The organism is Sorangium sp. So ce281, from assembly GCF_051527395.1.
Lineage (GTDB): Bacteria > Myxococcota_A > Polyangia > Polyangiales > Polyangiaceae > Sorangium > Sorangium cellulosum_B.
This window is the reverse complement of record NZ_CP150322.1, coordinates 9,900,182-9,957,653: the sequence shown is the minus strand read 5'-3', so window position 1 is coordinate 9,957,653 and position 57,472 is coordinate 9,900,182. Positions and strand designations below refer to the sequence as shown.

The 57,472-nt window shown below is 72.0% G+C and carries 47 protein-coding genes (1 of these 47 only partly in view); 24 read left to right on the top strand and 23 right to left on the bottom strand.

Annotation, left to right across the window (positions count from 1 at the left end; translation table 11 throughout):
• Positions 1-66 precede the first annotated feature (66 nt).
• The 7 genes from nuoH to WMF27_RS37960 all read left to right on the top strand — a co-directional run bounded on the left by nuoH (position 67) and on the right by WMF27_RS37960 (position 9,457).
• Positions 67-2,046, top strand: coding sequence for an NADH-quinone oxidoreductase subunit NuoH (gene nuoH / locus WMF27_RS37990; protein ID WP_437764016.1), 1,980 nt, complete (start codon positions 67-69; stop codon positions 2,044-2,046).
• A 148-nt stretch (positions 2,047-2,194) separates the two neighbouring features.
• Positions 2,195-3,907, top strand: coding sequence for a hypothetical protein (locus WMF27_RS37985; RefSeq protein ID WP_437943411.1), 1,713 nt, complete (start codon positions 2,195-2,197; stop codon positions 3,905-3,907).
• Entirely contained in the window at positions 3,904-5,073 is a 1,170-nt protein-coding gene (locus WMF27_RS37980) for a trypsin-like peptidase domain-containing protein (protein WP_437764018.1), read from the top strand. Before WMF27_RS37985 ends, WMF27_RS37980 begins: the two co-directional genes overlap by 4 nt.
• Positions 5,074-5,570: 497 nt before the next feature.
• Positions 5,571-5,906, top strand: a complete 336-nt coding sequence (locus WMF27_RS37975; protein ID WP_437943410.1) for a hypothetical protein — start codon at positions 5,571-5,573, stop codon at positions 5,904-5,906.
• A 502-nt stretch (positions 5,907-6,408) separates the two neighbouring features.
• On the top strand, positions 6,409-6,882 hold the full coding sequence (locus WMF27_RS37970) for a hypothetical protein (RefSeq protein ID WP_437764020.1): 474 nt from the start codon (positions 6,409-6,411) through the stop codon (positions 6,880-6,882).
• A 305-nt stretch (positions 6,883-7,187) separates the two neighbouring features.
• Positions 7,188-7,514, top strand: coding sequence for a hypothetical protein (locus WMF27_RS37965; protein WP_437764021.1), 327 nt, complete (start codon positions 7,188-7,190; stop codon positions 7,512-7,514).
• Complete coding sequence (locus tag WMF27_RS37960) at positions 7,511-9,457, top strand: ATP-binding protein (RefSeq protein WP_437764022.1); 1,947 nt, start codon at positions 7,511-7,513, stop codon at positions 9,455-9,457. The genes WMF27_RS37965 and WMF27_RS37960 overlap by 4 nt, the downstream gene beginning before the upstream one ends.
• 97 nt (positions 9,458-9,554) lie before the next feature.
• Here WMF27_RS37960 and WMF27_RS37955 read toward each other — a convergent pair whose 3' ends face one another.
• From WMF27_RS37955 to WMF27_RS37865, 19 genes are read right to left on the bottom strand one after another with little or no spacing between them, the layout of a single operon-like run.
• On the bottom strand, positions 9,555-11,768 hold the full coding sequence (locus WMF27_RS37955) for an ATP-binding protein (RefSeq protein ID WP_437764023.1): 2,214 nt from the start codon (positions 11,766-11,768) through the stop codon (positions 9,555-9,557).
• Positions 11,769-11,791: 23 nt separating this feature from the next.
• A complete protein-coding gene (locus tag WMF27_RS37950; RefSeq protein ID WP_437764024.1) occupies positions 11,792-12,007 on the bottom strand; it encodes a hypothetical protein in 216 nt (71 codons plus the stop codon).
• The gene (locus WMF27_RS37945) at positions 12,004-13,719 is read right to left on the bottom strand and encodes a tail fiber domain-containing protein (protein WP_437764025.1); all 1,716 of its coding nucleotides are present in this window, start codon (positions 13,717-13,719) and stop codon (positions 12,004-12,006) included. Before WMF27_RS37945 ends, WMF27_RS37950 begins: the two co-directional genes overlap by 4 nt.
• A 53-nt stretch (positions 13,720-13,772) precedes the next feature.
• Positions 13,773-14,474, bottom strand: a complete 702-nt coding sequence (locus tag WMF27_RS37940; protein ID WP_437764026.1) for a phage tail protein I — start codon at positions 14,472-14,474, stop codon at positions 13,773-13,775.
• A complete protein-coding gene (locus WMF27_RS37935; RefSeq protein WP_437764027.1) occupies positions 14,471-15,499 on the bottom strand; it encodes a hypothetical protein in 1,029 nt (342 codons plus the stop codon). The genes WMF27_RS37940 and WMF27_RS37935 overlap by 4 nt, the downstream gene beginning before the upstream one ends.
• Before the next feature lie 17 nt (positions 15,500-15,516).
• Positions 15,517-18,558: a putative baseplate assembly protein gene (locus WMF27_RS37930; RefSeq protein WP_437764028.1), complete on the bottom strand. Its 3,042-nt coding sequence runs from the start codon at positions 18,556-18,558 to the stop codon at positions 15,517-15,519.
• A gap of 11 nt (positions 18,559-18,569) precedes the next feature.
• Positions 18,570-18,989: a GPW/gp25 family protein gene (locus WMF27_RS37925; RefSeq protein ID WP_437295408.1), complete on the bottom strand. Its 420-nt coding sequence runs from the start codon at positions 18,987-18,989 to the stop codon at positions 18,570-18,572.
• On the bottom strand, positions 18,989-19,687 hold the full coding sequence (locus tag WMF27_RS37920; RefSeq protein WP_437764029.1) for a phage baseplate assembly protein V: 699 nt from the start codon (positions 19,685-19,687) through the stop codon (positions 18,989-18,991). The genes WMF27_RS37925 and WMF27_RS37920 overlap by 1 nt, the downstream gene beginning before the upstream one ends.
• Positions 19,684-20,745, bottom strand: coding sequence for a phage late control D family protein (locus tag WMF27_RS37915; RefSeq protein WP_437764030.1), 1,062 nt, complete (start codon positions 20,743-20,745; stop codon positions 19,684-19,686). The genes WMF27_RS37920 and WMF27_RS37915 overlap by 4 nt, the downstream gene beginning before the upstream one ends.
• A gap of 9 nt (positions 20,746-20,754) precedes the next feature.
• Positions 20,755-21,459, bottom strand: coding sequence for a CIS tube protein (locus tag WMF27_RS37910; RefSeq protein ID WP_437764031.1), 705 nt, complete (start codon positions 21,457-21,459; stop codon positions 20,755-20,757).
• Positions 21,456-22,763, bottom strand: a complete 1,308-nt coding sequence (locus tag WMF27_RS37905; protein WP_437764032.1) for a hypothetical protein — start codon at positions 22,761-22,763, stop codon at positions 21,456-21,458. Before WMF27_RS37905 ends, WMF27_RS37910 begins: the two co-directional genes overlap by 4 nt.
• A 20-nt stretch (positions 22,764-22,783) precedes the next feature.
• Positions 22,784-23,371, bottom strand: a complete 588-nt coding sequence (locus WMF27_RS37900; protein ID WP_437295403.1) for a phage tail protein — start codon at positions 23,369-23,371, stop codon at positions 22,784-22,786.
• 49 nt (positions 23,372-23,420) lie between these two features.
• Positions 23,421-23,537, bottom strand: coding sequence for a DUF6760 family protein (locus WMF27_RS37895; protein ID WP_437277268.1), 117 nt, complete (start codon positions 23,535-23,537; stop codon positions 23,421-23,423).
• Between the two features lie 50 nt (positions 23,538-23,587).
• A complete protein-coding gene (locus WMF27_RS37890) occupies positions 23,588-23,962 on the bottom strand; it encodes a phage tail assembly protein (RefSeq protein WP_437277267.1) in 375 nt (124 codons plus the stop codon).
• Positions 23,956-24,396 (bottom strand): phage tail protein, encoded by a 441-nt coding sequence (locus tag WMF27_RS37885; protein WP_437295402.1) that lies wholly within the window; start codon positions 24,394-24,396, stop codon positions 23,956-23,958. The genes WMF27_RS37890 and WMF27_RS37885 overlap by 7 nt, the downstream gene beginning before the upstream one ends.
• Positions 24,397-24,448: 52 nt before the next feature.
• Positions 24,449-25,711 carry a phage tail sheath family protein gene (locus tag WMF27_RS37880; RefSeq protein WP_437764033.1) on the bottom strand — a complete coding sequence of 421 codons (1,263 nt, stop codon included), beginning with the start codon at positions 25,709-25,711 and terminating at the stop codon, positions 24,449-24,451.
• A gap of 12 nt (positions 25,712-25,723) precedes the next feature.
• Positions 25,724-26,947, bottom strand: a complete 1,224-nt coding sequence (locus WMF27_RS37875; protein ID WP_437764034.1) for a phage tail sheath family protein — start codon at positions 26,945-26,947, stop codon at positions 25,724-25,726.
• A 51-nt stretch (positions 26,948-26,998) separates the two neighbouring features.
• Positions 26,999-27,640 (bottom strand): MSCRAMM family protein, encoded by a 642-nt coding sequence (locus WMF27_RS37870; RefSeq protein ID WP_437764035.1) that lies wholly within the window; start codon positions 27,638-27,640, stop codon positions 26,999-27,001.
• A 15-nt stretch (positions 27,641-27,655) separates the two neighbouring features.
• The gene (locus WMF27_RS37865) at positions 27,656-28,228 is read right to left on the bottom strand and encodes a DUF4255 domain-containing protein (protein ID WP_437764036.1); all 573 of its coding nucleotides are present in this window, start codon (positions 28,226-28,228) and stop codon (positions 27,656-27,658) included.
• Positions 28,229-28,827: 599 nt separating this feature from the next.
• Here WMF27_RS37865 and WMF27_RS37860 point away from each other — a divergent pair.
• The 8 genes from WMF27_RS37860 to WMF27_RS37825 all read left to right on the top strand — a co-directional run bounded on the left by WMF27_RS37860 (position 28,828) and on the right by WMF27_RS37825 (position 39,599).
• Complete coding sequence (locus WMF27_RS37860) at positions 28,828-30,399, top strand: eCIS core domain-containing protein (protein WP_437764037.1); 1,572 nt, start codon at positions 28,828-28,830, stop codon at positions 30,397-30,399.
• A gap of 101 nt (positions 30,400-30,500) precedes the next feature.
• Entirely contained in the window at positions 30,501-33,833 is a 3,333-nt protein-coding gene (locus WMF27_RS37855) for an eCIS core domain-containing protein (protein WP_437764038.1), read from the top strand.
• 7 nt (positions 33,834-33,840) lie between these two features.
• Complete coding sequence (locus WMF27_RS37850; protein ID WP_437764039.1) at positions 33,841-34,155, top strand: hypothetical protein; 315 nt, start codon at positions 33,841-33,843, stop codon at positions 34,153-34,155.
• Positions 34,156-34,216: 61 nt separating this feature from the next.
• Positions 34,217-34,687, top strand: coding sequence for an HAD domain-containing protein (locus WMF27_RS37845; RefSeq protein WP_437764040.1), 471 nt, complete (start codon positions 34,217-34,219; stop codon positions 34,685-34,687).
• Positions 34,688-34,954: 267 nt separating this feature from the next.
• Positions 34,955-35,230 carry a hypothetical protein gene (locus tag WMF27_RS37840; protein WP_437277258.1) on the top strand — a complete coding sequence of 92 codons (276 nt, stop codon included), beginning with the start codon at positions 34,955-34,957 and terminating at the stop codon, positions 35,228-35,230.
• Between the two features lie 417 nt (positions 35,231-35,647).
• A complete protein-coding gene (locus WMF27_RS37835; protein WP_437764041.1) occupies positions 35,648-38,020 on the top strand; it encodes a 3-hydroxyacyl-CoA dehydrogenase/enoyl-CoA hydratase family protein in 2,373 nt (790 codons plus the stop codon).
• A 9-nt stretch (positions 38,021-38,029) separates the two neighbouring features.
• Positions 38,030-39,211 carry a thiolase family protein gene (locus WMF27_RS37830; protein ID WP_437764042.1) on the top strand — a complete coding sequence of 394 codons (1,182 nt, stop codon included), beginning with the start codon at positions 38,030-38,032 and terminating at the stop codon, positions 39,209-39,211.
• 130 nt (positions 39,212-39,341) lie between these two features.
• Positions 39,342-39,599 (top strand): BolA/IbaG family iron-sulfur metabolism protein, encoded by a 258-nt coding sequence (locus WMF27_RS37825; RefSeq protein WP_012240161.1) that lies wholly within the window; start codon positions 39,342-39,344, stop codon positions 39,597-39,599.
• 21 nt (positions 39,600-39,620) lie between these two features.
• On the opposite strand, the gene WMF27_RS37820 is transcribed toward WMF27_RS37825, so the two are convergent.
• Entirely contained in the window at positions 39,621-40,400 is a 780-nt protein-coding gene (locus tag WMF27_RS37820) for a DUF4215 domain-containing protein (RefSeq protein WP_437764043.1), read from the bottom strand.
• A gap of 441 nt (positions 40,401-40,841) precedes the next feature.
• Between WMF27_RS37820 and WMF27_RS37815 the strand changes: the two genes are divergently transcribed.
• From WMF27_RS37815 to WMF27_RS37795, 5 genes are all read left to right on the top strand, one after another.
• Positions 40,842-42,905: an OmpA family protein gene (locus tag WMF27_RS37815; protein WP_437764044.1), complete on the top strand. Its 2,064-nt coding sequence runs from the start codon at positions 40,842-40,844 to the stop codon at positions 42,903-42,905.
• Positions 42,906-42,964: 59 nt separating this feature from the next.
• Entirely contained in the window at positions 42,965-43,471 is a 507-nt protein-coding gene (locus WMF27_RS37810) for a hypothetical protein (RefSeq protein WP_437764045.1), read from the top strand.
• A gap of 81 nt (positions 43,472-43,552) precedes the next feature.
• The gene (locus WMF27_RS37805; protein ID WP_437764046.1) at positions 43,553-45,358 is read left to right on the top strand and encodes an acyl-CoA mutase large subunit family protein; all 1,806 of its coding nucleotides are present in this window, start codon (positions 43,553-43,555) and stop codon (positions 45,356-45,358) included.
• Between the two features lie 358 nt (positions 45,359-45,716).
• The gene (locus WMF27_RS37800) at positions 45,717-47,453 is read left to right on the top strand and encodes an ABC transporter substrate-binding protein (RefSeq protein ID WP_437764047.1); all 1,737 of its coding nucleotides are present in this window, start codon (positions 45,717-45,719) and stop codon (positions 47,451-47,453) included.
• A 133-nt stretch (positions 47,454-47,586) separates the two neighbouring features.
• The gene (locus WMF27_RS37795; RefSeq protein ID WP_437764048.1) at positions 47,587-48,234 is read left to right on the top strand and encodes a hypothetical protein; all 648 of its coding nucleotides are present in this window, start codon (positions 47,587-47,589) and stop codon (positions 48,232-48,234) included.
• A 43-nt stretch (positions 48,235-48,277) separates the two neighbouring features.
• Here the strand turns inward: WMF27_RS37795 and WMF27_RS37790 are convergent, their stop codons facing one another.
• The 3 genes from WMF27_RS37790 to WMF27_RS37780 form a co-directional block, all read right to left on the bottom strand.
• Positions 48,278-48,952, bottom strand: coding sequence for a c-type cytochrome domain-containing protein (locus tag WMF27_RS37790; RefSeq protein WP_437764049.1), 675 nt, complete (start codon positions 48,950-48,952; stop codon positions 48,278-48,280).
• A gap of 184 nt (positions 48,953-49,136) precedes the next feature.
• Positions 49,137-50,366 (bottom strand): AAA family ATPase, encoded by a 1,230-nt coding sequence (locus WMF27_RS37785; RefSeq protein WP_437764050.1) that lies wholly within the window; start codon positions 50,364-50,366, stop codon positions 49,137-49,139.
• Between the two features lie 65 nt (positions 50,367-50,431).
• On the bottom strand, positions 50,432-51,370 hold the full coding sequence (locus WMF27_RS37780; RefSeq protein WP_437764051.1) for an FKBP-type peptidyl-prolyl cis-trans isomerase: 939 nt from the start codon (positions 51,368-51,370) through the stop codon (positions 50,432-50,434).
• A gap of 190 nt (positions 51,371-51,560) precedes the next feature.
• Between WMF27_RS37780 and ppdK the strand changes: the two genes are divergently transcribed.
• From ppdK to WMF27_RS37760, 4 genes are all read left to right on the top strand, one after another.
• Entirely contained in the window at positions 51,561-54,326 is a 2,766-nt protein-coding gene (gene ppdK / locus WMF27_RS37775) for a pyruvate, phosphate dikinase (RefSeq protein ID WP_437764052.1), read from the top strand.
• Positions 54,327-54,528: 202 nt separating this feature from the next.
• The gene (locus WMF27_RS37770) at positions 54,529-56,073 is read left to right on the top strand and encodes a hypothetical protein (RefSeq protein WP_437764053.1); all 1,545 of its coding nucleotides are present in this window, start codon (positions 54,529-54,531) and stop codon (positions 56,071-56,073) included.
• A gap of 88 nt (positions 56,074-56,161) precedes the next feature.
• Entirely contained in the window at positions 56,162-56,893 is a 732-nt protein-coding gene (locus WMF27_RS37765) for a PspA/IM30 family protein (RefSeq protein ID WP_437764054.1), read from the top strand.
• Positions 56,894-57,062: 169 nt separating this feature from the next.
• Positions 57,063-57,472, top strand: partial view of a hypothetical protein gene (locus WMF27_RS37760; RefSeq protein ID WP_437764055.1) — the 5' portion only. The gene runs 331 nt beyond the window's last position; only the first 410 of its 741 coding nucleotides appear in the window; it begins with the start codon at positions 57,063-57,065; its stop codon lies beyond the right edge, outside the window.

The following is a 57,472-nucleotide window of genomic DNA, read 5'->3' as shown; positions in this document are numbered from 1 at the left end:
GCGCGAGCAGGAGCGCTTTTCTCCGCATTCTCGACCGCGCGAGCGGCGCGGTTTATAAGCGGCACCATGCGCGGATCTCCTCCCTGGAGAGCTCTTTCTCGCGGCTTCTTGCCGTGCCTCCTGGCCCTCCTCGCGCTGCTCGTCGCGGCCGGCTGCGCCGAGAGCAGGACGGCGCCCGAGCTCCTGAGCGTCGTCGACGTCGTGCCGCGCGAGGTCGACCTCGGCGACCGCATCGAGATCCTCGGGACCAACCTGCCCACGGCGGAGGCGAAGGAGGCGGTCGTCACGTTCCGCGGCACCCTCCGCCGCCCCGGCCAGGCGCCGCTCACCGGCCAGAGCATCGAGATCGAGGGCGCGCAGGTCAGCAGCACGAAGATCTCGCTGGTCTTCTCCGAGGGCCTGCAATCCCGCTTCGCCGGCCGCGGCGACGACGCGGTGCACACGACCTTCCACGGCGACGTCGTCGTCGAGATCCCCGCGACCGCGCAGGGGGCGCTCCCCGTGAACGGCACGGTGAGGGGCGTCACGATGGACTTCCTCCCGCCGACCCCGCGCCGCGCCGTCATCGAGGCGCGCGTGAAGGAGGGGGCGCGCGCGCTCGCGTTCTTCGGCGTCGAGGTCGCGGCCGAGTCGCCGCCCGCCGGCGGGCTCGTCGTCACGGGCGTGCGCGACGGGAGCCCGGCGGGGCAGGCAGGGCTCCAGCGCGGCGACGTCATCACGCGCTTCGAGGGCGTGAAGGTCCTCTCGAAGGGCGACGTGATCCCGAGCGGCCACGAGCGGCGGTCGGCGGTCGGGATCCGCCGGGGCGGCGCGACCCCGTCCGAGCTCGAGCTCTCGACCGAGGGGTTCCAGGCGAGCGCACCCGCCGATCTGCTCGGCGCCGGGATCCTCCTCGGCGTGGCCGCCGCGATCATCCTGCTCTTCATGGCGCCGACCGCGGGGATCATCACCTGGGTCGAGCGCCGCGTCTCGGCGCGCATGCAGTCCCGCATCGGGCCGAACCGCGCCGGGCCGCAGGGCCTCCTCGTGTGGGTCGCCGACGGCATCAAGTCGATCATGAAGGAGGACGTCATCCCGGCCGAGAGCGACAAGGCGCTCTTCCGGCTCGCGCCCTACCTCGTGTTCGTCGGCGTGTCGGCCACGTTCGTCGTCATGCCGTTCGGCCAGTACCTCATCGCGGCCGACCTCGACATCGGGATCCTCTTCGTGATCGCCGTGACGTCGCTGGTCACCATCGGCCTCATGACCGGCGGCTGGGCGTCGAACAACAAGTGGTCGCTCCTCGGCGGGATCCGCTCGGCGGCGCAGATCATCAGCTACGAGATCCCCGGCGCGGTCGCGATCGTGTGCATCGTCATGATGACCGGCTCGCTGCGGCTCCAGGACATCATCGGCGCCCAGGGCGGCGCCGGGCCCTCGCTCCTCGACGTGGGCGGCTGGCCCTGGCACTGGTTCGTCTTCCGCAACCCGATCACGTTCGCGCTGTTCTTCCTCTATTTCACGACGGCGCTCGCGGAGGGCAACCGCGCGCCGTTCGACCTGCCCGAGGCGGAGAGCGAGCTCGTGGCCGGCTACTCCACCGAGTACTCCGGCATGCGGTACCTCTTCTTCTTCTTCGCCGAGTGGGCGAACGTCTTCGTGATGTGCGGCATCGCGAGCGCGCTCTTCCTCGGGGGCTGGCAGATCCCGGGCGTCTCGCCGGCCCAGCAGGAGGCGAGCTTCGGGCTCCAGCTCGTCGGCGTCTTCCTCTTCCTGCTGAAGAGCTGGGCCCTCGTCTTCGTGGTCATCTGGATCCGCTGGACGCTGCCGCGCGTCCGCATCGACCAGATGATGAACCTGTGCTGGAAGTGGTTCGTCCCGCTGTCGTTCGCGGCGTTCCTTCTGACGGCGCTCTGGATGGTGATCGGCGTCAGCAAGACGGTCCAGCTCGTCATCAGCGTCGTCACCTTCGCCGTCTGGGCGTACCTGTTCATCCACTTCATCCGCAGGGTCCAGCACAACCTGCGGGAGGCCAAGGTCGCGCTCCACCTGAATCCGTTCCTCTGAGCGCAAACCGCGGTGCCACCTCGGCCTTGCGCTGAGGTATGCTGTCGGCGTGGCGGTCCCCTCGAGCCCGGCCTCCGACTTCTGCTCCGCGTGCGGGTTCCCGCTGCGTGGGCCGCGGTGCGAGGCGTGCGGGGTGGACCGGTCGCCCATGCTCTCCACCTCGCGCAAGCCGCCGCCCGCGGACGCGGACTGGGACGGGAGCTCCATCGACGCCTGGCGCACGCGCGACCCGGTGCGCTTCGTCGCGCACTGCGCCTCCGCGGAGGCCGGGGCGAGCCTCCAGGCGACGACGCTGCAGGAGGGCGTGGGGTGGATCGTTCCGCTCGGGGCGATGACGCTCTTCGTCTCGCTCGACGCGGCGAACGAGCGGGTGTCGATCGACGTCCCCGTCGTGCGCGTCGCGGAGCGGCACCGGGTGCCGCTGCTCAGGACGGCGCTGGAGCTGTCGGGCGGCCCCGAGCCGTTCCGGCTGTGCATGCGGGAGGATCTGCTGCTGCTTCGCCGCGTCCGCCGCGTCGCCGCCTTCACGCCGGAGGCGCTGCGCCAGGCGCTGCGCGAGAGCGGCGAGGCGGCGCAGCGGCTCGGGGAGACGATGGGCGCCTGGTTCGACGCGCGTCCGCCGTTCTCCGAGGAGCAGCGGGCGAGCCTCACGTGGGCCTCCGCCGGCCGCGCCCGGCCGCTCAAGAACCTCACCGTCCCGCCCGCGCCTGCCCGCCCGCAGAGCGCTCCGTCGGTGCGGGCCGGCGCGCCGGCGACGCCGGTCTCGGGGGCGCGGACGCCGCTCGAGGAGCTGGCGGCGTGGGCGGCGCCCCCCTTGCCGCGCCTGCCCGAGTCGGTCGCGCGCCCCATCCGCGACGCGGACGCGATCCCCGACATCCTGTCCCCGTCGCTGGCGTCGGCGCCGATGCCGGCGCCGAGCGCCGCGTCGCCGAAGAACGGCGGCGCGCCCGCGCCCAAGGCCGGCATCCTCCCGCCGGCGCACGACGCCGGCGCGGCGTCGAAGGCGAGCGGCGGCGTCGCGATGCCGGGGTCCGAGGGCGGCGCCGCGAAGCCGGCCCCGGGGAGCGCGGCGACGGCGGCGCCGCTGTCGGGTGAGCAGGCGGCGGCCGCGGAGATGCCGGCGCAGGTCAGCGATCGCCGCAGCGCGCGCACCGTGCCCTTTCGTCGCTCGTCCTCCATCATGGCGGCGACGCCGCTGTCGGTGCGCCCGCCCGCGCTGCCGGAGGTGGAGATCGAGCCTCCGTCGCGCCGGAGCATCCCGTCCCGCCCGGAGTCGGCGAACGCGGCGGCCGATCGGTTCTGCCAGCTGCTCCGGGACGCGCAGGTGCTCGGCGCGGCGCTCAGCTTCCAGGAGCGGCCGGGCGTCATGGTGCTCCTCATCCGGTGCACGGTCTTCCGCGCGATCTACGAGCACGGCGAGGCGATGCCCGACGCGGTGGCGCACCTCTACCGCTGCACGGCGGCCGCGACCCGCGAGCTCATCCAGGCCGAGGGCGGCGCGCGCCGCGGGAACACCGCCGGCGTCGCGGAGCCGGCGCTCCTCGCGATGGAGCGGCTCGTGGCGGTGCGCGGCCAGGTGCCCGAGGAGAAGCCGCTGCACATCGATCCGCTCACCACGGCGGCGCTCGCGCGCGAGCACCTCGGCCGTTACCTGCGCGAGATCGAGCGCGCGCCGGCCGACCCGATGCTCCGCCACTTCCTCGCGATCGGGGCCCTGTCCGAGCTCCTCGTGCGCACGAAGCTGCCCGTCAAGACCGAGCAGCGGCTGCGCGACATCGTCGCCTACGCGCAGCGGGACGGCGCCAAGCCCGGCACGATCGAGCTGTTGATGACGGCGCTCTCGAGGATCGTCGCGCAATGACGTCGCAGCTGGCGGCGCACGGCGACGGCGATCTCGCGCTGCTCCACGAGCGCGTCGCCCGCGCCCGCCGCTCGGTGGTGGCGATCCGCGCCGGCGCGCTCGTGACGACCGGCTGGGTGGCGCTCGGCAACGGCGTCGTGGTGGCGAGCCGGCGCGGGCTCGGCTACCCGACGGAGGTCGCGCTGACGTTCGAGGACGGGCGGGGCATGGCGGGGCGGGTGATCGCCGCGGACGTGGGCCGCGACGTGGCGCTCGTCGCGCCGGCCGATCCGCCCGGCGTCGCGGCGCTCGCCGCGCGCGCCGCGGCCGAGCCGCGGCTCGGCGAGCGCGCCGCGGTGCTGAGCTGCCTCCCGGGGCAGAGCCTGCGCCTCGCGGTCGCGCGGGTCTGCCACGTGGCGCGCAAGGTCGACGGGCAGCTCCCGGCGTTCGAGCTCGACGTGGCGGCGCCCCTCGGCGCGCCGGTGCTCGATCCCGAGGGGCGGGTGATCGGCGTGGTCGCGGCGCCGTCCGGCGCGGCCGGGGAGCTCGCGGGTCACTGCGTGGTGGTCCCGGCGGGCGCGTTCCAGCCGCTGCTCGCCTCGGGGGACCGGCCGCTCTCGGAGCTCAGGGATCGGGCGCCGGTGTACCGCTGCCCGGCGTGCGAGGAGCCGTTCGACGTCGAGTGCGACCGGTGCCTGGGCTGCGGGCGCCTGCTGCCGCACGCGTACCCGCCGTGCCCGGCGCGCGCGGGCGTCGAGCGGGTGATCCGGCAGGGCCTGTCGACGCTCGGGCTCATCGCCAACCGGGGGCGTGTCGGTCCGAGGGCGTGGCGCATCGCGCAGCGGCCGTACCCCACGGCGGAGGCGGCGACGCAGGTGGACATCGAGATCGACGAGGCGGGGCGCCTGCTGACGCTGCGCGCGCCGGTCGTGGGGCTGCCTGCGGCGAACCACGAGCCGTTCTACCGGTTCCTGCTCACGATGAACGACCAGACGACGGGGGAGTTCCGCGTGTCGCTCACGGGCGACGAGGTGTCGGCGTCGTGCGTGGCGTCGCTGGAGGGCTGCGCGGACCACGACGTGGCGCTGCTCATCGATGGGCTCGTGCAGATGGCCGACGAGTACCGGAGGACGCTGGCGGAGACGTTCGACGCGGCGCCCAGGTTCGAGTCGGCCGCGGGGCGCTGAGGACGGCGCCGCGCGACGAGCACCCTCCCCCCACGACCCGTCATCGCCGTGGTCGTGAATGGGGCTGTGCCCATCTCTCTGCAACGACATGTCCACCGAGACATGCCATCTCCCCCTCTCCACGGGGTGCCCCCTCCATCCGCGAGACGCCTTCACCCATCTTTGCGTAACGATACCTCCACCGAGACACGCTGCCCCCCTCTCCACGGGGGGCTCCCTCGCCGCGGGAGATGCCCTCCACCCGTCTTTCCGTGGACCCCCCTCCACAAAAACACGGATCCCACCCGTCTCTCCGGTGGAGACGCGGTGGCATCCGGATGGGCTCAGCGCGTGTCGCTCGCTCAGGGCGACGGCGCGGGAGCAGGGTCATCCTTCTTCGGGCGGGTCAGGCGGCCCTGTATCTCGGGTCACCGCGACACCGCCAGACGGCAGGGCCTACGAGGCCGGCAGCAACCCGCTCTGGGATCACGTGATCGCCGCCAACCCGAGCACGCCGGTTGGCAAACCGTTCGACCAGGATGCCTGGCTGGCCGCCCGCGGTGTTACGTGGCGCCTTTGCTGCGGATACGCACGTCTCCGTCGACTTCGGAGTGCAGCTGAGATCTGGGCGTTGGCCCAGCTTCGGCATCGAGTTCTTCGGCGCGGAGTACGAGCGCCGGTACCCATCCGGCCCGCTGCGCGTGTCGCCGTTCGACCGGAGGGATGTGCTCCCGTGGCGCATCGAGATCGCCTTAGGCGGGAGCGCGGGCGGCGTGGAGATCGAGGCGGCGATCGCGTCGATGCAAGTCCAGCAGGACATCGAGGATTTCCTGACCCGCCTCTGCGCGCCTTAGGTGCATGCGCGCGTGAAGACCGGCGCGTGCGTGGGCGTCGGGGACTGGGGCGCCCCTGCCGAGACGTGCGCGACCTACCACGCTGACGTCGCGTCGATCGCGCGCGACCTCGCCCTCTCATGGATCCATCTGTACGAGGGTTACAAAACGCCATATACCGCGGGCATGTCGCTCGACTCGCTACGCGCGCGCATCGACGCCGCTCCGCATGGGGCATCCGTTGGTATCGCAGGCGACGTCGAGCTCGTGCGCCCGCACATGCGGATGGACTGGGCCGGAGCGGCATCGAGAGGCACGGGGCCTACGCGCGCCGAGGCTGTTCGTCGCGGAGCGCGCGCCGCCATCGGATCATAACGCGCGCTCACCGCTCTCCTGAGTTCACCTGCTTCTTGCTGGGGATCACATCATTGATGTAACGGTCGGCGTGCCACGCACGCGGGCCCATCGGTCCTGGCAGGCACGTCGCCCGTCGTCGCGTCGTCGGAAGCAGGAGGCGCGGTCCATGAGCAAAGACCCTCACGCCAAGCGACTCGAGATCCAGCGGCTCGTCGAGCGTTCGCTCGATTTGGCGAGGCGCGCGCTCCTTCAAGATGGCTCGTTTCTCCCCGGCTTCATTGCTGTCCAGCCCAGCGGGATGTACGACATCGGGGTCGCGGCGCAGGGCGGCACCGATGGATCGAACCTGCTCATCACCCGGCTGAGGCAGAAGGTCGTGACAGAGCACCTGCGGGCGGCCGCGGTAGATCGGGACGTGCGCGTCCGGCCCCGCGGATCACTGGAAGGCGTCGATGCGGTTCAAGTCGTGGTCGAGCTCGTGTCGGGGGAGTCGTACAACGTGTTTCAGCTGTACCGCTTGGACGACGAACAGCTGATCTTCGAGGAGGGGCCGGATGTCGAGCGTGCCCCCTCCGTCATCTTCGCGGAAGCGGTTCGTATGGCCGAAGCCGCCAGGCGATGGTGGGAGTTCTGGAAGTGAGCGCCGCGACCGCTTCCTCCCCTGCGCTTGACGCTCAGCCTGGGCACTCTGCGCCTCACCCGCTCCACCGTCGACGCCAGCGATAGGCCGGTCGGCCGCGCCTGACGGCCCTTCTTCCGGGCGAGAGATGCCGCGCTGAATGGCGTCACCAATGCCTCGACGCCGGCGTCGCAATGCTGTCCGAGCGGCCAGCGTTGCTTGCGAATACGCCAGGATCCACGCTACAACTAGGCTTCTCCAGCACGCGCGCGCTCGCTCGCCGCGACGTGCGCGGCGGCGTGCCCGGTAACCCCGGAGGGAAGGTGATGGCCCAGCTCCTCACGGCTTCGAGCGTCCTTCTGTGCCCGCATGGCGGCACGGTGAGCATCGTTTCGTCCAACGTCCGCTCCCAGGCGATGGGCGGCGCCCTCGCGCGCGCCTCCGACACCTTCCTCGTCAGCGGGTGCGCCCTGGCCGGCAGCTCCTCCCCGCCCTGCGTGACGGTGAAATGGATCGTGCCGAGCGCGCGCAGCAGGGCTGCCGGCGACAGCGCGCTCACCACGGACAGCGTCGGGCTGTGCATGTCGGCGGCGAACGCCCCTCTGGGGAGCGTCGTGGTGGCCGTCGCCCAGCCCAGGGTGAGCGGGCAATGACCGCGGCGGACGCGCAGGACGCGGACGACTGGCACGAGGCCAACCGGCGGTACCTCGTCGCGCGCCTCGCGGCGCTCGGGTGCCTGCTCTCGCCCGGATCCGGCGGCGAGGACGAGGCGCGGCGCGCCATCGCCGAGGCGGCCGCCGCCCTGCGCGCCCCCGCGGCGATCGACCGGGTGGCGGCCCTGTTCGATCTGTCGCCGTTCGAGCGCGATCTCCTGCTGCTCTGCGCGGGGGTCGAGCTCGACGCGTCGTTCGCCGCGCGCTGCGCGGCCGCGCAGGGCGATCCGCTGCGCGTCGCCCCCACCTTCAGCCTCGCGCTCGCGGCGCTGCCGGGCGCGCACTGGGGCGCCCTCGGCCCGGGCGCGCCCCTCAGGCGCATGCAGCTCATCGAGGTCGGCCAGGGGGAGACCTTGACGCTGAGCCCGCTGCGCATCTGCGAGCGCGTGCTGCACTTCATCGCGGGCGTCGAGCACCCCGACGAGCGGCTCGCCGGGCTCGTCGCGCCCGCGGCGCCGGTCGCGGCCCCGCTCGCCCCCTCGCAGGCGCGCCTCGCCGCGCGGATCGACGAGGCCCTCCGCGCCGCGGCGGGCTCCGGCGGCGCGCGGCCGATCGTGGCCCTCACCGGCGCGGATCCGGCGTCGCGCCGCGCGGTCGCCGCGGCCGCGTGCGCCTCGGTCGGCCTCGGCCTGCTCGCGCTCTCGGCCGACGCGCTCGCCGCGCGGCAGGACGCCCAGCTCGTGGGCCGGCTGCTCGGCCGCGAGGCGGCGCTCTCGTCCTCCGCGCTGCTCGTCGAGGCCGACGATCTCGACGCGACCGACGCCGCGCGGGCCGGCCTCGTGGGCCGCCTGCTCGACGGCCTGCCCGGCCCCGTGCTCGTGAGCGCGCGCGAGCGCCTGCGGCTCGGCCGCAGGCCGGACGCGACGTTCGAGGTGTCGCGCCCCGACGCCCAGGAGCAGGCCGCGCTGTGGCGGCAGGCGCTCCCGGCGGCGCAAGGCGGCCTGATCGACCGGCTCGTCGCGCAGTTCGACCTCGACGAGCCCGCCCTCCGGAGCGCCGCCGCGGCCGCGGCGAGCGCGGGCGACGGCGCCGATCTGGACGTCGCGCTGTGGGACGCCTGCCGCGCCGATGCGCGGCCCGCGCTCGACGAGCTCACCCAGCGCATCGAGCCGGCCGCGACGTGGGACGACCTGGTGCTGCCCGAGGCCGCGCGCGCGTCGCTGCGCGAGATCGCGGCGTCGCACCGGCAGCGCGGCACGGTGCACGGCGCCTTCGGGTTCGCCGAGCGCGGCGCGCGCGGGCTCGGCGCCGGCGCGCTCTTCGCGGGGCCGAGCGGCACGGGCAAGACCATGGCGGCCGAGGTGCTCGCGGCCGAGCTGAGGCTCGATCTGCATCGCGTCGACCTGAGCCAGCTCGTCAGCAGGTACATCGGCGAGACGGAGAAGAACCTGCGGCGCGTCTTCGACGCGGCCGAGCGGGGCGCCGCGATCCTCCTCTTCGACGAGGCCGACGCGCTCTTCGGCCGGCGCGGCGAGGTGCGGGACACCGTGGACCGCTACGCGAACATGGAGGTCGCCTACCTGCTCCAGCGCATCGAGGCGTACCGGGGCCTTTCGATCCTCACGACGAACCTCGAGCGCAACCTGGACCCCGCGTTCCTGCGCCGGCTCCGGTTCGTGGTGCGCTTCCCGCTGCCGGGCCCGGCGGAGCGGGCCGCGCTCTGGCGGCGCGCGTTCCCGCCCCGGGCGCCGGTCGTGGGGCTCGACGTCGAGCGGCTCGCGCAGATGAGCCTGACCGGGGGCAGCGTCCGGAACGTCGCGCTCCGCGCCGCGTTCCTCGCCGCCGAGGCGGGGACGCCCATCCGGATGGACCACGTGCTCGCCGCGGCCCGGGCGGAGTACGAGAAGCTCGGGCGAGGCGAGGTGAGGGCGGAGGGCGGCTGAGCGCCCCGGCCCGCGCCGCCCGGCGCTCGCGTCGAGCACCCGCCGCGCGGGCGAGCCTCCACGGTGTCCGGGCGCGCGCCGCCGCGACGGGCGCGGCTCACCGCGGCTCCCGGCTCGCCGGCAGGACGAGCCGGCCCGCGTCGACCACCTTGCCCATCTTCTGGTACTCGCGCCGCGCCGCGTGCACGAGGTGCCGCATGCCGATCGGCGCGCCCTCCTCGGCCGCGAGGAACGACGCGGCGAGCGCGACGTTGCGGATGTAGCCGCCCGACAGATCGATCCGATCCGCGAGGAAGGCCAGATCGACGTCGGGGGCGAGCGGCGCCTCGGCCGGCCAGATCTTCTGCCAGATCTTGAGCCGCTCCGCGGGCCCGGGCGCGGGGAACTCGATGACGAAGCCGAGCCTGCGCACGAACGCCTCGTCCACGTTCTTCACGAGGTTCGTGGCGAGGATGACCACGCCCTCGTAGGCGTCGACGCGCTGGAGCAGGTAGCTGGTCTCCTGGTTGGCGTAGCGATCGTGCGCGTCGCGCACCTCGGTGCGCTTGCCGAAGAGCGCGTCGGCCTCGTCGAAGAAGAGCGCGGCGTTCGCGGCCTCGGCGTCGGCGAAGAGCTCGGCGAGGTGCTTCTCGGTCTCGCCGATGTACTTGCTCACGACGCGGCTCAGATCGATGTGGAACAGCTCGACGCCGAGCTCGCCGGCGATGACGCCCGCGGCCATCGTCTTGCCCGTGCCCGGCGGCCCCGAGAAGAGCGCCGAGAGCGGCCGGCCGGGGCCGAGCTTTCGCTCGAAGCCCCACGCGCCGAGCACGCGGCTCCGGTGCTTGAGCTGCAGGCAGACCTCGCGCAGCGCGGCCTTGCGATCCGGCGGCAGGACGAGGTCGTCCCAGCCGAACTGCGGCGGGATGCGGCGCGCGAGAGCGGCGAGCTTGCGGCCGTGGCGCAGCCGGCACGCGGCGGTGACGTCGGCCATGGACACGGGCCCGTCCGCCGCGCCGCGGAGCCGAGCGAGGCTCTGCGCGGCGTCGGCCGCGTCGCGGATCTGGCCGCCGGTGAGCCGGAAGGCGCCGGTCAGGGCCTCGATGTCGACGTCGGGTGCGCGGCGCTCGCCGAGCGCGCGCGACCAGAGCTCTGCCTGCTCCGCCGCGCCCGGGCGGGGCAGCTCGGCCCGGACGAACGCGCGGCCGCGGAGGGCGCCGGCGGGCTCGAACGGCGCGTCGCCGGAGAGGAAGACGGGGCCGTCGTGCGCGGCGATCGCCGCGAGCGTCGCGGCGCGCGCGGCGGGGCGGGCCTCGTCGAGGGCGGCGTCGGCCGCGACGAGGTGCAGCGCCGCGCCGGCGAGCCGCGCCTCGCGCGCGGCGAGGCGCGCGGCGCGCGCGAGATCCGGCTCGCCCGCGGCGAGCAGGCCCGCGCAGTCGACCGCCACGAGCCGCGCGCCGAGCAGCCGGCAGAGCGCCTCCGCCGTGGCGCGCTTGCCCGCGCCGTAGGGGCCCTGGAGGTACACGATGGGCCCGCCCGCGCCGCCCTGCGCCGTGACGAAGCGCGCGAGGCCCTCCTTGAGGGCGGCGGGCAGGAGCAGGTCGTCGAGCCGCGCGCGGGGCTCGTCGAGGCGGGCGTGCGGGGCGAGGCGCGCGTCGAGCTGGTCGTCGCCGTGGAGGTAGGCGGCGATGCGCTCGTCCACCTCGACGGCGTGCGCGAGCAGCGAGGCGCGGGGGGCCGACGGATCGGCGCGCAGGTGCACGAGCTCGTGGCGGAGGAGCGGGGCGCGCGGCGAGAGGCGCGCGCGCGCGGCGAGGCGCGCCTCGAGCGCGGGCGCGAGGCACTCGACCGCGGCGCCGGCGGTCGCCTGGCCCCCGCCGTCGGGGTCGACGAGGGCGAGCAGGCGCCCGGCGTCGCGGTCGAGCTCGGCGAGCAGCGCGAGGAGCAGGAGGTCGAGGTCGAGCCGAGAGAGCGCGAACCGCTCGGCGAGGTCGGCGAGGCGCAGCGGAACGCCGCGGCGCGCGCTCTCGTCGCAGTGGCGCGCGATGTCCGCGGCCATGGCGTCCGCGGCGGCCTCGGCCTCGGCCAGGGCGGGCGTGAGGTGGGTCGGGGCGGCGCCGCCGGGGCGCACGCCCCGGTCGAGCAGCGCGAAGAGCTCCTCCTCGGGGGAGAGGGCGGGCCCGCGCGCCCCGCCGCCCGGGGCCGGCCTGGCGACCGCGATGCGCAGGAGCAGCGCGATGCGGTCGAGCTCGGCGCGCAGGTGCTCGAGCGAGCTCGAGAACGGCGCGGCGGGGCGCATCGGGGGGCGGTGCTCGACGGGGGAGAGGGGCATGGGTGCGATCTCGCCGCGCCGGCTCAGCCGGCCGGAGGCGCCTCCGCGGCGGCGCCGCCCGGGGCCTCGCCGGAGCGCTCCTGCTCGAGCACCTCGCGGAGGACCTGCATGGCCCCCTCGATGCGCAGGAGCGTGCTCGCGACGCCCTGGCGGCGGGCGTCGAGGTCGGCGACCACCTTCTGGCCGGCGTCGTATTCGGCCTGGAGCTGCTTCATTCGTTCTTCGAGGCGTTGCTTCATTGGACGGGGTTTCCTTTCATCGCGTCGAGGCGGCGCTCGAGCGCCTGGAGGGCCTGGTCGTGCGCCTGCACGACCCGGGTGAGCACGGCGAGGATGCTGAAGGGGGCGATGGCCTTCCGGTCGGGGGTGCCCACGAGATCGGGGACGTCCTCGGCGATGAAGCCCACGAGGAGGCGCTTCTCCGGGTCGTCCTTGTAGGCATAGGTGACGGGCGTCAGGTGGCGGAAGACGGAGAGGGCCTCCTCGGCCGGGAGGGTCTGGATGCGCTCCTTCACGGCCGCGGAGGAGGTGACCGTCACCCCGGCGTTGGTCCTGACGTCCCCGAGCAGTGTGACCGTGGCGCCCGAGCCGCCGATGGTGCCAATGTTGACCGTGGTGCCAGCGCTGGTGCCGATGTTGACCGTGCTGCCTGTATTCGTGCCGCTGATGGGGCCAATGTTGACCGTGGAGCCAGCGGTGTTGCCGATGTTGACCGTGCTGCTTGAATTCGAGCCGAGGGTCGCGTTGCCGGGAACGGTCAGGGTCGCAGCGCTCGCGCTGCCAACCGTCGTCAGGTCGCCTGTGACGCGGAGATCCTGGCGGACCTCGACGCGGGAGCGGCCGCCGCCTCCCCCTGTGTTTCCGACGAGGACGAGCGCCTTGGTGGCGAAGGTATCGTTCATGATGAACGAACGCGAAGAATCCCCGCTGCTCGGCGCCACAGAAGTGGAATTGAGCGTCAACCCGGAGGTGGTCGAGGTGTCGACGGCGAGGCTCCCCGTGACGCGCGTGTCCCCGTCTACCGTGAGGCGCGCGCTCGTTTGGGGCGACCCGATTCCGATAGATACCCTGCCGTCGCTGGTGATATAGAGTCGATTCGGCGAAGCAGCGCTGCTTTCAATATCGAGCACGCTCCCGCTTTGGTACGTCTGAAAGATGAAGCTAGGGGCGCGCAAGACCATCTTGTTCGGCGCTTCCGCATTCGAGGCGAAAATGACGAATTGCCTGAAGGGCTGCCCGTCAATATCCTCGTCGAACGCCCCGATGGCGCCCTTCGGCACTCCGTTCGGCGTGATGATGTCGAGCCGTCGTGCCGCACAGTTCCCCCTGACATCGGCGTCGCCGCTGATGCTCAAGCTCGCGTTCAGCTCCGCCCAGCCCGGGCTCCCGTCGCCCTTCGCCCGCAGCGCGAAGCTCGTCTGGCTCGGCCCGGGGAGCCGCAAGCCCGAGTAAATGCGCCCCTCCGGGCCGACCGAGACCACGCCTGACGTCCTCTGGACCGTGCCGAGCACGACCTCGTGGGGAACGTTAGCGTTCAGCGCAACGACCTCGATGATCGGCGCCTGCTTGAAGCGCGTCGCCTCGGGGGCTCCCAGGTTGTCGTTCGGGATCTGATCGCCCAGCTCGTCAAAGAGCATCCTGAGGCGCCATACCCCGTTTCCAGTCGGGGTCACGTTCACCGTCCGCGCCGTTTCGAGCAGGATCTGCTGCCCCGTGTCGTCGACCGCCGCGCCCGGTGACACGGTGAGCACGCCCGCGTTGACGGTGACGTTCAGGCCCTCGAGGATCCCCGCGACGTGGAGGAGCCGCTCGTGCCGGTGCCGCCGATCGGCGTGGAAGTGCTGCTCCTCGATGAAGTCCTTGTCCTTCAGGTACTGACCATCGAAGTAGCGGACCCGCGAGAGGACAATGTCTGGAAGCCTGTGATCGTCTGTCATCCAGCTGTCAGTCATGGTGGTTCTCCATTCGTGCTAGGTTGAACCTCGCTCGCTCGACGGACCTGACCTCAGCCCGTCTCGGTCCCGAGGAGCGTGTTCGTCCCGACGAGGATGCCCGGACCGAACTCGGGCCTCGCCGCAGGACCACTGTTGTTGATCTGCATCGCCGGCGCGATGGTCTCCAGCGAATAACAGGTGTGCGCCGGCTTCTCGCGATCGATGATCGCCCGCACCCGGCGTAGCTTGCGGTTGATCTCGTGCGGGTCGCCGTCCTCCACCGTGACGATCACCTTGAAGTAGTGCGTCCGGTCCGGGTGCTCGACGATCTGCGCCGGATCGCCGGACAGCCGGAGCACCTCCGCCATCCCGAAGACGGTGCCCCGCACGTTGTAGAGCGGGACGATGGAGCGGATGAACTGGCGCTGTGTCTGGACGCTCCAGTCGTCGCGCAGGCTGGTCGCCACCCACTGCGCGAGCCAGGGCAGGAAATCCTCGGGAACCTCCTCCGGATCGAAGAAGGCCTGCACGCTCCCGAGGAGCTGCTCGAGCCCGACGATCTGGCCTGCTGTGGCGAAGCCCGCCGGCAGCGAGAGGCCCTGCCTGTCGGCCGCCGCGAGGGCCGCTCGCTCCGCGGGGCTCAGCGGCAGATCGCCTTCCGGGAGCTGGCTCAGATCGAGCCCGCTCAGCACCGCCTCGAAGGCGCGCAGGAACTGCCCGAGGAACGACCCCTGCCGCAGGACGGCAGGCAAGTAATGCAGATAGCTGCTCACGTCACCTCCACCCACGCGTCGCCGACGCGCTCCTTGATCACGAGATCGCCCGCCTCCACCTCGAAGCGCGGCAGTTGGTGCGGCTGCAACAGGACGGCGTCCGGGCTCCCGGGCGCGCCGACGATCCGCTCAGGGGGCACGCCCGGCGCGGACACGACGACCGCCTCGGCGAACTCCACCCCGCGGACGCCGTCGAGCGTCGCGTAGATCTCCGAGGCATAGACGCCGCGCCCGAACGGCCACCCGCCGCCGCCCCGGCCGCCCTCCAGCGGATCGAAATAGGCCTCGAGCGCCGTGGCCGCCGCGCTCCGCACGTCGGCCGCCCGTGCGTCGTCCTTGATGTGGAGCGTCGCCGTGAGGCTCATGCTCACGTACGCCGGCGCGACCGCGTGGAAGCGCGTGCCGGCGAGCAGCCGCGAGCGCATGAAGAGCTCGATCGCGTCGCGGAGCGCCTGCGCCGGCAAAGGCCACCGGGCCGCGTCGCTCCCGGGCGGCGCCCCGGGCACGTGGCGCGGGACCACGACGAGGCTCACATGCCCTGTCCTGTCCCATTGCGGTGAGAGCGCGTCCGTGAGATCGCAGCCGGACAGCGCCCGCTCCCGCGCGAGCGCGCTGGCCGGCGCGCCGGGCGACCCAGCCGTCGCATCGTGCGCCGCCGCTATGGACGATGTCGGCCAGTGGTGTCGCGCGATGTACTCGAAATCGTCCACGCTGACGGCGCGGTACCGCTCTCGCAGGTCGACGATGGCGCCGTGAACCGCCTCGTCGAGCGGCAATGCCTCCCGCGATACCGCGCGGTCGGCGTCGAGGATTTTCAGGAAGGTGCGCGTGCTCGCCTCCGGGATCCTCCCCGTGCGATAGACGAGCATCTCCGTCAGCCAGGCGAAGAGCTCGACGAGCGCGATCCCCGGGTCGGAGGGGTTGTGGTCGGTCCAGGTGGGATCGATCGTCGGAATGGCCGCACGGGCCTCCTCGACCAGCTCCTCGTACGTCTTGTTATCGAGCTCAGGCAGCGCAATGGGCATCGAAGCCTCCTCTCCGGCTAGACGATCTCGATGGCGTGAGACCCCGAGTACACGAGGGCGCGCGCGCTCCACGCGGCGTCCTGCGGGCCGCCCGCGAGCGGCGCCTCGGTCAGGTCCACGGAGATCACGCTCTCGACGCCGGCGATCGAGAACAGCAATCGATAGATATCGGACACGTGCGGGAGCTCCCCGAACTGCCAGCCGACCCCGCCGGGCGCGCCGGTGAGCGGGTGCAAGAAGTCGGTGAGGGCGCGCAGCACCCTTCCGCGGAGATCGTCCACGCCCTCGAGCGTCGCGGGGACGAGCCGGACATGCGCGCTCATCTCCAGCCACTCGGGCCCGACGACGCGCAGCGCGGCGGTCGCGGGGCTCCGCCTTCGTAAATAGTCCTCCACATCCATCAAGAGGCCCATGCTCGGCCGCGGCGGCACCTCGGGGCTGTTCGGCACGACGAGCACGGTGACCTGCCCGTTGCCCTCGATCGCCGCCTCGAACGCGAAGTCGTCGTCCTCCAGCTCCGCGAGCTGGAACGGCGAGAACCGCGGCGTGATGGCCCGCGCGCGCGCCACGGCGGGCGAGGCCTCGCGCGCGAGATCCTCGATGTCCTCTGCCGTGACCCCGCGGCCCCGGTGGCGCAGGACCCGCGGGCCGCGCTCCGCCACGCGCGCGTTGGCCTCCCACTCCGTGCCCGCGGTCGCGGGCTCGTGGTTCAGCGCGCCGTCGACGTAGGCGACCGTGGTCTTGAGCTGCGTGAGCGCGCCCGTCGGCCGGTTGCCGTCGGCGCCGCCGCCCGCGCGGTAGACCGCGGCCCGCACGCTGCGCACCCCGCGGGGGGGCGCCATCCCGCGCTGCCCGTCGCCGAAGCGCACCTCGCCGGTCCGGCGATCCAGGCGGTAATGGCGGTCGCGCGGCCCCGAGCCGTGGAAGTCCGGCACCTCGTGCCACCGCACCCAGATCTCCTGCGCTCCGCCCGGCGCGCCGACGGCGCGCACGGCGTCCGGCCCCTCGAGCCGCTCGATCTCGGCGCGCTCCTCCGAAGGAGGCGCCGCCGGCTCGAGCACCTCGATGCGCTGGCCCTCCAGCACCGGGCGGTGCGACAGCGCGAACGTGAGGCCCGCGCCGCCGTCGCTCGATCCGAGCACCTCGCCCTTGATCGTCGTCGCGTGCGTCGCCCACACGGTGTTCGTGAGCACGCGGCCGAGCCGCGGCGCCGCCGCGAACGAGCCCTCCGCGAGCCGCGCGCGGAGCCAGAAGAGCTCCTGGCCGAACCGCGCGCAGGGCGCGAGATCGGTCGGGCCGATGAACGCGACGAGGCCGCTCTGGGCGAGGTCGCGCGTCTCGTCCGCGGCGAAGAGCACCTTCCAGCCGAGCGCGTCGTCGCCGGCCGCGATCCCGCCGGCCGCGGCGGCGGTCGCGTATTCCCAGACGAGCTTCGCCGGCGCCCCGCCCGGGGCCTCGAGCAGCGCCGCGCCGCTCGAGATCGGCTCGACCTGGAGATAAAGCAGGTTGTCCCGGTTGGCGAAGGGCTGGTTGAAGCCGAAGTAGATGGCGCGGCTCGCCGCGAGCCGCCGCCACGGGGCGAACGCGGCGCCGGGCTGGTGCTCCACGAGCGCGAAATCGTCGCGCGAGACGCAGAAGGGCGTGTTGCTCGTGACCGTCTGGGTGTAGCGGAGCGAGAGCGCGGCGAGGATCGGCGGCCGGTACCCGTCGTCGGTGATCGTGGGGCCGACCTGGATCCCCTTGCCATAATCGTTCTGCACGAGGCGGATCCGCAGCCAGTGCGCCTGTTTGCCGAGCACCTCGGCGGGCGCGACATTGGCTGGCAGCGTGAACGTGACCGTGTGAATGGCGTCGTTCTGGTGCATCGACGGGAAGTTCGGGTCCGCGCCGCCGGTCTTCTTCATGTCCGGGGAGACGACGCGCACCCAGCCCGACGCCGTGGACACCTCCCACGCGAGCGTGGGGTCCTCCGTGGTGCGGAGGGGCGCCATCGCGGGGCTCGGCGTGACTTCCACGGTGACCTCGGCTCCGGCGCGCGAGAGCACCGCCGCGCTCGCCACGTAGAACGCGTCGCCCACGCGAGGGCGCTCGCCGAGCGGGCGGAAGTCCATCGAGAGGTCCACCTTGCGGCCGACCGCCAGCGCGAGATCCGGCGAGATCCCGCCCGCCGCGGGCCACGTGATCGCCGCATGCATCCTCGCGGCCTGGATCTCGGGGATCGGATCGAGCGGCCACGCCAGGAGATCGGCGCGCAGGAAGCGCGCGGTCCGGCCGGCGACGGTGGTGGACTCCATGTCGGCGGGGATCGCGAAGCCGAGGTTCCACGCCGTGGGCGAGATGTCGTCGAGGCTCGGCGTGCACTGGAGCGCCTGCCATCCGGCGCCGTTCCAGTACGACCAGCGCACGAGCGGCGGCGCAGGCGGGGGGCTCTCGTGCAGGGCGTGGAAGCGCGCCCGCTCGGCCTCGGCGATCTCCAGCGTGACGGTGACCTCGGTGCCCGCGGGCGCGCCGAGGATCGCGTCGTCGGCCAGGTAGAGGGCGTGCTCCACCGGCCGGTCGCCCGCGAGCGCGTCGTAGAAGCCCGCGCCCGCCGCGGCGGCGGTGCGATCCGCGTAGCGGTCGCCGTCGGGATCGCGGACGAAGACGGCCCTGAGCTCCGCGCGCGTCGTGGCGAGCTCGCGGTCGGTCTCGAACACGATCTCGCGCGTGTCGCCCGGGACCGCCGCGGCGCCAACGCGCGTGCCCTCGGGCACCACGGGTTCCGCGCTCGAGCGCTGCACGAGCGTGAACGTGAGCGGGACGCGCGCCGGGCGCGGCGGCGTGGGCTCGACGCCGACGAGGTTGAGGAACGCGACGAAGCTCCGCTCCGGCACGCGGTTGAGCCGTTCGAGCGCGTGGCGGGCCATGCGGTCGAACACGCGGATGAGCGCGCGGCCGGGATCGGCCGCGTCGCCCGCGGGCGGCCTCCACGGCGAGAGCGCTTGCGCGAGCTTCTCGGTCCGCGCGGCGATGTCGTCGTGCGGCGCACCAGCGATCAGGGGGCGGTCGGGGCTCTGCATCACACCACCGGTCAGGTCGAGAGGTAGAAGGGAAAGACGAGGTTCTGGCGGCTGTTCGTCGCGCGGACCTCGTACTGGATGTCGATGAGGATCCCCGCCGGGTCGGCGGGGTGCAGCCGGGCATCGACGCCGAGCAGCGCGACGCGCGGCTCCCATCGTTCGAGCGCCTCGGTCACCGCGCGGCGGACCTCCCCGAGCGTGCCCGTCGTGCGCGGCGCGAACACGAGATCGTGAAGGCCACAGCCGAAATCGGGCCGCCCGATGCGCTCTCCCCGCGCCGTCGAGAGGAGGAGCCATATCGACTGGCGGACCTTGTCCTCGCCGCTCGCCGCGGCGATGGCGCTGCCCGGATCGAGCCCGACGCCGGGCGCCCCCTCGTCCAGCCCGAAGGCCCAGCCGCTGCCCAGGAAGCCGTCGTCCGTATTCTCCATCACCGCACCTCCAGCGCGCCGCTGTTCATGTCGATTCCCGCGAGGCACTCCAGCGCGAGGCCCGATTGCGCCTCCACCCTGCCGTCCTGCCCGCCCGTGATCGCGAACGACTGCCTCGCCTCCACGGAGAGCGCCTTGCACTTGATGGCCAGATCGCCGTCGCCCGCGTCGATGGTGACGCCGCCCTTCGCCTGAATGGCGAGGCCCTTGTCCGAGGTGATCGCGATCGAGCCCGCCGGCCCGTCGATCACGATCGTGCTCTTGCCGGTGCCGTCCGCGATCGTGATCTTCTCCGCTCCTTCGGTGTCGTCGAGCAGGATGGTGTGTCCGCTGCGCGATCTGATGACGCGCACGTTGTTCTTGCCGTCATCGTTCCCGGCCGGCGGCCTGTCCTTCCCGTTCCAGAGCGCGCCGACAACGAAGGGGCGCTCGAGGCTGCCGTGCTCGAACGCGACCAGCACCTCGTCGTCCACCTCCAGGCCGAAATAGACCCCGCGGCCGTCGCCGGCCATCGGCGCCGCGACGCGCGCCCAGTTGCTCTCGTCGGCCTCGGCGAGCCACGGGAACTTCAGCCTCACCCGGCCGAGCCCCTCGGGATCCTGCGTGTTGGTCACGACCCCTATGGCCACGCCGTGGATCGGCGCCTCCCGACGGCGTCCGGGCTCGTAGGAGGGCTCGAGCAGCTCAAAGCCGTTCATGTCGCGTTCCTCCTCGCGGAGAAGCTGGTCCGATAACCCCGCTGCGGGGAATAGCTATGTGATGTCGAGGTCACGTAATACCTGCCCTCGAAGCGCCCGACGCTCTTCACCTCGATGACGATGCCGGCCCTGAGGTCGGTCCGGCCGAGGCACGCGCCGCTCGCCTGCACGAAGCCGAGCGCGGCCGCCTCGAGCTGCTCGCGGGCGATACGGTCGGCCTCCTCCTGCGTGGCGACGTTCCTGTCCGCGACCACGAGCGGCGCGTCGCCGAGCGCCCGCTGCGCGGCCGCGGCGGCGGCGACCTTGCCCATCGACGATTGATCCGCGGCCGCCGCCCTGCCGATGATGGGCGACTTCGTCTTGGGGTCCCAGCCGCGCACCTCGACCGCGCTCGGGATGTCGCCGACCGACATCTGCGCGGAGAACTCGAGCAGGTCGCTGCCGGCCTCCATGACGAGGTCCGGCGCGGCGCCGTGCCTGCGCGGCTGGAAGTGGAGCGTCTTGCCCCGGACGAGCACCTCGTAGCCGATCGACGACGCGCGCTGGCGCAGGAAATCATAGTCGGAGACGCGATCCTGCTCGACGTGATCGAGCTGGATGCCGCTGTCGACGACGTCCGGGGTCAGGCCGTAATCCTTGTCCCTCGCGATCTCGGCGGCGATGTCGCTGTCCTTGATCTTGACGAACGGTTTACGCTTCTTCCTGCCGCGCTGCATCCGGTAGCGCCGGTCGCACGCGCTCACCACGAACGACGGCGACTCGCCCCCTTGGAGATCGAGCTCCAGGCGCATGATGTCGCCGAAGAGCATCGTCTCGAGCTTGCCCGAATAGCCGAGCTGGATCTCGATCTCTCCGCCGATATCGAAGAGATCGTCCTCGGCCCACGAGAGGCTCCGCCGCTCGTCGTTCCACGCCGACAGGCGCAGGGTGAGCTGTGAGGGCGCGTCCAGATCCTCCTGCACCGCCACGTCGCGCAGGTCACGATAGGCCTCCTCGGGCAAGGGGCGCCCGTTGAGGAGGACGGCGACGTCGGGGGTTCTGCTCTGTGCGTCAGGCATGGCGCTCGCTCAGCGGATCCGGGGGACGGTGAGGGTCTGCCCGGGCGACAGGCGCCGCGGGTCGTCAATGCGGTTCGCCTCGGCGATGTGGCGCCACGCGGCCCTGTCGCCGTACAGCGCGGCGGCGATGCCCATCAGCGTGTCGCCCGGGCGCACAACGTGCTTCTTCGCCACGTCGGGAGAGTGCTGCTCGTCCGACACGAGGGGCCGCCCCGGGTGCTCCACGAAGGTGCAGCTCATGGTGGCGCGCACCGGCGTGCCGTCGTCGAGGAAGAGCAGGTAGGTGCGCGAGGCTTGCTGGAGGACGCCCTGGAACAGCGTGAAGGCGCCCCAGGACAGCCTGCAGACAGGGGGGCGGTGCAGCTCGATGTCCTGCTTGGCGAGGTTCGCGACGGCGTCCGTGGCTTTCACGACGCTGTCCGCGCCCGGCCCCGCGCCGAACGAGGGCAAGAGCCCGAGGAGGTCGCCCCCGGCGCCGCCCCGCGCGTACGTGTCGAAGAAGAGCTCGAGGGTGAGCGTCTCGGGCGCCGAGGACTGATAGAGCATCTCGAAGCCCGGGCGGTACTTCGACGCACCCGTGGTGTAGCTCGGAGCCCACGTCACGCTCTTGCTGTAGACGAGCTGGTTCGGGTTGAAATAAGCCCCGGGCTCCAGGAGGACGAAGTTGTTCTGCTGATCCTTCTCGTGATGAATGGTGAGCTTCTCGAGGGTCATCGAAATCCTCCTCTGCGCTCGCGCTCCGCGGACATGCGCCGGACGAGCTTGCGTTGCACCTTGTCGACGAGGGTCTCGAGATCCATGCCCAGGGTGCCCGCGGCAGGGCCGGGCGCCGCCGCGAGGGGGGAGACGGATCCCGGGACGACTTGGGTCGCCGCGGCGACGGGCATGGCGCGCGGCGGGAGCACCGGTGCGCCCGGCGCCGCAACCGGAGCGGCGCTGTCCGGCGCGGCCGCGGCCTGGGCCTCGGCGCGGCCGCCTGCGACGCGCACGTGCGGCAGGTGATCGGGCCGGGGCGCGGCCGGCTCGGGCGCCGGCGCGACGCGCGGCAGCGGCGGCGCGCCATGGGGCAGGGGCCCCGGCGCCGCAGCGGCGGCAGCAGCGCCGCGCTGCGCGGGCGACGGCTGCACCACGGGGCGCCGCGGCCCATCGCGCAGCGCGACCGGGGTGTCGTCGTCCACGCCGCGCGCCGGCCGGAGGGGCACCTGCGCGCCGCGCGACAGCGGTGCATGGGGCAGCTGCGCGCGCGCCTCCGAAGGAGCGGGCGAGCGCGCCGGCGAGCGGGGCGCCACGACGGGCCGCGAGGACGGCGCGACAGCCGCAGAGGCGGCCCGCGGCGCAGCGGGCCGCGGCGCAGCGGCCCGCTGCGCCGCGGCCCGCGGCGCAGCGGCCAGGACGAGCGGCAGCGATGCACCGGCCGAGTGCGTCGCGAGCGCGACGGGCAAGGGCGCCGAGGTCACGACCGGCAACGTCGCTGTCGGGCCCCCTGCGACGGGCGAGGGCGCCCGATCCGAATCGAATGCTGCGCGAGGTGCCGCCGGCGCGGCGGGCGCGGCGCTCGCATCCCGCGCCGCCCGCTCCTCACCTCCCTGCAGCGCGCCGGCGCTCGTCGCCGCCGCAGCGGGGACCGTGACATGGACCAGCGCCGCGCCGGCGGCCGCGGGGGCGGCTGGCGCGCCGCGCAGCCCCGCGCCCTCGCCCGGGCGCGCAGGGGGCGCGGCCTTCACCACGATGACCTCGCGCGTCGCCGCCGGCGCCAGCGCCGGCGCGCTCGGCTCCGGCCGCGGCGGCGCGACCCAGCGGCCGTGGACGATCGGCACCTCGTCCACGCGCAGTCCGCCCGCCTGGCCGCGCCGCCGCGCGAGGTGGGCGAGCAGCGGCAGCCGCGCCGAGAAGCGCTCGACGCCGCGCAGGATGCGCCGCACCAGCGCGAGCGAGATCACCCCGGGAGCGACGAGCGGCCTGAGGAGCCGCTCTAGCAGCACCGGATTCACGCTCTCTTGCCACGCAGCCGCGCTCATGGTGGTTTCACCCTCGCTCGTCAGAGGAGCTGCCCGGCCCCGGCGCGCACCGCCGTGAGCGCGCGGCTCGCCGTGGGCTTGACGATCCCCCGGTGCACGAGCTCGATGGTCTCCGTCGCCACCTCGCCGTCGCTGCCGGCGTTCAGCGTCGGGCCGACCCACTTGACCGGCAGCGCCTCGCGGACGTTCCACCACATCGCGGGCAGCCGTCGCCCGTCGAGCAGCATGAGCGTGAGGTTGCGCCGGACGATGATCCCGCGGGCGACGTCGTCGTACCAGGACCACATCGTGTCGAGATCGACGAGCCCGCGCGCGAGCACGAGGTTCGCGTGCCGCACGGGGCCCGGGAGCCTGTGCAGAAAGCCGTTCTCGCCCCCCTCGGCGTACTCCTTGATCTCCACGCTGCTCTCGAGCCCCCGCACCTCGCGGAAGCCCCCGGAGAGCAGCCCCTCGATCTCGACGAGGAAATTGCAGCCGAGGTACGGATCGAGGCGGGCCCCGAGCGTCCCTGCGGCGGCCGAGAACACCGCGCTCAGCCCGGCGGCGGCGCCGAGGCCCACGGTGGCGTTCACGTTGACGCTGGCGCTGACTCCGAAACCAAAGGCCATGATCTCGTATCCTTATCTCCAGGATGGTTGTGCCGGCCGCGCGCCGCCCCTACGGTCGGCGCGCGGCCTCCTCGTTGATCTGCTGGTTCATCCGCGCGACCTCCGTCACCCACCGCTGCCTCTCGCGGTGATCGAGGCGCATCACCTCGTCGTACGACCAGCGCATGTAATGGGACAGATAAGCTACCTCCTCGAACAGGCGATCCGAGGGGTAGCTCAGGCTTCCCCCAGAGGGCTCGTCTCCACCTCGAACTCTCCCTGGCAATGAGGACAGCTCACGACGAGGCGCGCGTGGCCGTTCTCGTTGATGCGCCGGTAGAGGTCCTGCAAGAACATGAGATCCCCCGAGAGCAGGCCCTCCATGACCTTCGGGTTCACGAACTCGAGGGTGCCGAGCCTGGTGACCACCCTCGAGAGGAGGATGATCACCAGATAGCCCGGGTTCGCCTGCACGCGCGGGTCCTTGAGCGGGGCGATCTCGTCGAAGGCCGTGGCCAGACGCATCGCCCCCTCGCGGTGCACGGCGCCGTCCGGGCCCGTGAACCCGTGCGGCAGCGTGAACGGGAACTCCGCGGGCGCGGCTCCTACCACCTCTGCACCTCGACGCCCTCGTGCGCGAGCTCGAGCGTCTCGACGGCCACCGCGTCGCTCGCCGCGTCGAAGCTCGGCCCCGACCACTTGATCGGCCAGCAGTTGCGGATGTTCCAGCGGATCTTCTCGTTGCCCGCGTCGTCGCGCAGGATGACCGAGATCGTCCGCCGGAGCGGCGTGCCCGTGGCCACGCTGTCGCGCCAGTCCCAGAGCGCGCGGTCGTCGGTGACGCCGCGCTGGAGCGAGATGTTCGAGAACGACAGGAGCCCCGGGAGCTGGCGCTGCGCCAGCGTGGGATCGGTGCCCTCCCGGTACTTCACCGCCGCGCTCGAGCTGTCGAGCCCCGACGCCTGCTTGAAGCCCATCCGGGTGATCCCGTCGAGCTCCACCGCGAAGTTGTAGCCGTTGAACGGATCCTTGCGATCGATTGCCATGGTTTCCCTCTCGAGTGCTTCGACGTTCTCTCAAAGCGTCCTTCAAAGTGCGTCACCGGCCGGCGGGCGCGCCGGCGATAGACGCGCCGGCGGCGCCCGAGACCAGGCGCACGACCACGAACTCACTGGGCCTCGCGAGCGAGAGCCCCACCTCGGTCACCACCATTCCCTGGTCGCGCGTCGCGGCCGGGTTGGTCTCTGCGTCGCAGCGGACGTAGAACGCCTCGTCCGCCGTCGCGCCCGCGAGCGCGCCCTTCCGGTGGAGCGCCTCCAGGAACGCGGACGTCTCACGGCCGATCCGGGCCCACAGCCGGAGGTCGTTCGGCTCGAACGCGACGGCCGCCATGGTCTGCTCGAGCCACCGGGCGACCGTGATCAGCACGCGGCGCGCGTTCACGTGGGCAAAGCTCGATCCGTGGAGCGCCAGCTGGTCGCTGCTCGCCAGCGTGCGCGCTCCCCAGACCCGGACGCCGCGCCCTGGTAAGGCGCGCAGGGCGTTGACGCCCTTGCCCTTGAGCTCGACGAGCGCCGCGTCGTCGAGGTGGGCGGCGAGGTCGAGGACCCCCTCCACCACCTCGTTCGCGGGCGCCTTGTGCGCGCCGACCCTCCGGTCGGTGCGCGCATAGACGCCCGCCACGTGGCCGGCGGGCGGGACGACGCCGTCGCCCGTCCCCGCGCAGCCGTTGCACGCCCAGGCCTCGATCCGGCCCGATCCCTTGCAGATCGGGCAGCCGCGCACCCGGACCCAGGGCGCGTAGAGCGCGGCGCTCTCGCTCCGGAACGGCGCGTCGAGCGCGGCGGCCGTGAGCGCGTCGCCGGGCGCGTGGAGGACGAAGAACCGCCGCGGGGGCCGCTGCTCGAAGAAGCCCACGAGCGCCGCGAGCAGGCCCCCGGCCGCGGCGGGGAGATCCGGCGCGCAGACCAGATCGAAGTCCTCCACCGCGTCGAGCGCCTCGAACGCGCCCGCGACGGGCGCGGGCGGCGCCGCGACGTAGCAGCGGCGGCCGCCGTTCTCGAAGAAGCCGCGCACCGCGAAGCCGAGGTACCCCTCGGCCCACGCCGTGCCCCTGGCCGCGCCCGTGAAGCGGGGGTCCGCGACCTCCGCGGACGCGGCAGCGCGGATCTCGAGCGCGTTCCACGCCGCGCGATCCAGCGGGACCACGCCCCCGCCGCCCTCGAACGGCGCGAGGCCCCGGCCGAGGACCGAGAGCTGCCCCAGGAAGAGCGGCACGCCCGTCTCGAGCGCCGGCGTCGGTCGCCGCGGCGCCTCCTCGAGGTAGACGCCCGGCGCGAGGATCTCGGTCGAAGCAGCCATGAGGGTCCCCGCTCAGCTCCCCGCCGTCTGCCCGAGCCGGAAGATCACGAACTCGGCCGGCCGGACGATGGCGATGCCGATCTCCGTGACGACCTGGCCGAGATCCCGCTGCGCCGGCGGGTTCGTCTCTGCGTCGCACTTGACGTAGAACGCTTGCTCGGGCTTGTCCCCGAACAGGCCCCCTGCCGCCCAGACGGTGGTGAGGAAGGCCGCGGTGTTGCGCGTGATCTTCGCCCAGAGGTCGGGGTTGTTGGGCTCGAAGACGGCCCACTGCATGCCCTGATCGATCGACCCGCGCACGAAGTTGAACAGGCGGCGGACATTGAGGTACTTGAACTCGCCGTTCTCGTCGCCGCCCAGCGTGCGCGCCCCCCAGACCTTGATGGCGCCGTTCACGGAGCGGATGGCGTTGACGCCCTGAGGGTTCAGCCCCTCCTGCTGCGATTTGCTGAGCGCGTGCCGCACGCCGAGCGCGCCGCGGATCGGCTCGTTCGCCGGGGCCTTGTGCACGCCCCGCTGCGCGTCGACCCGCGCGTAGATGCCCGCGATGTGCCCGCTCGGCGGGACGAACTTGTTCGTCTTCGAGGCGGGGTCGAAGACCTCGATCCAGGGGAAGTAGAGCGCCGTGCTGTCGGAGAACGAGGGGAGCGTGCTGCCCGCGGCGTCCGGGTCCAGCGCCGAGAGCGCGTCCGCGACGTTGCCGAACTCCTCCGTTTCGAGGATCGCCACGCGGGTCCCCATCTTCTCGCAATGATCCTTGAGCGCCGTGCGCGCCGCGCTGATCGCGAGCCCGGGCGACGCGACGATGGCGATCTCGTCGATCGACTCGAAGCGCTCGAGCACGCCCGTGATATCGGGCAACGCCGGCGACGCCGGGGGCACGACATAGGCGACATAGCAGCGCGTACCGCCGTTGAGGAAGAAGCCGTTCACGGCGTGCGCGAGCGGCCGGTGCGAGCTTTCGTCCAGGAAGCCCTTGAAGGCGGCCTTGAACTCCGAGAAGTTGGTGATGAGCTTGACCTCGCCCGGGGCCGTCGGGATGGTCTCGGTGATGGTCTGGCTATGCCTTGGATCGTTCGTGTCCGTGATGCTCGAGTCGTAGATCGGGTTCGGGACCGTGAGGGTCTGGGCGAATGCGCCGACGAAGCCCGCGGTGCTCGTGCCGACGCCGGCGATAGGAGCAGAGCCGGACGGAACCTGCTCCACGTACACGCCCGGTGAACTATAGTTGGCCATGTTCTCACACTCCAGCGTTCAGTTGACGGTTGCCTGGTTCGGCGGCGCGGTCTAGACCGGAGCCGCGTCGAGCAAGACTGTGCCGATATCGGCGATGACACCCTTCGTGATCTGGACGTCGACCGTGGCGAGCAGGAAGCCTGACGCGCTGAATTGCAGCGCGCGCTCGCCCACCTCGACGCCGGTCAGGTAGAATCGACCCTGCGCGTCGCAATACGCCTCTTCCCCGGTGCCCGCGACGCGCACGCGCGCGAGCGGCAGCGCCTCGGGCGTCCCCTGCACGGGCCCGTGGATGATCCCTCGAACCCCGGTCGGCGGCAGGGCGACCTCCGCGAGCTGCGCCGCGAGCTCGCCCTCTGCGCCGCGCGCGATCGTGAAGGCCCGCGTGGCGTCCCCGTAGCGCCGCGCGCCGCCGGGGACCGTATACGATAGGACGTAATCTCCGTCGGGCAAGTCCACGAATCGATAACAGCCGTCCCGCGCGGTGCGCGTGCGATCCGGCCGCTCGACGAGGGAGCCCCACGCGCTGCCGTGGCGGAGCGCCGCCATGGCGAGCTCTCGTGAGAACGCGGTGGGCATCCCGGTGATGACCACATGGACGCCCGCGACCGGCTGCTCGGTCTCCTGATCGAACACGCGCCCCGCGATCGCGGCCTGGTGGACGCGACTCTGGATCTGAAGAAGGCTCGGCATGGTCTCCCTCGCTCCTCAGCCCTGGGTGGAGAGCACGACGCGGCCCGCGTCCTCCGGCGGGCGCGGGTCGACGGCGATGGTCACGGTGAAGCTGAACGCGGCCCGCGGCTTGCCGCCGAGGGCCTGCCAGAAATCGCCGTTCGCGCGCTCGTTCCCCGGCGCGAGCACGGTTGTCCGCACCGGGAACGCCTGCGATTTGAGGCTGCCTTGCAGCGCCTCGCGCGGGAGCTCGCGGTGGCGGTGGAGCACGCGCAGCGCCTCGCCCAGCAGGCGGTGCTCGTCCTCCTCGGGCCGCGGCGCGTTGGCCGTCCCCCACGCCGTGACGAGATAGCGACAGTCGACGCGCAGCGGAGGCGGCGTGCGCGTCACCGCGCCGTCCGCGCTCCGCTCCACCCACGCCTCGCTCGCGCGCAGCTCGCGGTGCTCCGTGAGCTCGTGGAGAAAGAGATCGATGGCCGGGAGCGTCACCGACGCCGGCGGGAAGTCGTTGCCGGGCGCGGCGAACGTGATGCTCACCTGCGACACGATCTCCGGCGGGAGCTCGCGGCGGAGCAACTCGGCCAGCGTGCTGTCCAGATCGTTGAACATGCTACTCCGTGTCTCCCGCCGCCGCGCGGCCGGGGCTGAACGATGGTGTGAACATTCGCTTCCATGAGTCGAGTTGTCAATCAGGCCAGATGCCGTGAGCAGGCGGTCGACGACGGGATCAGCACATGAGTCGTGGCGTCGCGCTCGTGACGCCGCGATCTGTGCTGATTTTTGCTCGAGCCGACAGAGCCCGCCTTTGCGAGACGGAGGAGTCGACAATAGGCGATAGAGATGTCCGGTCATCGCCGGTGGCGCCGACGCCGGCGTGGCCGATTATGATGTTTGCTTCATGCAACGGAGCGCGCCGCGCGTCGCGGCGCGGGGCGTCATGGATGATCGCGAGATGCGCTGTGCCATTCTTATGGAAGCTTGCGAGATGGCGGGCGACGTTGATTGTTGGAACGCTGCTTCGTCTTGGCGCCGTCCGTCGAGAGCTGATAGGTTAGAGTCGTTCCCAAGTGGGTCTGTGCGGCAGCGGTGACATGGCGCTGTCAGGACCGGAGGATTCGATGGGGCACGTTATCGCACGTGGGCCGCGAGCAAGGCAGAGCGCCCCGACGCAGGGGGCGCCGTGGGCGCCGTGGGCGCCGAGGAGCTCCGTGGCGGCGCGGGGTCGGTCGTGGAGGAGCCAGGCGGCGACGCCGCTCCCGGTCGCAGGGGGTCATACGCTGTCCATCCCGGGCCGCCTCCGCCGCGCCGTGGAGCGAGCGACGGGGGCATCCACGGAGGGCGTCCGGGCCTTCCGCGGCGCGCTCCCTGCCGGCGCCCCGGCGAGCATCGCCGCCACGTTCGGGCGCGACTGCTTCCTCTCCCCCTCGGCGCCGTCGCTGGGGACGCTCGAGGGGGACCTCGTCATGATCCACGAGATGGCCCACGCGGTGGCCCAGCCGAGGGTCGGCCCGGCGCAGGCCGGGATCGCACCGCGCGGCGGCCCGGCGCCCGCCGGGGCCGAGTCGGAGGCCCATCACGTCGCGCTGGCGACCCTGGGCCTCTCGCCGCCCGCGCGGGTGCGCCCCGGCCCCACGCCGTACTGGGCTCCTTTCGACGACGCCGTGCACCGCGTGATCGAGGAGCTGGCGCTCCGTGGTGTCTTCACGGAGGAGGAGATCACGGAGATCTATCGAGGGAATCTGATGAGGGACATGTCCCAGGTGCCCGCGATCGCGAACACCGCCTTGATCCACGAGTACGGCGATTTCGGTGGATACCGGCCCGTGGAGCATTTCGACAACTATGTGTGGGATCGCTCGACCAATCGGTTCACCGGCCGCGGTCAGGGACAGGGGGATCCCATCGAGTACATTAACGACAAGCTCGAGCAGAGCATGGGCAGCGCCGGACGCCCCAACCTGGTTCGCCTGGGCGACGCGCTGCACGCCATCGAGGATTTCTTTACTCATTCCAATTTTCTGTCGCTCATCCGGATGTCGGAGGAAGAGCGCGCGAAGCACCTCCTCATCACCGGGAGCTTCGACGGCCACGACCAGCTGGTCACCTTCCAGGAGAAGCTCGCCACCTACGCGGGCGACGAAGAGCGCCGCAAGAGGACGAACGAGGATCTGGAGAAGAGCAGGCTCCTGAAGCCCCATGGGCATTCGCAGCTGAACAAGGATGGCTCCCATCGCCACGGCTTCGCGCAGGCCGCCTCCCTGGCGCTGAGCACGATCGAGGGCGTCGCGCGCCTGATGGCCGCCGCCTACCGGGATCGTGGAGATGGAGGTGCCGCGCACCTCCTCGAAGCGCAGCGGCTCGTCGCCGATCGGCTCCGGTTTCCGGAGGGTGCCCCCGAGGAGGGCTGGTGGGCCGAAGCGCTCACGGATTTCAACGTCCGCCGGATACAGGAGGCGTTCCGCGGGGTCGACCCGGCGTCGAACATGGGCCCGTTCAGCATCGCGCGCATGCTCCGCTGGGCGCAGGGGCCCATTCTCCCTCTCGCCCCCTTTGCCTCGATGCATTCGTTCCGCTCCGAGGCGATCCCCGGCCATCCGATGGAGATCAACCTGGCCATGGGCCTGCTCACCATGCAAAAGCTCGCGCCTCAGGACCCGCGCTGGAAGAACACGCCGATGGAGCGCACGGCGGGCGTCCCCCTCGTCCCGGGCTGGCCCGGCGGCAAGGACGACGGGTGGCCGCTCCTGGGCATGGGCTTGGCCATCCAGGGGCGATTTTGATGTCGGGCCAGGCGCCCGAGAGGGCGCGCCGGACCGTGATTGGAACGGCGATGTAGGAGCGAAATCCACGTTGAAAGGCCCTTCTCGGGGAAGGATCCGCCATGCTCACGTTCGACCGAAAACCGTGCTCCTCGCCAGCCCATTCCCCCGACCCGATGACGGCGTCGCAGCGCGCGATGCGGTCGCCGTCGGTGAGCCCGTCCCGCTTTCGGCTGGCCTCACCGGGCGAGGGCGGCGCCGCTGGCCGGCTCGATCTCGCCCGCATCCGCATCATGCCGCCGGTCCAGCGCAAGCCGGCCATCAGCGCGCCGGGAGACGCGTCCGAGCGCGAGGCGGACGAGGTGGCGGAGCGGGTGATGCGGATGGCCGATCCTGCGCCCATCGGCGCGGCGCCTGCGGCGGTGCAGCGGAAGTGCACGGCGTGCGAGGACGAGGAGGAGGCGGCGATCCAGACCAAGCGTGCGCCCGCTGCGAACGCCGGGGCGGCGCTGGACGGGGAGGCCGCCGTCCGCGCGGCCAGGCGCGGTGGAGAGCCGCTGCCAAGGGCGGTGCGCGAGCTCTTCGAGCCGCGGTTCGGGTACGATTTCGGCGATGTGCGCGTGCATGTCGGCGGCGACGCGGCGAACGCGGCGCGCGCCGTGGAGGCGCGGGCGTACACCACGGGGCGCGATATCGTGTTCGGCGCCGGTGAGTATGCGCCGGCCACCCTTGAGGGCCAAAGGCTCCTCGCGCACGAGCTGACCCACGTCGTCCAGCAAGCCTCCTTCGCCTCGCGGCCTTCGGCTGCGTCGGGCGCGTCCCCTGCCCGGATCGCCCGCAAGCCGGCGGAGGCCGCGGGCGCCGAGGACACGGTCACGCTCGGCAACATCGCCCAGGCGATCGTCGCGGGGAGCTTCGCGTACGTCTTCGCCGAGCTCGACATGCGCGACATGAAGCCGATGCTCGACGTGCTCGATCGGCTCGCCGCCGCGGAGATCGGGGTCCTGATCGCGCACTGCCACGCACCGCACACCGACGGTCGCTTCGTCGAGCGGCTGCGCGCGGCGCTCACCACGGTCTGGATCGCCAAGGGCGGCGGCGGCGCCGGCATGGCGGCGGTCACGAGCGGTGTCGAGGCGATCGCACAGACCGCGCAGACCGCGGCGATCGTCGCGTACCTGAAGGAGCACGCCGCGGCGGAGGACGCCAGGATCCTGCTTCATCAGCTCTCGCCCCAGGCCGACAAGGCGCCCAGGGGCGCGGCCGGCGCGGCCGAAGGCGGCGTCCTCTCGGCCTTCAAGCAGGCGGTGCGCAAGAGGGCGCTTGCCGCGCTCGAGGGCAACCTGACGGCGATCGAGCGGGAAGAGGCCAAGTACGCGGACACGCGCGAGGAGAGCGCGGCCTGGGCGAGGCTGCGCGAGATCGTCAAGCCGATGCTCGCCCGCGACCGCCAGCTCAAGCAGGCAGCGGAGGACTTCGACGCGCAGGCGGCGAGGGCGGAGGAGGCGGCGCGCGCGGTCGCTGCCCTGGTGGAGAGGAGCGAGGGAGAGGGGGGCGCCGAGGGGGGGCGCGCCGATTCTCCCATGGACCACGCGAGCGCGCTCCTCGACGAGCAGGCGCAGCTCGCCGCTCCGCTGCAGGGCGCCGAGGAAGGGGCGCCGGCAGAGCGCGCGCGCGAGGCGGACGTCTCCGACGCGCAGGGGGAGCTCGAGGCGAGCGCGGCGCTGTGGAAGCAGAGGGCGGCGAGCGCGCGCGCGGCGCGCCAGGCCTTGCGCGCGGCGTATCCGATCCTGGCCGCGGGGGATCTCCTGCACGACGAAGGGCAGGAGGGCGCGTCGGGCGCGAGCGCGAAAGGCGCGGACACGAACGAGCAGCTGCTCGCGAAGATCCGGGTGCGGGTGTTCGGCGCGGGCCGCGAGGCCATCGCCAGGACCAAGGAGCGGATCCTGAGCGACAGCGTGCCGCTCGACGAGCTCGGGCCGATCGTGCGGGAGGTCGAGCGGGAGATGCGCCTCGGCGACCCGGCGCGCGCGAAGGACAAGGCGATCGTCGACGGCTGGATCGCGCAGACGCGGAGCCGGGAGCGCACCATCCAGATCGCCGTCGCGGGCGCGGCGGTCGCCTTCGGCATCGCGGCCATCGTGACCGGCGGCGCGGCGGCGGTGATGCTCGGGCTCATCGGCTCCACGGTCGAGCTGGCAGGCGCGATCCACGACGTCCGGCGCGCCGGCGCGCTGAGCGACGCGGCGACCGCGGGCGACATCGGCGCCCCGCTGCTCGACGATCCGGACGCGGCCAAGGCGGCCTACCACATGGCGCTCGTCGACCTGGTCCTGCGCGGCATCGACTTCGCGGTCGCGCTCAAGCAGGCCAGGTCGATGGCCAGGGTGATGGCGCCGGAGCGCGCGGCCGGGAGGGGCGCCGGCGGCGGCGCCAGGGCCGCCGGGGGCGCGACCGCCGACGTGACCCGCGAGCAGCTGGCCGCGGAGCTCGACTACCTCGCGAGGAACGCGAAGAACCCCAAGGTCGTCCGGGGCAAGCCGCCGCGCCGCACCGCCCGCCTCGGCGAGCACGACTGGATCGAGCAGCCGGGCGGCGGGTGGTGCCGCTACTCGACCAAGCCGGTATGCACCCCGCAGAACGATGTCCCCGCAGCGCTTCGAAGCGCGCCAGTCGTCGCGGAGCCGGACGACTCCTTGTTCAAGCCGCAAACGCGGGTCCTCGACCCGGCCGACTTCCACGAGCTTGGTGAGGTGGGGAATGGCGTAAACGAAGGCAAGCTCAAGCTGAAGCACAAACTGACCAAGAAGGAGTACCTGTTCAAGCCGGCCTCGGAGGAGGCGCCCATCGGTTGGGCGGAGTTCATGGAGATCCGGGCCGGCGACCGTGCCCGGCGGACGCCTGCAGTCGCAGAGCTGGCCGAGCGGGCGGGGCTACCGACGCCGAAGGCGGAGCTCGTGGATTACGGCGGAAAGATCGGCTCCCTCCAGGATTGGCAGGACGACCTGGCCGCCGCGAAGCCCCTGATCGGTTATAAGGTGAGCGATCCAGCGCTCTATAGCGGCGTGAAGGCGTCGCAGCTGAAGAAGGACCTCGACACCTTCAACTACTTCATCGGCGCCATGGACGCCCATGAAGGCGACATCTTCGTATTCATCGGCGAGGGTACCAAAACGCCGAACCGGCTCGTCCAGGTAGACGCAGACGCATCGCTGGGGCCGCTGCCCGCGCGTTACCCACGCCTGGGGCCCCACCCGGGCATCCTCGAGCCGCTCCCGGACGTCATCAGCAGGGATCTGTACGACAGGCTCTCTGCGATGAACACGGCCAGCGGCCAGGCGGACGTGCGGAAAACCTTGCAGGCATGGCTGACCAAGAAGGAGATTGACAGCGCCTTCATCCGATTGAACGAGATCCTCGCCAAGGTCAAGGCCGGGGAAATCAAGGTAGAGTGAGATCAAGATGGCCAAGGTCAAGTTCGTGGAGCTCCACCTCATCATGGATCCGCCGGAGGTGACCCCGCTGGCTCGTTTCGTCCTCGGGGCGGAGGGGCCCCCCGTGCGGGTCGTGAAGCTCCACCCGAAGTGCATGAACGTGGTGGGCGACATCGTCGAGTACGGGCTGCCCGGGGTTCAGCGCGTCTATCGTCTCGAGGACGGGCTCGTGTTCCTGGAGGTCTTGCGGGAGGCCTATCACTCGCTTCGGTTCTACGCGACTCCGGTCGCCGAGATGGACGAAGGGGAGGCGCTCCGTGGCTGCGAGGACGCTGAGGGGTAACGCGCGCAGGCCCACCGCGGGCGCTTGACGTTGATCCTGGCCTCGGGTTGCATCGACGGCGATGAAGGTCCTCTTCCTCGACTTCGACGGCGTGCTGAATGATCTCCTCACGATCACCCAGGCGCACGGCGCGGGCGCGAGGAGGTTCAGCGCGGGCGCCATCGACCGGCTGAACACCATCGTGGCGCGGACCGGCGCGAGGGTCGTGGTCACGTCGAGCTGGCGGGAGAAGCACACGCTCGACGCGCTGAGGGCGCTCCTCGCGTCGGAGGGGTTCACGGGCGAGATCCTCGGCTGCACGCCGGTGCTCCATGCGAGGACGGCCGGCGCGCGCGATCTGGATCCCGGCCAGACCCGCTGCCGGGAGATCCAGGCGTGGCTCGATCGCCAGCCCGAGCCACCGGAGCGGTTCGCGGTCCTCGACGACATCGAGCTCGAGCTCCTCGCGGCGGTTCACGTCAAGACCGAGGTCGACGCGGGCCTCTGCGACGAGCACGTCGAGGTGGCGATTTCCCTCCTCGGGACGGACTGAGCGGCGCTCAGCGCAGCTTCATTGGCGCGAGCGACACGCGCGGGCCCGGGGAAGCGCGGTCGCCTGGCTCGGCACGCACACCACCTGAAAGAAGTCAACCCACTCGCCCCCACGCCGCCGCCGTCCGCGGGCGACGTCGCGCGGGTCCGTCCCGCACCGCCGCGCCGCCGTTCTCCGCACAGCCCGCCGGGACCCTCGCCCAGCGACGCGTGGTAGCTTCACCCGCGCCCGCACGAGGCCGTGCGGCCACCCGTCATCGAGGAGATCATGAAGCGAGAGAAGCGACTGACCAAGCGCGAGCGGAAGGCGCTCGCGCCCGCGCGCCCGGCGCAGCCCCACGAGCACAAGCACATCCACTGCGTCGCCTGCGGCAAGCACCTCGACGCGGAGGAGTTCCTCGCGCAAGGGACGGCGACCTGGATCCAGTGCCTGCACAAGTCGCGCTTCGCCACCTGTGTCGAGTGCGTCGAGATCTCGAAGCGCCTCCTCGCCGAGCACGACCGCACCGGACAGCCCGTGCAGTCCGCTCAGGCATGGCACTGAGCGACCGACCCCAGCCGACGCGCCCGCGCGGCCACGCTCGAGCACGCCCGCACAGCCACGCCTGAGCACGCCCGCACCGCAGCTGGGCGCCCTGGACAGGGCGTCCCAGAAACCCACTCCCCATCTCCTGCTCTCCCGGAAACGGAAGCGCGTCCCGCACCACACTCCCGCGCTGGCCCGTGCGGTGTCCCACGTGCGCCGCCTCTCATTGCAGCTGTCGCTCGGTGTCGTACACCCGCGCTGGTCCGCCCGGCGTCCCGCGGCGCCCCGCCCCGCCTCGCCGATCAGCGCGCGCCCTCGACGGCGACGCGTAACCTCGCTCGCTCTCCCGCGCGGCCGTCCACCCCGGATACGCTTGCGCTCGGGGCCCTTTCCGTCAATGGTTTGCGCCCCCTTCATCTCTCTCGGAGGATCTGCATGACGAAACCAATCCGCCGCGCGGGCGTCATCGGCGCGGGCGTCATGGGCAGCGGCATCGCCGCCCACTTCGCGAACGCCGGCATCGAGGTCCTGCTCCTCGATATCGTGCCCCCGAACCTCACCGACGCCGAAAAGAAGGACCCGGCCGCCCGCAGCAGGTTCGCCGCAGGCGGGCTCGAGAAGGCCCTCAAGGCCAGGCCCGCCGCGTTCTTCCACCCGTCGAACGCCCGCCTCGTGCGCACCGGCAACACCGAAGACCACTTCGCCGAGCTCGCCCAATGCGACCTCGTTATCGAGGCGATCATCGAGAAGATGGAGCCGAAGCGCGCCCTCTTCGCGCGGCTCGAAGAGGTCTTGCGGCCCGACGCGGTCGTGGCGTCGAATACGTCCGGGCTGCGCATCGAGGAGATGATGCAAGGGCGCTCCGCGGACTTCCGCAAGCGATTCCTCGTCATGCACTTCTTCAACCCGGTCCGGTACATGAAGCTCCTCGAGCTCGTGCTCGGGCCCGACACCGATCCCGCCGTCGTCGCGCGCGTGCGGAAGCTCGGCGAGGACGTGCTCGGAAAGGGCCTCGTCTTCGGCAAGGACACCCCGAACTTCGTCGGCAATCGCATCGGCACCCACGCGATGCTGACCGCCATCCACCTCATGATCGAGGACGGCCTCGCGCCGGAAGACGTCGACGCCATCACCGGCGTCGCCATGGCCCACCCGAAGAGCGCGAGCTTCAGGACAGGCGATATCGTCGGGCTCGACACCTTCGCCCACGTCGCCGACAACTGTTACTCGGCGCTCGATCGCGACGAGGACCGCGACGTCTTCAAGATGCCCGCCTACGTCAGGAAGATGATCGAGGCGAAGCTCCTCGGCGACAAGACCAAGGGCGGCTCCTACCGCAAGGGCAAGGAAGGCCTGGAGACGTTCGACCCGGTGAAGCTCGAGTACCGCCCCCACGGCGGCGACGAGGCCATCAAGAAGGCCACGAGGTCGTGCGAGAAGATCGAGGACCCCGCCGCGCGCGTGAAGAAGCTCGCCAGCGACCCCGGCAAGGCCGGGCAGTTCGCCTGGAAGGTGCTCTCCCGCTCGCTCGCGTACACGGCGCGGCGCGTCGGCGAGATCGCCGACAGCATCGTGGCGATCGATGACGCCATGCGCTGGGGGTACAACTGGGAGCTCGGGCCGTTCCAGACCTGGGACGCGCTCGGGTTCGCCGAGACCGTGGAGCGCATGCAGAAGGACGGCATCCAGCTGCCCGCGTCGATCCTCCGCATGAAGCAGAGCGGCGCGACGTCGTTCTACCGCGCCGATGGGGCGGTGTTCGACCTGCTCAAGGGGGAGTACGTCGCCCGGCCCGTCGATCCGCGCAACGTGACGCTGGCCGGCGCGCGGCGCGGCGCGAAGGCCGTGCTCGCCAACGACGGCGCGGAGGCCTGGGACCTCGGCGACGGCGTGCTCGGCGTCACCTTCAAGACCAAGGCGAACAGCCTCGATCCGGACTCGATCGGGATGCTCTCGCTCGCCGCCGAGAAGGCCGAGCAGGACTTCCGCGCGCTCGTGGTCGTGAACCAGGGCGAGCACTTCTGCGTCGGCGCCAACCTGTTCCTCGTGGCCATGGCCGCGGGCAACAAGGACTGGGACGCGATCCGCAAGATGGTGAAGGCGTACCAGGACGCGACCCAGCGGCTGAAGTACGCGAGCGTGCCGGTCGTGGCCGCGCCCTACGGGATGACCCTCGGCGGCGGCCTCGAGCTCTGCTTCGCCTGCGACGCGGTGCAGGCCGCGGCCGAGACGTACGCGGGGCTCGTCGAGGTCGGCGTCGGCCTGATCCCGGGCGGCGCGGGGACGCTCAACATGCTCTGGCGCGCGCTCGAGGGGATCCCCGAGGGCGTGACGGTGCCGACGTACGACATCGTGACGCAGGTCTTCAAGAACATCGCCCTCGCCAAGGTCGCGACCAGCGCGGACGAGGCGAAGGCGCTCGGCTTCTTCCGCAAGACGGACGGCGTCTCGTTCGACCGGGCCCGCCAGCTGTACGAGGCGAAGGCGCGCGCGATCGGGCTGGCCGAGGCCGGGTACCACGCGCCCGTGCCGCGCGCCTACAAGCTGCCGGGCGAGAGCGGGATCGCGACGCTGCAGATGATGATCGACACGCTCGTCGCCGGCGGCCACGCCAGCGAGCACGACGCGAAGATCGCGCGCAAGCTCGCCGAGGTGCTCTGCGGCGGCGCGGGCGGCGGGGCGCGCGAGGTGACCGAGGACGAGATCCTCGAGCTCGAGCGCGAGGCGTTCGTCAGCCTGTGCGGCGAGCCCAAGAGCGCCGAGCGAATGCAGTACATGCTGATGAACAACAAGCCCCTCCGGAACTAGGTGAACGCCATGGTCGACGTCGTAATTGCAGAGGCCGTCCGCTCGGCCGTTGGCCGGGCCCACAAAGGATCGCTCGCGCTGAAGCGCCCCGACGAGCTCGCCGGCGAGGTCGTCGCCGCGCTGCTCCAGCGCGTCCCCCAGGTGAAGCCGGAGGACGTCGAGGACCTCGTCCTCGGCTGCGCCATGCCGGAAGGCGAGCAGGGGCTCAACGTCGCGCGCGTCGTCTCGCTCCTCGGCGGGATGACGCAGGAAGCGTCCGCGATCACCATCAACCGCTTCTGCTCGAGCGGGCTCCAGGCGATCGCGATCGCCGCGGGCAGCATCGCGATGGGGTCGCTCGACGTCGCCGTCGCCGGCGGCGTCGAGTCGATGACGATGGTGCCGATGACCGGCAACAAGCTGAGCGCGTCGCCGGAGGCGATGGAGCGGTGTCCGACGGTGTACACGCCGATGGGCATCACCGCGGAGAACGTGGCGAACCGCTTCCAGGTGAGCCGCGCCGACCAGGACGCGTTCGCGCTGAAGAGCCACCAGAAGGCGGCGGCGGCGCGCGCGGCCGGGCGCTTCGAGGACGAGATCGTCACCGTGAAGGGGGTGCGCTTCGAGAGCGGCAAGCGCGCGACCTTCGACTTTCGCGGCGATGAGCTGATCCGCAAGGAGACGACGGCGGAGGCGCTCGCGGGGCTGAAGCCGGCGTTCTCGGCGAAGGGGAGCGTCACGCCGGGCAACAGCTCGCCGCTGTCGGACGGCGCCGCCGCGGCGCTCGTGATGAGCAAGGCGAAGGCGGACGCGCTCGGCGTGAAGCCGCTCGGGTACTTCCGGGCGTTCGTGACCGTCGGCGTCGACCCCGCCATCATGGGCATCGGCCCGGTGCCCGCGGTGCGCAAGCTGCTCGCGCGGACGGGGCTGAAGATGGCCGACATCGACCTCTTCGAGGTCAACGAGGCGTTCGCCTCGCAGGCCGTCTACGTGCAGCGGACGCTCGAGATCCCCGAGGAGAAGCTCAACGTGAACGGCGGCGCGATCGCGCTCGGCCACCCGCTCGGGTGCACCGGCGCGAAGCTCACCGCGACCGCCCTCTACGAGCTGCGCCGGCGCGGCGGCCGGTACGCCGTCGTGACGATGTGCATCGGCGGCGGCATGGGCGCGGCCGGCCTCATCGAGCTGGCCGGCGCGACCGCGCGCGCCTGAGCCCACCGCACCGCGCCGAGCCCGCCTCTCCCGTCCCCGTCGCGGCGGTCACGTCGACCGCGCGCCCCGCCGCGGCCCGCGCCTCGCGCTCCGGCTTTCCCGCGGCGGGGCGATGGCCTATAGAGCGCTCATGCCGAGCCACTTGACGACCTTTCAGGGGTCGATCCCCGAGGCCCTGAAGCAGGCCATCGAAGCGAAGATCGAGGGCTCCACCGCCGAGGTGACCGGCGGCGGGGGCCACTTCAACCTGGTCGTGACCTCGCCGGTGTTCGCCGGCAAGAGCATGCTGGAGAGCCAGCGGCTGGTCTACGGGGCGATCGCCCACCTCATGGCCGGCGACCAGGCGCCCGTCCACGCGATCGACAGCCTCAAGACGCGCACGCCCTGAGAGGGGCGCCGCTCGGCGGCATCAGTCGTCCTCGACGTGGCAGGTGCTGCTGCAGCCGTCGCCGTCGGCGGTGTTGCCGTCGTCGCACTCCTCCGGGCTCGCCTCGATGCCGTCGCCGCAGACGGGGGCGCAGATGCTGGGCTCGCCGGTGCAGAGGTAGCCGTGATCGACGTCGCAATCGGGGCTGCAGCCGTCGCCGTCGACGGTGTTGCCGTCGTCGCAGCCCTCGTTGCCGATGAGCAGGCCGTCGCCGCAGAGCGGGCCGCAGGCGCTGGGCTCGCCGGTGCACTCGTAGCCCGCCTCGATCACGCAGACCGCATTGCAGCCGTCCTCGTTCCGGACGTTGCCGTCGTCGCAGGCCTCGGCGCCCCGCACCAGGCGGTCGCCGCACATCGTCGAGCAGATGCTCGGCGCGCCGGCGCAGGTGTAGCCCGGCTCGACGGCGCAGCCCGCGTCGCAGCCGTCTCCTGCCGCGGTGCCGCCGTCGTCGCAGGCCTCGGCGCCGCCCACCGCGCCGTCGCCGCACACCCCGCCCCCGGCGCCGCCGTCGCCCGCGCCGCCCTGGCCGCCGTTGCCCGCGCCGCCCTGGCCGCCGTCGCCCGCGCCGCCCTGGCCGCCGTCGCCCGCGCCGCCGGAGCCCGCCGTCGTCGTGCTCGACACGGCGCCCGTCCCGCTCGTGCTCGATCCGGACCCGCCGCCCCCGCCGTCGCCGTCGCCGTCGCTCGCGCCTTCCCGTTCACACGCGAGCAGCGCCGTGGCCGCGATCACCGCGGCCGCCCCAGTCCATCTCGTCAACAGCATCTGTTCCTCCAGGAGCGAGGTCCGCGAGCGACGGGGCCTCCCCTCGACCCTCGAGCGCGCGCCGAGCATGTGTTGCCCCAACCTTCCACGGAATACTCCGCTCCGGTCGTCCGGACAACTTCGCCCTACCCGGACGTCCCGGCGTTCAGCCGCGCGGCACGCCGGCGCGCATCAGCGCGCATCAACTCATGATTTCGGCGAATAGCGGGCCCTCGCGCGGGAGCGGCGGGCGCGCGCCGCGCCCAGGCGGAGCGCCCGGCGCCGGGCGCGCGGCGGGTCGCGTGGCAGGTCGCGTGGCACGTCCGAACGGCGCCGCGCTCGCTCGCGCCGCGAGCTCGCCGCGCCGTCTGTTTGACACCGGAATTCGCGCGATGGTACGTGGCGCCGGGCGCCCCACGCGCTGGCCTGATAGCGACCTCACACGATCCCGAGGACCCTCCCATGACGCCTCGTTCCCCGTTGCTCCCCGCCGAACCGCTCCCAGGCGCTCCTGGGGCGAACGACGCCCGGCTCCCGGCCCAGGCGCGCTCCGGCCGAGCCTCCCGCCTGGGCGCCGGGCTGCTCTCCTTCGTCCTCGGCGCCGCGATGACCGCCGCCGCGGGCGACGCCGCGGCCCAGACGCGCACGGGCGACGGCGCCAACGGCGACGGCATGGACCTGCACCTGTTCCGGCCGGCGGTCGACTCCAAGGGGCTCTTCTCCGTCAACGGGGCGGACATCCTCGGCGCGAACGACATCAGCCTGGGGCTCGTGCTCGATTACGGGCACAACATCCTGCCGCTCACCAAGAACGACCGGGGAACGGACGTGATGCTCAATCACGCGTTCCAGGGGACGTTCCAGTTCGATTACGGCATCGCCAACTTCCTGGTCGTCGGGCTCTCGGTCCCGGTGGTGCTCAACGGGGGCAAGCCGGTCGACGACATCGGCCCGGGCGGCAGCGCCAACTACAACGACGACTCGCTCGACGCGCAGACGCTCGGCAACCTGGCGATCCACGCGAAGGCGCGCATCCTCCGCCCCGATCAGGACGTGATCGGGCTCGCGGTGATCGCCCAGGCCGGGATCGGGGTCGGCGGGAGCCAGGACTTCGCGTCGGATCCGGGGTTCTTCTTCTGGCCGCAGCTCGTGCTGGAGAAGCGGCTCGGCACGACCAACCCGTTCCGGATCGCGGCGAACGTCGGCTACCGCGGCCACGCCGGGAAGAACCCCGTGTTCGGCCTGCGCCAGGACGGCGCGACCTTCCAGCTCGAGCACGGGGACCTCGAGTACTCCGACCTGATCACCGCCGGGGCCGGCATGAGCTACCGCGTCCTCACGCCGCTCGACCTCGTGGCCGAGACCTACCTGACCCAGCAGGTCGGCGGCGGCGACAGCGCCAAGCAGAAGCTGTCGGCCGAGGCGATCGGGGGCATCAAGCTCTTCATCGAGCGCAACAGCTTCCTCATGCTCGGCTTCGGGGTCGGGTACACGCCCGGGTTCCAGGCCGCAGCGCAGCGCGGGACCATCGGGTTCGTCTTCGAGCCGTCGATCGGCGATCGGGACGGCGACGGCATCAAGGACGATCAGGACGACTGCCCCGACGAGCCGGAGGACTACGACGGCTTCCAGGACACGAAGGCCGACTCGCCCCCCGGGAAGTACGGCTGCCCGGATCCGGACAACGACGAGGACGGCATCCTCGACGTCGACGACCGCTGCCCGAACAACCCGGAGGACCGCGACGGCGACGAGGACGACGACGGCTGCCCGGAGGGGAGCGACGGCGATCGCGACGGCGACGGCATCCTCGACTCGCGCGACAAGTGCCCGGACGACCCGGAGGACCGCGACGGCTTCCAGGACAAGGACGGCTGCCCGGATCCGGACAACGACAAGGACGGCATCCCCGACAAGTCCGACCAGTGCCCGAACGACCCCGAGGACAAGGACGACTTCGAGGACGAGGACGGGTGCCCGGAGCCCGACAACGACAGGGACGGCATCCCGGACGTGGTCGACAAGTGCCCGAACGATCCGGAGACGTTCAACGGCCTCGAGGACGAGGACGGGTGCCCGGACAAGGGCAGCGTCGTGATCGAGGAGAACAACATCGTCATCCTCGAGAAGATCCAGTTCGCGACCGGCAGCGCCGAGATCCTCCCGGAGTCGTTCGGCATCGTGCAGGCGGTGGCCGAGACGCTGAAGCACCACCCGGAGTTCACGATGATCGAGGTGCAGGGGCACGCCGACGAGCGCTCGGCCGACGCGTACAACCTCAAGCTGACCCAGGCCCGCGCGGACGCGGTCGCCGCGGCGCTCGCGCAGCGCGGCGTCGACAAGAACAACGTTCGCTCGATGGGCTACGGCGAGTACTGCCCGATCGATCCGGCCCACAACGCGGCCGCCTGGGAGAAGAACCGGCGCGTCGAGTTCAAGGTCGTGCGGACCGACAAGGGGCCGACCAACGTGGAGCTCGGCTGCGCCCTCGCCCGCGCCAAGGGCGTCAACCCGCCGCCGCCCTGAGCAGACGTGCGGCGCCGCCGATCTGGACAGGACCGGCCGGGCCGGGAGAGAGTGAGCCCATGAAGGCCCGCGCCAGGCGCTCCGCCGCCACCACGCTCGCCGCCGCGGCGCTCGCCGTGGGGGCGAGCGGCTGCATCAACACCGACGCGGCCGTGTTCGTCGAGCCGTCCATCGTGTCGCCCGAGGCGACCGTCTCGGCGAGCGCGCTCGGGACCGGCCTGACCGCGAGCTTCGCGCTGGAGCTGCACCTGAGCGCGCGGGCCAGCGGGCCCAGCCGCGTCGCGGTGCGCACCTTCGCGATCACGAGCGCCGATCAGAAGACCTCGATCGTCGAGCCGCTCCCCGTCGAGACCACGGCGGCGCTGCCGGTCGAGGTCGCTCCGGACAGCGACGTCACCGTGGCGTTCAACGTCGATAACGGCGCTCAGGGCGGGACGCTCCCGGCCGACGCCGCGGCGGCGCTCTGCGCCCCGGAGGGGATCCGCATCACGGGCGCGATCGAGGACTCGCTGGAGGACGGGGCGACGCCGGTCGCCTCCGCGGTGTTCCACCCGGTCTGCCCGTGATGCGGCGCACGCCCGCCGCCCCGGCGCGTTCGTCGGCATTGCCCGGCGTCGTCGCGCGCGCGCCGCGCTAAAATGCCGGCCATGGCGCCTCGAGAAACCACCCCCCCTCCGGAGACCGCGGCGGACCGAGCGGCCGGGTCCCCGGAAAACGCCGACGCGAGCGGCGGCGACGCGCTCCCCTCCACGAACGGCGGGGGCCGAGAGGGGCTCGCGCTCGACGAGGCAGGGCTCGCGGCGCTCCGGCGCGCGGTGGCCGCGTGGCGCGCGGGCCCGGTCGCCGAGGCGTCGGCGCGCTTCCCGCCGCGGAGCGAGCGGTTCACGACGTGGAGCGGCATCGACGTGCCCGACCTCGCGACCCCGGCCGACGCGCCGGTCGACCACGCGGCGGATCTCGGGCTGCCCGGGGAGTACCCGTTCACGCGGGGCGTCCAGCCGACGATGTACCGCGGCAGGCTCTGGACCATGCGGATGTTCGCGGGCTTCGGCACGCCGGAGCAGACGAACGCGCGGTTCAAATACCTGCTCGCAGAGGGCCAGACGGGCCTGTCGACCGCCTTCGATTTCCCGACCCTCATGGGCTACGACTCCGACTCTCCGCGGTCGCTCGGCGAGGTGGGGATGTGCGGTGTCGCGGTCGACACGCTCCGCGACATGGAGGCGCTCTTCGACGGCATCCCGCTCGACCAGGTGACGACGTCGATGACCATCAACGGCCCCGCGGCCGTGCTGCTCGCGTTCTATATCGCGCTCGCCGACAAGCGCGGGATCCCGCGGAGCCGCCTCGGCGGCACCGTGCAGAACGACTGTCTCAAGGAGTTCATCGCCCAGCACGCCTGGCTCGTCCCGCCGCGCCCGGCGATGCGCGTCGTGACCGACATGATCGAGTTCTGCGCGCGCGAGGTGCCGCGGTGGAACTCGGTGTCGATCAGCGGCTACCACATCCGGGAGGCGGGCTCGACCGCCGCGCAGGAGCTCGCGTTCACGCTCGCGGACGGCCTCGCCTACGTCGAGAGCTGCGTCGCGCGCGGCCTCGACGTCGACGCCTTCGCGCCGCGCCTGTCGTTCTTCTTCGACGTCCATAGCGACTTCTTCGAGGAGATCGCGAAGTTCCGCGCCGCGCGCCGCATGTGGGCGCGATTTCTCAAGGTGCGGTACGGGGCGAAAAAAGCCGAGAGCATGAAGCTCCGGACGCACGCGCAGACGGCCGGCGTGTCGCTGACGGCGCAGCAGCCGTACAACAACGTGGTCCGCGTCTCGCTCCAGGCGCTCGCCGCCGTGCTCGGCGGCACCCAGTCGCTCCACACGAACTCGCTCGACGAGACGTACGCGCTCCCGACCGAGGAGAGCGTGACCATCGCCCTCCGGACCCAGCAGATCATCGCCCACGAGAGCGGGGTCGCGAACACCATCGATCCGCTCGGCGGGAGCTACTATGTGGAGTGGCTCACGGACCGCCTGGAGAAGGAGGCCCTCGAGTACATCCAGCGGATCGACGAGATGGGCGGGATGGTGGCCGCCATCGAGAAGGGGTATCCGCAGCGCGAGATCGCCGCCTCGGCCTACAGGTTTCAACGAGAGCTGGAATCGAACGAGCGGATCATGGTGGGCGTCAACCGCTACGCCGCGGTGGGCGAGAAGACGATCCCCCTCCTCCGGATCGACGAGGAGGTGCAGCGCGTTCAGTGCGAGAACCTGGCCCGGGTCAAGGCCCAGCGCGACCAGGACCGGGTGCGGCGCGCCCTGGCCGACGTGAGGAGCGCCGCGCGCGGCCGTGACAACCTGATGCCGCCCCTCATCGCGGCGGCCAGCGCCTACGCGACCGAGCAGGAGATCTGCGACGTGCTGCGCGACGTCCTGGGGACGTACAGCGATCCGGCCGAGTTCTGAGCGTGCGGGAACGCGCGGGCAATCGCGCGAAAACCCGCGGGAACGCGCGGGCCATCGCGCGGGCCATCGCGCGGGTAGGAGCGAGCGCGCGCGGCTTGCTGCGGTGCGCCGCGGCCCCGGCGTGCGCATCCGCTCAGGTCGCGGGCGGCGCGGCGGCCGGGGAATCCCTCGATTCGTCAGGTTGACACTTCTCTACGTCGGCCGGTAGAGTGCGCCGGCGTCAGGTTGCCGCAGTCGCGGCTCATCCGTGGCGCCGCCGTACGGTCTGCTGTTGTCGCTGCGCTGCGGCGCTGCGAGCTGTCGGTCGAGTGAGAGGATCGTCGTGGGCGACCGAGGTCGCCGCGTAGGGAGCAAGCTTATGAAGAGTCGATCCATGTCGCGCCGCATTTTTGCCCTTTCGGCGCTCGTCCTATCTGTCGGCGCCACGGCGGCCTGCGACAACAAGTCCGAGTCCGGCGGCACGGCGCCCGCGGGCTCGGCCGGTGCCGCGGCCGGGCCGGCTGCGAAGGGCGATGCGAAGGGCGGCTCGAAGTTCGTCACCATCTCCAGGGAGCAGCAGGCGTCCTGGGTTCGTAACTTCAACCCCCTTCTCGGCGAGGGGGCCACGCGCTTCCCCACCGTCGCTGGCATCTACGAGCCCATGATCGTGTACAACACGATGAAGGGCGAGTACGTCCCGTGGCTCGCCACGAAGTACGAGTGGAGCGACGCGAACAAGAAGCTCACCTTCACGACCCGCTCCGAAGTCAAGTGGTCTGACGGACAACCCTTCTCGGCGAAGGACGTCGCGTTCACGTTCGGGCTCCTCAAGAAGTTCCCGGCGCTCGATCTCACGGGCGTGTGGAAGCTCGTCGAGTCGGTCGAGGCCAAGAACGACACCACGGTCGAGTTCGTCTTCAAGGAGGCGTTCGTCCCCGGCCTCACCTACATCGGCCATCAGCCGATCGTGCCGGAGCACAAGTGGAAGGACGTCGCCGACCCGGTCACGTTCACGAACGAGAACCCGGTCGCGACGGGGCCCTTCACCGAGGTGAAGACGTTCCAGAACCAGATCTACGAGCTCGGCAAGAACCCGAACTACTGGCAGAAGGGCAAGCCGGCGGTCGAGGGCCTGCGCTTCCCGGCGTACCCGGGCAACGACCAGGCGAACCTGGCGCTCATCAACGGCGAGGTCGACTGGGCCGGCAACTTCGTCCCCGACATCGACAAGACCTACGTCGCCAAGGACCCGGAGAACAACCACTACTGGTTCCCGCTCGTCGGCGGCACCGTGACCATCTACCCGAACGCCACGAAGAAGCCGTTCAACGACATCAAGCTGCGCAAGGCCATCAGCATGGCCATCGACCGCGCCCAGATCGCGAAGGTCGCGGTCAACGGCTACACGGTCGGCGCGGACGGGACCGGGCTCGACGACGCCTACGGGCGCTGGCGCAGCGACAAGGCCGCCGCGGCCGGCGCCGAGTGGACGACCTTCGACGTGGCCAAGGCGAACGCTCTCCTCGACGAGGCCGGCTACGCCAAGGGCTCCGACGGGATCCGCGCGAAGGACGGCAAGCCGCTGAAGTTCGACATCAACGTCGTGACCGGCTGGTCCGACTGGGTGCGCGCGGTCCAGATCACCACGCAGAGCCTGAAGGCCGTCGGCATCGAGGCCACGCTGAAGACGTACGACTTCAGCGCGTTCTTCGAGGCGCTCCAGAAGGGCACGTTCGACATGTCGATGGGCTGGACCAACACCGAGCCCACGCCGTTCAACTACTACCGCGATCTCATGGCCCCGGAGTTCGTGAAGCCCGTCAACGAGGTCACGAACCGCAACTGGCACCGCTTCGCCGCCAAGGACGCCGAGCCGCTGTTCAAGAAGTTCGCGGCCGCGACGGATCCGGCGGAGCAGAAGAGCATCGTCGAGGACCTGCAGATGATCTACGCCACGCAGGTGCCGGTCATCCCGCTCTTCAAGAACCCGTCCTGGGGCGAGTACAGCACGAAGCGCTTCGTCGGGTGGCCCAGCAAGGAGAACCCGTACGCGAAGCTGTCGCCGAACAACTCGCCGGACTACCTGCTCGTCCTGACCGAGATCAAGCCGAAGTGACGGCTCCTGCGCTGCGCGCCGGTCGTCCGGCGCGCGGCGTGTGTGTCCTCGCCTAGCGGCGTTTCTCTCTCTTTTCTCTCCGACCCAGCACAAACCTTGGCCGCCGGCGGCGCCGGTGCGAAGATCGCGCTGCATGCTCCCCTCGGGCGTCCAGATTGCGCGCTTCGCTGCGCTCCTCTCCGGAGTCTTCCTCGCCGCCTGCAGCGGCAACCAGCACGCGGGCGCCGCGGCGTTCTGGGAGGGCGACACCGTCGATCCCGCCGCGCCGGCGGATCAGGCGGGCGCGAAGAAGAAGGCGCCGCGCAGGGCTTTCGGCGCGTCCGACGATTTCGGCGGCGCGCCGTCGACGCCCGAGGAGCGGGCGCCCTCGTCGTGGGTGGGCGTGCGGCACGATCTCTCGCTCGCGCGCGCCGACTCGCGCAAGGAGCGCTGCAGCTGCCTGGCCGTGGAGGTGGGGGAGGCGCGCGATCCCAGGTTCCAGTGGGCGGCGGGCGCGCCGGAGACCTCGGCCAACACGCTGGCCATCGCGCTGAGCGCGCGCGGGGTGCCCTGCCCGGGCGGCGCTCCCGACGAGGAGAGCCGGCGCCCCTCGATCTCGGCGGTCGATCAGGAGGGGAACGATATCGTCATCGAGGTCGAGGAGCTGCCCACAGGACGGCCGCTCGCGACGGGCGCCGTCATCCCGAGGCCCGCTCCGGGCGGGGCGATCTACGTGAAGGGGCGCAGCGCGAAGATCCCGTATGCGCGCGCCGCGGGCGGCGCGCGCTGCAAGGTCTACTGAGCGCCTGCGCTGCAGGGACAGGCGCTGAGCCGGGCAGACGGGCTCACTGGGCGGGAGCGCCGGCGCAGATCCAGTCGTTGATCTTCTTGATGCTGGCCTCGGGCAGGGCCGCGCCCGCGGTCATGGGGGGCATGCGCGAGTCGTCGCCGCAGAGGCCGGAGCCGCGCACCTTGTTGATGATGTAGCTCTCGCTCGGCTTGCCCGGCACGACGAGCTTCCGGCCGGTGCATTCCGTGCTGTTCCCGTTGACGAGCTCGCCATGGGCCGCGTTCGCACGGAGATCGAGGCCGGCGGACGCGGGGCCGTTGTTGCCGTGGCACCCAGCGCAGGTCGTGTTCAGGATCATCCGCACATCAGCGAATGTCGCGGTGCCCGCGCCGCAGAGGGGGTCGCCGACGGGGGCGGAGCCGCCTTCGCCGCCGGTGCCAGCGCCGCCGGCGCCGCCGCCCTGGCCGCCCGTGCCGACATCGGAACCGCCGGCGCCGCCGCCCTGGCCGCCCGTGCCGACATCGGAACCGCCGGTGCCGCCGCCCTGGCCGTCGGTCCCGCCGGTGCCGCCGCCCTGGCCCGCGCTGCTGCTGCTGCTGGTGCTGCCGCTGGTCGAGCTGCTGGTGCTGGTGCTGGTGTCGGTCTCGCCACCATCGTCAGAGCAGGCAGCCGCCGAGAACCCGATGGTCAGACAGAGGACCAGTTGAAGTGCAGTTTTCTGGGAAAGCATGTGAGGACCCTCTTTGACGCTGTGTTCGCGCGGCGAGCGCCGCGCTGTCAACTCGCGGAGGACCCTAGATGGCATTGTGAGCATCCACAACGCATTTCAAGAAAATGAAAATGATTATCAGTGTCGCGGGCTCGCGACACTGCAATGCAATGATAGAGCTGTACTGGGCTTTGTCTCGTCGCGTCTACGCGGAGAGCGCCTTCGAGGAGAGCAGCTCTCCCGGATCGCGCTCGGCCAGGTCCTCGAAGCGCGGGAGGTCGGCGAGGCGGCGCGTCGTCGTGGCGGAGGTCTCGGGGTCGCGCTGGAACGCGATCGCGCGGCTGAGGCCCTGCTTCGACACCCCCCGGAGCAGCGCGGGCGAGTGCGTCGTCGCCACGATCTGGCAGACGGAGGGCCGCGCCGCCCCCTCGAGGAGCTGCGCGAGCAGGCCGGCGCGCTCGGGGTGCATGCCGGCGTCCGGGTCCTCCACGAGGAGGAGCGAGCCCTCCGGCGCGGTGAGCACGCCGGCGATCTTGCCGAGCGCGCGCAGCGCGCCGTCCGGGAGGCTCGGCGCCGGGACGCGGGCGCCGCCCTGCTCGACGAGCACCATCATCACGTCGCCGAGGCCCGTCTCCGCGAACTCGATGTCCTCGATCTCGGGCGCGAAGATCGAGCGCACCCAGCCGAGCACGTCGGCCTTGTGCTCGGCCTCCTGGCAGAGCCAGCGGAGCACGGCGGAGAGGTTCTGCCCGCCGGCGCCGAGGTTCTCTATCTCGTGCGGCACATACCCCCTCATCCGCGAAGGATCGATGTCGAGGGAGAGCGTGCTCCGCATCGCGACCTGGAGCGCGTTGCAGAGCGCGATGACGTCCGCGAGGCTCACGTCCTCGCCGCGCCCGCGGTGGTGCTCTATCTGGCCGAGCAGGCTGCGCCGCGCGGGGGAGCGATCCATGGATGCGATCCGCATCGAGCGGCCCTTCTTCGACGCCGCCTTCATCGCTCCGCCCGAGGCGAACCCCTCCAGCCCCTTCAGCGCCGACGCCGGCGTGTCGAAGAGCGGGCCCCCGGCCGACTTCGCCTCGAGCGACTCGTGCTCCACGATCACGTCAGGCTCGACCTGACACGTGATCTTGTGTGTGAGCTCCTCCTTCCCGATCGCCCATCGGCTCTCGATGGTGAACGACTTGGCGCCCCTGTGCGTGGCCCCTTGCGTGCCGCCGCGCAGGCCCGGCCACACCTCGCGCCTGCCGTCGACGCGGCCGCGGAAGATGTCGCACAGGGGCAGATCCAGCCCGACGCCCTGCAGGAAACGCAGGGCGTCGAGGAAGTTGCTCTTCCCGGAGCCGTTGGCCCCGAGCAGCAGCGTGAAGGGGGACAGCTCCACCGTTTGATCGGCGAAGCTCTTGAAGTTCCTGAGTCGGATGGATGTCAGCATGCCTGGCCGCTCGCAGCCATCATGTGACCAGGCAGCCGGCCGGATGTAAAGCGCCGGCCGACGGCTCAGCGAAAGTCGATGAGCTCGACGTCGAACACCAGCATGCCGGCGGGCGCGCCGGGTCGTGTGGGCTTGTCGCCGTAAGCGAGGTCGGCCGGTATCCAGAATCGCGCCTTCTCGCCTTTCACCATCAGCTGTAAGCCCTCGGTCCACCCCTTGATCACGCCGCCCACCGGGAAGGTGGCCGGCTCGTCGCGGACGATGGAGCTGTCGAACATCTTCCCGTCGGTGGTCCAGCCCGTGTAGTGGACGACGGCGCGGCTCGTCGGCTTCGGGTGCTCGGTGCCCGTGCCCTTCTGCAGGACCTGGTAGGCGAGCCCGGAGGCGGTCTTCTTCGCGGTCTTCGGCGCGGCCTTCACGTCCTTCGGCGCGGGCGGCGGCTTCGGCGCGGGGGCGAAGTCGAGCAGCTCGACGTCGAACACCAGCATTCCGGCCGGGGCGCCCGGCTGGGCCGGCGTGTCGCCATAGGCGAGCGCCCCGGGGATCCAGAGGCGGCGCTTCTCGCCCTTGCTCATGAGCTGGAGCGCCTCCGTCCACCCCTTGATCACGCCGCCCACCGGGAAGGTGGCCGGCTCGTTGCGGACGATGGAGCTGTCGAACATCTTCCCGTCGGTGGTCCACCCCGTGTAGTGGACCGTCACCTTGTCGTCCGGGCCGGGATGCGCCGTGTCCTTGCCCGGCGCCAGCACCTTGGACGCGAGGCCCGATGCCGTCTTCTGCGCGTCGGCGGGCGGCGCCGCGACGTCCGGCGGCGCGGGCAGGCCGCCGGGCTCGGGCGGCGGCTGCAGCGAGGCGGCGGGCTCGGGGGTGGGCGCGGGCGGCGGGGCCGGCTTGACCGAGACGCTCACCGGCGCGTCGGCGGTCGCCTGTGAGGCCGGCTTCTGGTCGCACGCGGTGAGGGGGACGGCGAACATCGCGACGAGGACGAGAGAGAAGCGCTTCATGCGCGGCGTCATAGCTCGTCCGCCGTCGAGAGCCGGTATTTTTGTGAGGTGCACGCGTGAGGTGCGCGCCGCGGTTCCGACGGCTCTGGATCGGGGTGGGCCCGTCTGCGGTCGGCCGTCCGTCGTACCCTCATTCCGCCGTTCGAGGGCGCTCGACCTGACTGCGAGGACGGTCTAGCGTGCACCCGCCATGGGGAGATCGATATATTTCTTCGGCGCAGGGCAGGCGGACGGCGACGCACAGCAGAAGGAGCTGCTCGGCGGAAAGGGCGCGGGGCTCGCCGAGATGACCCGGCTCGGCATCCCGGTGCCGCCGGGCTTCACGGTCACCACCGAGGTCTGCAACGCCTATTACGCCTCGGGCAAGGCGCTCCCCGCGGGCGTCGAGGACGAGATCAAGGCGGCGATCGGCCGGCTGGAGTCGCTGCGCGGCGCGGGGTTCGGCAGCCCCGAGGCGCCGCTGCTCGTGTCGGTCCGCTCGGGCGCGCGCGCGTCCATGCCGGGAATGATGGATACCATCCTGAACCTCGGCCTGAACGACGAGATCGCGCGGGGGCTCGCGCGGCGCACGGGCAGCGAGCGATTCGCGCTCGACGCCTATCGGCGGTTCATCCTGGCGTATGCCGATATCGTGCTCGGCGTGCCCCGCGACCGCTTCGAGGAGGCGCTCGGCCGCGCGCGCAGGCAGGCCGCCGCGAAGCTCGGCGTCGACGCGACGCGCCTGAACTCCGCCGAGCTCGAGCGCAAGGTGCCCGACTCCCAGCTCGATCCGGAGTCGCTCGCGGCCTTGATCCAGCGCCAGAAGGATATCGTCCTCGGGGCGACGGGCCGCCCGTTCCCCGACGAGCCGTACGCGCAGCTCTGGGGGGCGATCGGCGCCGTATTCGATAGCTGGAAGAACCACCGGGCGCAGGTGTACCGGAAGATGCACGACATCCCGGAGGCCTGGGGGACGGCTTGCACCGTCCAGGGGATGGTGTTCGGCAACCTGGGCGACGACTCCGGCACGGGGGTCGCGTTCACGCGCGATCCGTCGACCGGAGAGCGGCGCTTCTATGGCGAGTGGCTCCCCAACGCGCAGGGCGAGGACGTCGTCGCGGGGGTGCGCACGCCGCACCCGCTGTCGATGACTGGCACCGGCGGCGGCGGCGCGGACGACGAGAGCTCGCTCGAGGCGCGGATGCCCGCGGCGTACGCGGCGCTCGTCGAGGTGCAGGGCAAGCTCGAGCAGCACTTCCGCGACGTGCAGGACCTGGAGTTCACGATCCAGCAGAACGAGCTCTTCCTGCTCCAGTGCCGCACCGCCAAGCGCACGGGCCGCGCGGCCGTGCGCATCGCGGTCGAGATGGCCAAGGAGGGCCTGATCAGCCAGCGGGAGGCCATCCTGCGGGTGGATCCGGGCTCGATCGAGCAGCTGCTGCACCCGAGCATCGACCCGAGCGCGCCGAAGTCGCTGCTCGCGCGCGGCCTGCCGGCGAGCCCCGGGGCGGCGACGGGGCAGGTGGTCTTCAGCGCGGACGAGGCGGAGCGGCGCGCGGGCCAGGGCAGGGCGGTGATCCTCGTGCGGTCCGAGACGTCGCCGGAGGACATCCACGGCATGAAGGCGGCGCGCGGCATCCTGACGGCCCGCGGCGGCATGACGAGCCACGCGGCCGTGGTGGCGCGGGGGATGGGCAAGAGCTGCGTCGCCGGCTGCTCGGCCATCAGCGTGAGCCAGGGCCGGATGGCGGTGACGATCTACGACGATCACGGGCGCGCGACCGGCACGATCACGGTGAAGGACGGCGATCTCATCACGCTCGACGGCGGCACCGGCATGGTCTACCTCGGCGCGGTGCCGACCATCCCGGCGGCGCTGAGCGGCGAGTTCGAGGAGCTCATGGCGTGGGCCGACGCGGTCCGGCGCCTCAGGGTGCGGTCGAACGCCGACACGCCGCACGACGCGAGGACGGCGCGCAACTTCGGCGCCGAGGGCATCGGGCTCTGCCGCACCGAGCACATGTTCTTCGACGAGGAGCGCATCCAGGCGGTGCGCGAGATGATCCTCGCGGACGGCGAGCTCGGGCGGCGGCGCGCGCTCGCGAAGCTGCTCCCGTTCCAGCGCAGCGATTTCGCGGGCGTCTTCCGGGAGATGGCAGGCCTGCCGGTGACGATCCGGCTGCTCGATCCGCCGCTGCACGAGTTCTTGCCGCAGGACGAGGCGCAGCTCCAGCAGCTCTCGAGGGCGACGGGCGCCTCCGCGGAGGAGCTCCGGCGCAAGAGCGAGGAGCTCGCCGAGTACAACCCCATGCTCGGCCACCGCGGCTGCCGGCTGGCGATCACGTCGCCGGAGATCTACGAGATGCAGGCGCGCGCCATCCTCGAGGCGGCGTGCGAGGTCGCGGCGGCGGGCATCGAGGTGGAGCCGGAGATCATGATCCCGCTCAGCATGACCCGGCGCGAGCTCGCCCTCACGCGCGGGCTCGTCGAGGGGGTCGCGGAGAAGGTCTTCGCCGAGAAGGGGCGGCGGGTCGACGTCCGGTTCGGGACGATGATCGAGCTCCCGCGCGCCGCGCTCAGGGCCGGCGAGCTGGCCGAGGAGGCCGAGTTCTTCAGCTTCGGCACGAACGATCTCACGCAGACGACGCTGGGCATCTCGCGCGACGACGCGGGCCGGTTCCTCGGCGCGTACGTCGAGGCCGGCATCTTCGCGAAGGATCCGTTCCAGTCGCTGGACGTGCCCGGCGTCGGGGAGCTCGTGGAGATCGGGCGGGATCGAGGGCGCGCGGCGCGGCCCGGGCTGAAGCTCGGTGTCTGCGGCGAGCACGGCGGCGATCCGAGCTCGATCGCGTTCTTCGAGCGGGCGGGGCTCGATTACGTGTCTTGCTCCCCGTTCCGCGTCCCCATCGCCCGCCTCGCCGCGGCGCAGGCGGCGCTCGCGGCCGAGGCCGCGAGGGGTCCGCGCGCGACGGACTGACACCCACCCTCCGGCGACATATGCCCGGACAGGGCGCCGGGACATCCGTTCTCACGAGCGTGCTTTGATTACGCTCGTGCGAGCTTTGGTATCGCGCCAAGTCTGCTAAACCAGGAACCTCGCTGTTCATCGCCGGTGTCTCGCCGGGCGCGCCTGCCTGCCCGGGCCGCTCCACCGCGCGCTGGCGAGACATGGAGGTTTCATGCGTCATCTCGGCGTCTCCTCTGCGCTCCTCGCATTTCTCGGGGCCGCGACATCGGGTGTGTTCGTCGCGGTCGGCTGCCTCGCCTCGGGCCCGCGCGTCGAGGTCGGCGCGAGCGGCGGCGCGCCCGGCGACGGCGGAGGCGGCGCGGGCGGCGGCGGCGCGCCCGACGGCGGCAGCGGCAGCGGTGATTTCGTTCCGGATAACGGCTTTGGCGGGGCTGCCCCTGGCGACGACGCCGGCGGCGGCGGCGATGCCGCCGTGAACCCGTGCGGGACCCAGTGCGGTCCCGAGGAGCTCTGCGATCTCAACCACCTCGGCCTCGACGACGACTGCGACGGTCAGGTCGACGAGACGTGCTCCTGCGTCGCGGGGCAGGCGCACGCGTGCTTCATGGGCGATCCGTCGTACCGCGGGGCGGAGGGGTGCTTTCCGGGCACGGAGCTTTGCAACGAGGTGGGCGTCTGGGGGCCCTGCGTCGGCGGCAGCCACGCGACCGAGGCGTGCTTCAGCGAGAACCCCGCGGGGTGCCACGCGCTGAGGGTGCCTCCGTTCGCGAACGTGGATCTGAAGGAGGGGACAGGCACGTTCAGCGTGGACGCCGAGCCTGGCTCGGAGACCTGGAGCGTCGTTTGCCCCGCGGGCATCGACCCGTGTCCGGCGGTCTCCGGGGCGAGCCCGGCGGATGATTACAAGCCGCTCCAGTCGGGGGAGTACAAGGTCATCTACACGAAGCGCCTCGCCGACGGCGCGACCGACTCGTGCGAGTATGCCCTTTACGTCGGCGCGCCCGGCCTGCGGGTCGAGCTCGAGTGGGAGCACGACCTCGGCGGCGAGGGGGTGGATCTCGATCTGCACCTGCACAAGCCGGGCGACACGCGGCCGTGGGCGGTCTCCGGCTCGCCGGACGACTGCGGTTACAACAACTGCACCGTGGACACGCTGGGGTCGGACCCGGAGCTCCGGTGGTTCAGCGACGGCGCGTCGCCGCCGGAGCCGGTGAGCTGGTATGCGGACCCGGAGGAGGCCAAGAACACGTGTTATTTCGCCCCTCGCGGCGCCGGGCAGGCGTGGCGCGAGCTCGGCCAGGGTTGCTACAACCCGCGGCTCGACATCGACAACATCACGTGCGACCCCGACGTCACCGACCCGGACAGCGATGATTTTTGCGCGCCCGAGAACATCAACGTGGATTTCCCGCCGTTCGGGCAGTGGACGCGGATCGGCGTCCATTACTACTCGGCGCATGGCCGGAACTACGCGGTTCACCCGCGGATCAAGATCTTCTGCAATGGCTCCCTCGGGGCGGATCTCGGCCCGACGGGGTTCTACGACCCGGAGGCGCCCGTCACGTTCGCGCCGGCCGACGGGAGCACCCGGTACTGGCTGGTCGCCGACATCGCGTTCGTCGAGGGGGGGGAGTGCGGGGAGGACACCTGCGTGGTGAGGCCGCTGTACGAGGACGAGACGCTGAAGACGCCGCTGCTGACGACGCGGTCGTCGGTGGAGTCGAGCTTCGGTCCGGCGTACCCGCCGCCGCCCTGATCGCCGGTCTCCCCGGGGCCGCGGGGGGCGCCCGCGGCCCCGCGCGCGGGCGCTTTACAGGGGCGGCGGGGCGGTGCACGCTAGCGGCATGGGCATCTTCGACCGCATGGGAAAGGTCATCTCGAGCAACGTCAACGCGCTCCTCGACAAGGCGGAAGATCCGAAAAAGTCGCTGGATCTCATCGTCGAGGAGATGAAGGACCAGGTCCGCGCGGCGCGGAAGGAGCTGGTCGACGCGGTGGCGGCCGAGAAGGTGCTGCGCAAGAAGGTCGACGAGCTCGACGCCGAGGCGGAGAAGTGGGAGAAGCGCGCCGAGCTCGCGCTGAAGGCGAACGACGAGAAGCTCGCGCGCGAGGCGCTCGTGCAGAAGAAGCGCGTGGTGGGCGAGCGCGACCGCGCCGAGGCGATGCGCGCGGAGCAGCGCTCGGCGGTGCTCTCGATGAAGACCGAGCTCGAGCGCATGGAGGCCAAGCAGGAGGAGTTCCAGGCGCGCAAGGGCACGCTCGCGGCGCAGATCCAGCAGCAGCGCGCCGGCGGCGGGTCCGAGGGGCTCGGGGCGCGGGGCGGCCAGAGCGCGTTCTCCGAGTTCCGGCGCATGGAGGAGCAGGTCGAGGGGCAGGTGGCGCAGGTCGCGGCGTCGCGCGAGATCGAGGAGGCGATCTCCGGCGGCGGGCTGTCGGCGGCCGAGCTGGAGGCGAAGTTCGCCCAGCTCGAGCACGGCCGCGGCGGCGCCGACGGCGGCAGCGCGGACAAGCCGGGCGGGTCGGCGGTCGACGACGAGCTTGCCGCGCTGAAGAAGCGGATCCGGATCGGGTCCTGAGGGGCTGAGCGGCCGCACCACGGACCGGCGGGGGCCGCCTGCTCACGCCGGGGCGCGCGGGCGCGGGCGGCAGCGCCGAGGGGCGCGTCGGGGGCCGTCCGGGTCGCCTCGTTCTGCGTGCATGGGGCTCATGTTACGCTCCCACGCATCGCAGAGAGCTGAGGTGCGAATGAAGTGGACATCGATTGTCTTTGCTGGATGCTTGCTGGTTGCCTGCGGAGACGATGAGCCCAACCCGGGCGGCGGCGGCGGCCATGCCGAGGGCGGCGGCGGCGGCGGCCATGCCGAGGGCGGCGGCGGCGGCCATGCCGAGGGCGGCGGCGGCGGCGGCCATGCCGAGGGCGGCGGCGGCGGCGGCCATGCCGAGGGCGGCGGCGGCGGCCATGCCGAGGGCGGCGGCGGCGCGGGCGGCCATGCCGAGGGCGGCGGCGGCGCGGGCGGCCATGCCGAGGGCGGCGGCGGCGCGGGCGCGGGCGGCCATGCCGAGGGCGGCGGCGGCGCGGGCGCGGGCGGTCATGCCGAGGGCGGCGGCGGCGCGGGCGGCGGCGGCCTCGGCTCGGTGGAGCTCGCGATTGCAGC

Coding starts and splice junctions, on each gene's coding strand:
- nuoH (WP_437764016.1), top strand. CDS start 67: ATGCGCGGATCTCCTCCCTGGAGAGCTCTTTCTCGCGGCTTCTTGCCG.
- WMF27_RS37985 (WP_437943411.1), top strand. CDS start 2,195: ATGCTCTCCACCTCGCGCAAGCCGCCGCCCGCGGACGCGGACTGGGAC.
- WMF27_RS37980 (WP_437764018.1), top strand. CDS start 3,904: ATGACGTCGCAGCTGGCGGCGCACGGCGACGGCGATCTCGCGCTGCTC.
- WMF27_RS37970 (WP_437764020.1), top strand. CDS start 6,409: ATGAGCAAAGACCCTCACGCCAAGCGACTCGAGATCCAGCGGCTCGTC.
- WMF27_RS37965 (WP_437764021.1), top strand. CDS start 7,188: ATGGCCCAGCTCCTCACGGCTTCGAGCGTCCTTCTGTGCCCGCATGGC.
- WMF27_RS37960 (WP_437764022.1), top strand. CDS start 7,511: ATGACCGCGGCGGACGCGCAGGACGCGGACGACTGGCACGAGGCCAAC.
- WMF27_RS37955 (WP_437764023.1), bottom strand. CDS start 11,768: ATGCCCCTCTCCCCCGTCGAGCACCGCCCCCCGATGCGCCCCGCCGCG.
- WMF27_RS37950 (WP_437764024.1), bottom strand. CDS start 12,007: ATGAAGCAACGCCTCGAAGAACGAATGAAGCAGCTCCAGGCCGAATAC.
- WMF27_RS37945 (WP_437764025.1), bottom strand. CDS start 13,719: ATGACTGACAGCTGGATGACAGACGATCACAGGCTTCCAGACATTGTC.
- WMF27_RS37935 (WP_437764027.1), bottom strand. CDS start 15,499: ATGCCCATTGCGCTGCCTGAGCTCGATAACAAGACGTACGAGGAGCTG.
- WMF27_RS37930 (WP_437764028.1), bottom strand. CDS start 18,558: ATGCAGAGCCCCGACCGCCCCCTGATCGCTGGTGCGCCGCACGACGAC.
- WMF27_RS37925 (WP_437295408.1), bottom strand. CDS start 18,989: ATGGAGAATACGGACGACGGCTTCCTGGGCAGCGGCTGGGCCTTCGGG.
- WMF27_RS37920 (WP_437764029.1), bottom strand. CDS start 19,687: ATGAACGGCTTTGAGCTGCTCGAGCCCTCCTACGAGCCCGGACGCCGT.
- WMF27_RS37915 (WP_437764030.1), bottom strand. CDS start 20,745: ATGCCTGACGCACAGAGCAGAACCCCCGACGTCGCCGTCCTCCTCAAC.
- WMF27_RS37910 (WP_437764031.1), bottom strand. CDS start 21,459: ATGACCCTCGAGAAGCTCACCATTCATCACGAGAAGGATCAGCAGAAC.
- WMF27_RS37905 (WP_437764032.1), bottom strand. CDS start 22,763: ATGAGCGCGGCTGCGTGGCAAGAGAGCGTGAATCCGGTGCTGCTAGAG.
- WMF27_RS37900 (WP_437295403.1), bottom strand. CDS start 23,371: ATGGCCTTTGGTTTCGGAGTCAGCGCCAGCGTCAACGTGAACGCCACC.
- WMF27_RS37895 (WP_437277268.1), bottom strand. CDS start 23,537: ATGCGCTGGTCGTACGACGAGGTGATGCGCCTCGATCACCGCGAGAGG.
- WMF27_RS37885 (WP_437295402.1), bottom strand. CDS start 24,396: ATGGCAATCGATCGCAAGGATCCGTTCAACGGCTACAACTTCGCGGTG.
- WMF27_RS37880 (WP_437764033.1), bottom strand. CDS start 25,711: ATGGCTGCTTCGACCGAGATCCTCGCGCCGGGCGTCTACCTCGAGGAG.
- WMF27_RS37875 (WP_437764034.1), bottom strand. CDS start 26,947: ATGGCCAACTATAGTTCACCGGGCGTGTACGTGGAGCAGGTTCCGTCC.
- WMF27_RS37870 (WP_437764035.1), bottom strand. CDS start 27,640: ATGCCGAGCCTTCTTCAGATCCAGAGTCGCGTCCACCAGGCCGCGATC.
- WMF27_RS37865 (WP_437764036.1), bottom strand. CDS start 28,228: ATGTTCAACGATCTGGACAGCACGCTGGCCGAGTTGCTCCGCCGCGAG.
- WMF27_RS37855 (WP_437764038.1), top strand. CDS start 30,501: ATGCTCACGTTCGACCGAAAACCGTGCTCCTCGCCAGCCCATTCCCCC.
- WMF27_RS37850 (WP_437764039.1), top strand. CDS start 33,841: ATGGCCAAGGTCAAGTTCGTGGAGCTCCACCTCATCATGGATCCGCCG.
- WMF27_RS37845 (WP_437764040.1), top strand. CDS start 34,217: ATGAAGGTCCTCTTCCTCGACTTCGACGGCGTGCTGAATGATCTCCTC.
- WMF27_RS37840 (WP_437277258.1), top strand. CDS start 34,955: ATGAAGCGAGAGAAGCGACTGACCAAGCGCGAGCGGAAGGCGCTCGCG.
- WMF27_RS37835 (WP_437764041.1), top strand. CDS start 35,648: ATGACGAAACCAATCCGCCGCGCGGGCGTCATCGGCGCGGGCGTCATG.
- WMF27_RS37830 (WP_437764042.1), top strand. CDS start 38,030: ATGGTCGACGTCGTAATTGCAGAGGCCGTCCGCTCGGCCGTTGGCCGG.
- WMF27_RS37825 (WP_012240161.1), top strand. CDS start 39,342: ATGCCGAGCCACTTGACGACCTTTCAGGGGTCGATCCCCGAGGCCCTG.
- WMF27_RS37820 (WP_437764043.1), bottom strand. CDS start 40,400: ATGCTGTTGACGAGATGGACTGGGGCGGCCGCGGTGATCGCGGCCACG.
- WMF27_RS37815 (WP_437764044.1), top strand. CDS start 40,842: ATGACGCCTCGTTCCCCGTTGCTCCCCGCCGAACCGCTCCCAGGCGCT.
- WMF27_RS37810 (WP_437764045.1), top strand. CDS start 42,965: ATGAAGGCCCGCGCCAGGCGCTCCGCCGCCACCACGCTCGCCGCCGCG.
- WMF27_RS37805 (WP_437764046.1), top strand. CDS start 43,553: ATGGCGCCTCGAGAAACCACCCCCCCTCCGGAGACCGCGGCGGACCGA.
- WMF27_RS37800 (WP_437764047.1), top strand. CDS start 45,717: ATGAAGAGTCGATCCATGTCGCGCCGCATTTTTGCCCTTTCGGCGCTC.
- WMF27_RS37795 (WP_437764048.1), top strand. CDS start 47,587: ATGCTCCCCTCGGGCGTCCAGATTGCGCGCTTCGCTGCGCTCCTCTCC.
- WMF27_RS37790 (WP_437764049.1), bottom strand. CDS start 48,952: ATGCTTTCCCAGAAAACTGCACTTCAACTGGTCCTCTGTCTGACCATC.
- WMF27_RS37785 (WP_437764050.1), bottom strand. CDS start 50,366: ATGCTGACATCCATCCGACTCAGGAACTTCAAGAGCTTCGCCGATCAA.
- WMF27_RS37780 (WP_437764051.1), bottom strand. CDS start 51,370: ATGAAGCGCTTCTCTCTCGTCCTCGTCGCGATGTTCGCCGTCCCCCTC.
- ppdK (WP_437764052.1), top strand. CDS start 51,561: ATGGGGAGATCGATATATTTCTTCGGCGCAGGGCAGGCGGACGGCGAC.
- WMF27_RS37770 (WP_437764053.1), top strand. CDS start 54,529: ATGCGTCATCTCGGCGTCTCCTCTGCGCTCCTCGCATTTCTCGGGGCC.
- WMF27_RS37765 (WP_437764054.1), top strand. CDS start 56,162: ATGGGCATCTTCGACCGCATGGGAAAGGTCATCTCGAGCAACGTCAAC.